This window comes from Streptomyces geranii (assembly GCF_002954775.1).
Classification (GTDB): domain Bacteria; phylum Actinomycetota; class Actinomycetes; order Streptomycetales; family Streptomycetaceae; genus Streptomyces; species Streptomyces geranii.
Window position 1 is genome coordinate 314,883 of sequence record NZ_KZ672952.1, and the last position, 57,671, is coordinate 372,553.

Annotated in this window: 47 protein-coding genes (1 of these 47 only partly in view); 24 read left to right on the forward strand and 23 right to left on the reverse strand. The window is 69.5% G+C overall.

The features are described 5' to 3' along the window. The first annotated feature begins 379 nt into the window (after window positions 1–379). Window positions 380–2,752, forward strand: coding sequence for a helix-turn-helix transcriptional regulator (locus CW359_RS01230; protein WP_105967780.1), 2,373 nt, complete (start codon window positions 380–382; stop codon window positions 2,750–2,752). 68 nt (window positions 2,753–2,820) lie between these two features. Here the strand turns inward: CW359_RS01230 and CW359_RS01235 are convergent, their stop codons facing one another. From CW359_RS01235 to CW359_RS01265, 7 genes are all read right to left on the reverse strand, one after another. Continuing rightward, a complete protein-coding gene (locus tag CW359_RS01235) occupies window positions 2,821–3,552 on the reverse strand; it encodes a hypothetical protein (RefSeq protein WP_157968459.1) in 732 nt (243 codons plus the stop codon). A gap of 85 nt (window positions 3,553–3,637) precedes the next feature. Next, entirely contained in the window at window positions 3,638–4,783 is a 1,146-nt protein-coding gene (locus tag CW359_RS01240; RefSeq protein ID WP_157968460.1) for a fructose-specific PTS transporter subunit EIIC, read from the reverse strand. 377 nt (window positions 4,784–5,160) lie between these two features. Then, a complete protein-coding gene (locus tag CW359_RS01245) occupies window positions 5,161–6,429 on the reverse strand; it encodes a chymotrypsin family serine protease (RefSeq protein ID WP_157968461.1) in 1,269 nt (422 codons plus the stop codon). A gap of 423 nt (window positions 6,430–6,852) precedes the next feature. Then, window positions 6,853–10,035, reverse strand: a complete 3,183-nt coding sequence (locus tag CW359_RS01250; RefSeq protein ID WP_105967784.1) for a DUF1349 domain-containing protein — start codon at window positions 10,033–10,035, stop codon at window positions 6,853–6,855. A gap of 406 nt (window positions 10,036–10,441) precedes the next feature. Beyond that, window positions 10,442–12,790, reverse strand: a complete 2,349-nt coding sequence (locus tag CW359_RS01255) for an alpha-L-fucosidase (protein ID WP_105968187.1) — start codon at window positions 12,788–12,790, stop codon at window positions 10,442–10,444. A 52-nt stretch (window positions 12,791–12,842) separates the two neighbouring features. After that, window positions 12,843–13,811, reverse strand: a complete 969-nt coding sequence (locus CW359_RS01260) for an NPP1 family protein (RefSeq protein ID WP_232838154.1) — start codon at window positions 13,809–13,811, stop codon at window positions 12,843–12,845. A 432-nt stretch (window positions 13,812–14,243) separates the two neighbouring features. After that, window positions 14,244–15,365 (reverse strand): ABC transporter substrate-binding protein, encoded by a 1,122-nt coding sequence (locus tag CW359_RS01265; protein WP_105967786.1) that lies wholly within the window; start codon window positions 15,363–15,365, stop codon window positions 14,244–14,246. Between the two features lie 151 nt (window positions 15,366–15,516). Between CW359_RS01265 and CW359_RS01270 the strand changes: the two genes are divergently transcribed. After that, a complete protein-coding gene (locus tag CW359_RS01270; protein WP_105967787.1) occupies window positions 15,517–16,005 on the forward strand; it encodes a MarR family winged helix-turn-helix transcriptional regulator in 489 nt (162 codons plus the stop codon). A 258-nt stretch (window positions 16,006–16,263) separates the two neighbouring features. Here the strand turns inward: CW359_RS01270 and CW359_RS01275 are convergent, their stop codons facing one another. Together CW359_RS01275 and CW359_RS01280 are read right to left on the reverse strand one after the other, a co-directional pair. Beyond that, complete coding sequence (locus CW359_RS01275) at window positions 16,264–19,422, reverse strand: DUF1349 domain-containing protein (protein WP_105967788.1); 3,159 nt, start codon at window positions 19,420–19,422, stop codon at window positions 16,264–16,266. A 225-nt stretch (window positions 19,423–19,647) separates the two neighbouring features. Next, complete coding sequence (locus tag CW359_RS01280; protein ID WP_105967789.1) at window positions 19,648–20,415, reverse strand: FadR/GntR family transcriptional regulator; 768 nt, start codon at window positions 20,413–20,415, stop codon at window positions 19,648–19,650. A 148-nt stretch (window positions 20,416–20,563) separates the two neighbouring features. Here CW359_RS01280 and CW359_RS01285 point away from each other — a divergent pair, with 148 nt between their 5' ends. The 12 genes from CW359_RS01285 (at window position 20,564) to CW359_RS01340 (ending at window position 31,871) form a co-directional block, all read left to right on the forward strand. After that, on the forward strand, window positions 20,564–21,679 hold the full coding sequence (locus CW359_RS01285; RefSeq protein WP_105967790.1) for an enolase C-terminal domain-like protein: 1,116 nt from the start codon (window positions 20,564–20,566) through the stop codon (window positions 21,677–21,679). Window positions 21,680–21,789: 110 nt separating this feature from the next. Further along, window positions 21,790–23,154 (forward strand): ABC transporter substrate-binding protein, encoded by a 1,365-nt coding sequence (locus tag CW359_RS01290; RefSeq protein ID WP_105967791.1) that lies wholly within the window; start codon window positions 21,790–21,792, stop codon window positions 23,152–23,154. A 12-nt stretch (window positions 23,155–23,166) separates the two neighbouring features. Further along, window positions 23,167–24,087, forward strand: a complete 921-nt coding sequence (locus CW359_RS01295; protein ID WP_105967792.1) for a carbohydrate ABC transporter permease — start codon at window positions 23,167–23,169, stop codon at window positions 24,085–24,087. Between the two features lie 92 nt (window positions 24,088–24,179). After that, window positions 24,180–25,064 (forward strand): carbohydrate ABC transporter permease, encoded by an 885-nt coding sequence (locus CW359_RS01300; RefSeq protein WP_105967793.1) that lies wholly within the window; start codon window positions 24,180–24,182, stop codon window positions 25,062–25,064. 25 nt (window positions 25,065–25,089) lie between these two features. Beyond that, window positions 25,090–25,434, forward strand: coding sequence for an L-rhamnose mutarotase (locus CW359_RS01305; protein ID WP_105968188.1), 345 nt, complete (start codon window positions 25,090–25,092; stop codon window positions 25,432–25,434). After that, a complete protein-coding gene (locus CW359_RS01310) occupies window positions 25,431–26,282 on the forward strand; it encodes a fumarylacetoacetate hydrolase family protein (RefSeq protein WP_105967794.1) in 852 nt (283 codons plus the stop codon). Before CW359_RS01305 ends, CW359_RS01310 begins: the two co-directional genes overlap by 4 nt. A 62-nt stretch (window positions 26,283–26,344) precedes the next feature. Then, window positions 26,345–27,103 (forward strand): SDR family NAD(P)-dependent oxidoreductase, encoded by a 759-nt coding sequence (locus CW359_RS01315; protein WP_105968189.1) that lies wholly within the window; start codon window positions 26,345–26,347, stop codon window positions 27,101–27,103. After that, a complete protein-coding gene (locus tag CW359_RS01320) occupies window positions 27,100–28,107 on the forward strand; it encodes an aldo/keto reductase (RefSeq protein ID WP_105967795.1) in 1,008 nt (335 codons plus the stop codon). The genes CW359_RS01315 and CW359_RS01320 overlap by 4 nt, the downstream gene beginning before the upstream one ends. A 5-nt stretch (window positions 28,108–28,112) precedes the next feature. Next, entirely contained in the window at window positions 28,113–29,024 is a 912-nt protein-coding gene (locus CW359_RS01325; protein ID WP_105968190.1) for an amidohydrolase family protein, read from the forward strand. After that, complete coding sequence (locus tag CW359_RS01330) at window positions 29,015–29,755, forward strand: (Fe-S)-binding protein (protein WP_105967796.1); 741 nt, start codon at window positions 29,015–29,017, stop codon at window positions 29,753–29,755. The genes CW359_RS01325 and CW359_RS01330 overlap by 10 nt, the downstream gene beginning before the upstream one ends. Further along, window positions 29,752–31,236, forward strand: a complete 1,485-nt coding sequence (locus CW359_RS01335; protein ID WP_105967797.1) for a LutB/LldF family L-lactate oxidation iron-sulfur protein — start codon at window positions 29,752–29,754, stop codon at window positions 31,234–31,236. Before CW359_RS01330 ends, CW359_RS01335 begins: the two co-directional genes overlap by 4 nt. After that, window positions 31,233–31,871 carry a LutC/YkgG family protein gene (locus tag CW359_RS01340; protein WP_105967798.1) on the forward strand — a complete coding sequence of 213 codons (639 nt, stop codon included), beginning with the start codon at window positions 31,233–31,235 and terminating at the stop codon, window positions 31,869–31,871. Before CW359_RS01335 ends, CW359_RS01340 begins: the two co-directional genes overlap by 4 nt. Window positions 31,872–31,956: 85 nt before the next feature. Here the strand turns inward: CW359_RS01340 and CW359_RS01345 are convergent, their stop codons facing one another. From CW359_RS01345 to CW359_RS01355, 3 genes are all read right to left on the reverse strand, one after another. Continuing rightward, window positions 31,957–32,487 (reverse strand): cupin domain-containing protein, encoded by a 531-nt coding sequence (locus CW359_RS01345; protein ID WP_105967799.1) that lies wholly within the window; start codon window positions 32,485–32,487, stop codon window positions 31,957–31,959. Window positions 32,488–32,559: 72 nt separating this feature from the next. Beyond that, window positions 32,560–33,612: a phosphotransferase family protein gene (locus tag CW359_RS01350; protein ID WP_105967800.1), complete on the reverse strand. Its 1,053-nt coding sequence runs from the start codon at window positions 33,610–33,612 to the stop codon at window positions 32,560–32,562. After that, window positions 33,609–34,613, reverse strand: a complete 1,005-nt coding sequence (locus CW359_RS01355) for a C-terminal binding protein (RefSeq protein ID WP_105967801.1) — start codon at window positions 34,611–34,613, stop codon at window positions 33,609–33,611. The genes CW359_RS01350 and CW359_RS01355 overlap by 4 nt, the downstream gene beginning before the upstream one ends. A 644-nt stretch (window positions 34,614–35,257) precedes the next feature. Here CW359_RS01355 and CW359_RS01360 point away from each other — a divergent pair. Further along, window positions 35,258–36,442 (forward strand): MFS transporter, encoded by a 1,185-nt coding sequence (locus tag CW359_RS01360; RefSeq protein WP_232838155.1) that lies wholly within the window; start codon window positions 35,258–35,260, stop codon window positions 36,440–36,442. A gap of 88 nt (window positions 36,443–36,530) precedes the next feature. Here the strand turns inward: CW359_RS01360 and CW359_RS01365 are convergent, their stop codons facing one another. Beyond that, window positions 36,531–37,355, reverse strand: a complete 825-nt coding sequence (locus tag CW359_RS01365; protein WP_232838156.1) for a fumarylacetoacetate hydrolase family protein — start codon at window positions 37,353–37,355, stop codon at window positions 36,531–36,533. 139 nt (window positions 37,356–37,494) lie between these two features. On the opposite strand from CW359_RS01365, the gene CW359_RS01370 reads away from it, so the two are divergent. Next, window positions 37,495–38,526 (forward strand): LacI family DNA-binding transcriptional regulator, encoded by a 1,032-nt coding sequence (locus tag CW359_RS01370; protein WP_105967804.1) that lies wholly within the window; start codon window positions 37,495–37,497, stop codon window positions 38,524–38,526. A 102-nt stretch (window positions 38,527–38,628) separates the two neighbouring features. Here CW359_RS01370 and CW359_RS01375 read toward each other — a convergent pair whose 3' ends face one another. Further along, window positions 38,629–39,222 carry an NADPH-dependent FMN reductase gene (locus CW359_RS01375; protein WP_105967805.1) on the reverse strand — a complete coding sequence of 198 codons (594 nt, stop codon included), beginning with the start codon at window positions 39,220–39,222 and terminating at the stop codon, window positions 38,629–38,631. Between the two features lie 300 nt (window positions 39,223–39,522). On the opposite strand from CW359_RS01375, the gene eno reads away from it, so the two are divergent. The 6 genes from eno (at window position 39,523) to CW359_RS01405 (ending at window position 45,596) form a co-directional block, all read left to right on the forward strand. Continuing rightward, window positions 39,523–40,833, forward strand: coding sequence for a phosphopyruvate hydratase (gene eno / locus CW359_RS01380; protein WP_105967806.1), 1,311 nt, complete (start codon window positions 39,523–39,525; stop codon window positions 40,831–40,833). A gap of 89 nt (window positions 40,834–40,922) precedes the next feature. Then, a complete protein-coding gene (locus CW359_RS01385; protein WP_105967807.1) occupies window positions 40,923–41,933 on the forward strand; it encodes a VOC family protein in 1,011 nt (336 codons plus the stop codon). A gap of 26 nt (window positions 41,934–41,959) precedes the next feature. Beyond that, window positions 41,960–42,520 carry a carboxymuconolactone decarboxylase family protein gene (locus CW359_RS01390; RefSeq protein WP_105967808.1) on the forward strand — a complete coding sequence of 187 codons (561 nt, stop codon included), beginning with the start codon at window positions 41,960–41,962 and terminating at the stop codon, window positions 42,518–42,520. Window positions 42,521–42,589: 69 nt separating this feature from the next. Continuing rightward, a complete protein-coding gene (locus CW359_RS01395) occupies window positions 42,590–43,651 on the forward strand; it encodes an alcohol dehydrogenase catalytic domain-containing protein (RefSeq protein WP_232838157.1) in 1,062 nt (353 codons plus the stop codon). A 111-nt stretch (window positions 43,652–43,762) separates the two neighbouring features. Beyond that, window positions 43,763–44,671 carry a LysR substrate-binding domain-containing protein gene (locus CW359_RS01400; RefSeq protein WP_105967810.1) on the forward strand — a complete coding sequence of 303 codons (909 nt, stop codon included), beginning with the start codon at window positions 43,763–43,765 and terminating at the stop codon, window positions 44,669–44,671. Window positions 44,672–44,729: 58 nt separating this feature from the next. Continuing rightward, on the forward strand, window positions 44,730–45,596 hold the full coding sequence (locus CW359_RS01405; protein WP_105968191.1) for a 3-hydroxybutyryl-CoA dehydrogenase: 867 nt from the start codon (window positions 44,730–44,732) through the stop codon (window positions 45,594–45,596). A gap of 75 nt (window positions 45,597–45,671) precedes the next feature. Here the strand turns inward: CW359_RS01405 and CW359_RS01410 are convergent, their stop codons facing one another. From CW359_RS01410 to CW359_RS01450, 9 genes are all read right to left on the reverse strand, one after another. Next, entirely contained in the window at window positions 45,672–46,850 is a 1,179-nt protein-coding gene (locus CW359_RS01410; protein WP_198655030.1) for an acyl-CoA dehydrogenase family protein, read from the reverse strand. Continuing rightward, complete coding sequence (locus CW359_RS01415; RefSeq protein WP_105967811.1) at window positions 46,847–48,076, reverse strand: CaiB/BaiF CoA transferase family protein; 1,230 nt, start codon at window positions 48,074–48,076, stop codon at window positions 46,847–46,849. The genes CW359_RS01410 and CW359_RS01415 overlap by 4 nt, the downstream gene beginning before the upstream one ends. Continuing rightward, window positions 48,070–48,480 (reverse strand): Zn-ribbon domain-containing OB-fold protein, encoded by a 411-nt coding sequence (locus tag CW359_RS01420; protein ID WP_105967812.1) that lies wholly within the window; start codon window positions 48,478–48,480, stop codon window positions 48,070–48,072. The genes CW359_RS01415 and CW359_RS01420 overlap by 7 nt, the downstream gene beginning before the upstream one ends. A gap of 163 nt (window positions 48,481–48,643) precedes the next feature. Further along, window positions 48,644–50,239 carry an ATP-binding cassette domain-containing protein gene (locus CW359_RS01425; RefSeq protein WP_105967813.1) on the reverse strand — a complete coding sequence of 532 codons (1,596 nt, stop codon included), beginning with the start codon at window positions 50,237–50,239 and terminating at the stop codon, window positions 48,644–48,646. Beyond that, window positions 50,236–51,963, reverse strand: a complete 1,728-nt coding sequence (locus tag CW359_RS01430; protein ID WP_105967814.1) for an ABC transporter ATP-binding protein/permease — start codon at window positions 51,961–51,963, stop codon at window positions 50,236–50,238. The genes CW359_RS01425 and CW359_RS01430 overlap by 4 nt, the downstream gene beginning before the upstream one ends. Window position 51,964: 1 nt before the next feature. Continuing rightward, window positions 51,965–52,195, reverse strand: a complete 231-nt coding sequence (locus CW359_RS01435) for a hypothetical protein (RefSeq protein WP_105967815.1) — start codon at window positions 52,193–52,195, stop codon at window positions 51,965–51,967. Further along, window positions 52,192–53,193, reverse strand: coding sequence for a cytochrome d ubiquinol oxidase subunit II (locus CW359_RS01440; RefSeq protein ID WP_105967816.1), 1,002 nt, complete (start codon window positions 53,191–53,193; stop codon window positions 52,192–52,194). The genes CW359_RS01435 and CW359_RS01440 overlap by 4 nt, the downstream gene beginning before the upstream one ends. Further along, complete coding sequence (locus CW359_RS01445) at window positions 53,190–54,599, reverse strand: cytochrome ubiquinol oxidase subunit I (RefSeq protein ID WP_105967817.1); 1,410 nt, start codon at window positions 54,597–54,599, stop codon at window positions 53,190–53,192. The genes CW359_RS01440 and CW359_RS01445 overlap by 4 nt, the downstream gene beginning before the upstream one ends. 45 nt (window positions 54,600–54,644) lie before the next feature. After that, window positions 54,645–56,126, reverse strand: coding sequence for an MFS transporter (locus CW359_RS01450; RefSeq protein ID WP_232838158.1), 1,482 nt, complete (start codon window positions 56,124–56,126; stop codon window positions 54,645–54,647). 114 nt (window positions 56,127–56,240) lie between these two features. On the opposite strand from CW359_RS01450, the gene CW359_RS01455 reads away from it, so the two are divergent. Together CW359_RS01455 and CW359_RS01460 are read left to right on the forward strand one after the other, a co-directional pair. Further along, window positions 56,241–56,750: a MarR family winged helix-turn-helix transcriptional regulator gene (locus CW359_RS01455; protein WP_105967819.1), complete on the forward strand. Its 510-nt coding sequence runs from the start codon at window positions 56,241–56,243 to the stop codon at window positions 56,748–56,750. 163 nt (window positions 56,751–56,913) lie between these two features. Next, on the forward strand, window positions 56,914–57,671 hold the 5' portion of the coding sequence (locus CW359_RS01460) for a (2,3-dihydroxybenzoyl)adenylate synthase (protein WP_105967820.1). Its footprint extends 868 nt past the window's final position; the window shows 758 of its 1,626 coding nt (coding positions 1–758); the start codon lies at window positions 56,914–56,916; the stop codon falls past the right edge of the window.

Below are 57,671 nucleotides of genomic sequence, written 5' to 3' on the forward strand. Positions count from 1 at the left end.
CTTGGTGTTTCTTCGCGGGTCTTTGGAGTTCGTTGATACCCCGCCGACGGCCATATACGCGCGCCGGGCGGGTAAGAACCCGCCCAGGATATGGAAAAGCCGGAGTAAAAGATCATGACCAATGGGGTAAACGTTTTTTACTACTGATAGATAGAGCTATCAGGCATTTTCTACAGCCAGACAGCTCGGTGACGTCGCCAGTGGTACGCGGCGCCCAGGGGGCACGGAGGGTTGATTCCTTGATCGCAGCAAGAACGGGGACCCTGCCCCTCCCCCGGCCCCGACCGCTCCCGGCGAAGCGGGCCGGGCCTCCGATCCCCCGAGCAGGAATCAGGACGTTTCAAGGACTTTCGCGAGCCGTTGAAGTACGAGAAGGAACATGACGATCCCGGTATCGGATATGGGGAATCTTCCGGCGGCCCTGACCACGTTCGTGGGCCGGCGCCAGGACATCGCCGACCTCCGCCGTCATCTGAGCGCGAGCAGGCTGATCACACTCACCGGAGCCGGCGGGGTGGGCAAGACGCGGCTCGCGCTGGAGGTGGCCGCCGCGTCGGCGACGGATTTCGCCGACGGCGTGTGGCTGGTGGACCTGGCCCCGGTGCGGGACCCCTCGTTGACGGTGAACGCCCTGGCAGCCGCACTGGGAGTTCCGGACCTGGGCACGAAGCCCGTCGTCGAGCAGCTGGCGGTCTTCCTGGCCCGCCGGTCCCCGCTCGTCGTCCTGGACAACTGCGAGCACCTCGTCGACGCCTGCGCCGAACTCGTGCACACCCTGCTCTCGGCCTGCCCCCGGTTGCGTGTCGTGGCGACGAGCCGCCGGACGCTGGGCATCTACGGCGAGCATGTCTTCGCGGTACCGCCGCTGCCACTGGACGACTCCGTGGAACTCCTGCGGGACAGAACCACTGCGGTGCGACCGGATTTCACGGTTGCCGACGCCAACCGCGCCCAGGTCCTCCGGCTCTGTGCCGCCCTGGACGGGCTTCCGCTGGCCATCGAACTCGCCGCTGCCAGACTGCGGACCCTGACCGTCGGCGAGGCGGTGAACCGGCTGGAGAACCGATTCGCTCTCCTCGCGACCGGCAGCCGCGCGGCCCGGCCCCAGCAGCGCACCCTGCGCGCCCTGGTCGACTGGAGCCACGAGTTGTGCACTCCGGCCGAGCGGTTGCTGTGGAACCGGTTGTCGGTCTTCGCCGGCGACTTCGGGCTCGACGCTGCCGAGGCCGTCTGCTCGGGAGACGGCATCCACCAGGACGAGGTGCTCGATCTCCTCGACCAGTTGGTCGCGCAGTCCGTCGTGCTGCCCACCGAGCGCGAAGGCCTGCCGCGCTACCGGCTGCTGGTGACCATCCGCCAGTACGGGCGGGAGCGGCTCGTCGAGGCCGGCGAGGAACAGCGGACGCTCCACCGGCACCAGGCCTTCTACCTGGCTCTCGCCGAACGCATCGCCGACGGCTGGTACGGCCCCGGCCAGCGGGAGAGCCTGGCCCGGCTGCGGGCCGAGCACGCCGATCTGCGCACGGTGCTCGACCTGGACTGCGACCCCCAGGCCACCCTGGCACTGGCCTCCGCGCTGCGCTTCCACTGGTGCGAGGGAGGGTTCCTCGGTGAGGGACGCCGCTGGCTGGAGCAGGCGCTGGCCGCCGCGCCCGAGCCGACTCCGGCCCGGGCCAGGGGGCTGTGGGTGGCCGCCTGGGTGGCGGTGCTCCAGTGCGATCACGCCGCAGCCCACAAGTGGCTGGACGAGGCCGCGAAGCTCGGTGAGCGGGTGGGTGACCAGGTGGTGCGTGCCCATGTCGTGAGTCTGCGGGGCACGTTGGCGCTGTTCGGCGGGCGTCTGACGGAGGCGGTGTCGCTGCTGGAGGAGGCGGTGAGCGCGCACATGGAGACGGGTGAGGAGACCGGTGTGGTCTACGCGCTGATCCTGATGGCCACCGCCCAGTCGCACCTCGGGGACCCACGGACCACCGAAACGTGCAGACGGGCGCTGGCTCTTGCCGAGAGGCACGACGACCGGCTGGTCCGCACACACGCGCAGTGGACCGTCGGCTATGACGCCTGGGTCCGCGGTGACCTGCGGGTTGCCTCGGCGATGATCCGGGCCGCGCTGGAGAACGAGCAGGGTTTCAACGACCGTCTCAGGGTCGCGCTGATGCTGGAGGAGTTCGCCTGGGTGACCGCCGCCGACGGTGGTCACCAGCAGGCGGCGCTGCTGCTGGGTACCGCTCGTACCCTTTGGCGGGACACCGACACCGACATCTCCACCTTCGGCCCCCACATGGTCGACCAGCACGCCAGGTGCGAGGAGGGCATCGTTCGGGTGCTCGGCAAGGCGGCGTACGGGGCCGCCCTCGACGAGGGCGGCCGTCATGGTTGCCCCGAGGAGGCCATCACCTACGCCCTGCGCACCGTGCCACCGTCGGCGCCCGCCTCGTACGAGGCTGCCGTCACCGAGGCCGCCATCGCCGGGGGCGGCCGTCATGACTGCCCTGCGGAAGCCATCGCCTGCAGCCTGTCGGCTGTGCCACCTGCGGTCGCTCCCCCGGTCGCGGGCCCACTGACCCCCCGGGAACGGGAAGTGGCCGCGCTGGTGGCCGACGGGATGAGCAACCGGCAGATCGCCGGCGCCCTCAAACGCTCTCCGCGCACGGTCGAGGGCCACATCGAGAACATCATGGCCAAGCTCGGCTTCACGTCCCGCGCCCGGATCGCGTCCTGGTGGACGGCCCATCAGGTGCCCACCTCGTAGGACGTTCCCGCCGACAAAGCCGGGTGCCCGGCTGGGGTGTTCCCCAGCCGGGCGGCGTCGTGAACGTGTCAGTGCGCCTTGGCCGGTGTGAGGACGACCTTGGTCACCTTCCGGGTGGCGGCTGCGGTCGCCTTCTTGGCGGACTTGGCGGACTTGGCGCTCGCGTGCTTCTTCGACGCCGGCTTCTTCGCGGCGTGCTTCTTGCTGTGCTTGCTGTGCTTCTTGCTGTGCTTCTTCGCGTGGTGCTTCTTCGCGTGGTGCTTCTTCGCCGAGTCGTGCGCTGTGCCGCCGGGGGCCGAATTCGCCTCGGGTTCCCCCTCGATGATCCTGATCTTGCTGTCGTAGGTGGAGACCAACGGATCCGTGACATCCGACGGGGCCGTGGTGACCACATCCACCACGTCGACGTCCGGGTTGTAGGTGGAAACCGCGGTGTAACCGGCAGTCGCTATCTGATCGACGGTGTCGACCTGGATCGCGTCGACCTCTTCGTTCGTGTCGAACTGGCTGAACTCCCCGTAGAGAACGATGTCCGGGTCGGAAAGCTCGAAGTCGTCAGGGTACTGAAGATCGTCAGCCGCGTGTCCACCCGTGAAAACCAGGGTGATCTCACCGGAGTCGTCCACGAACGTCGTGAGTGCGTTGTTGTACTCCCCGAGTTCCGCGATCTGTGCCCAGTCCTCGTCGCTGACGCCGATGTCCGACGGGGACGTCATCGCGCTCGCCGGAGAGGCCCCCAGAACGAGCGAAGCGGACAGGATGGCGCTCAGCAACAGCGCTCGGCGGGTTCTTCCTTGCATCGTTCCACCTTCTGTTTTCTCTGTGGACCATGGACGGAACCGCTCCGCCATGTGTCGAGTGAATCCCGCTGTGCAGTCAGGCGTTTCAGCCCGCTACCAGCTGCTTCTTGCGGGTCGGGGTGGCGGTGGCGGCCTTGCTTTCCTCCGCCGGCGCGATAGGGCCGCGCATGCTCTTGAGCACGATCAGGATCGTGGTCGTCACGAGGACACCGGCCGCGACGGCAGCCACGAACAGCAACGGCTTGCCGAGGTGTCCGGCCGAGAAGAGGCCGCCGTCGGTGGCTTTCATGGTGCTGCCGAAGGTCATGGTCAGCGCGCCGGTCACCGCACCGCCGGCCATGCCCGCCGGGAGCACACGCAGGGGGTCGGCCACCGCGAAGGGAATCGCGCCCTCGGGCACGAAGGCCGCGCCGAACAGCCAGGCGACCTTGCCATAGGTCCGCTCGTCCTCGGTGAACAGCGAGCGGCGCACCACCGTGGCCAGCGACAGGGACAGCGGGGGAACCATCGCAGCCGCCACCACCGCCGCCATGATCGTGAAGTTGAGGGAGTTCGGCGCGACCGTGACACCCGTCACCGCGAAGGTGATCGCGGTCTTGCTGATCGCCCCACTGAGGTCGAAGCAGACCATCAGGCCCAGGACCATGCCGCACAGCGCGGCACTGCCCCAAGTCAGCGGCGGCAGCTGGTTGTCCAGCCACGCCAAAAGGTCATTGACCTGTGGCGCGAGCAGCGTGAAGACCACGGCTACGGTGGCGACGCCGGCCAGGAGCGGGATGACGAGCATGGAAGTGATGCCGCGTAGCTTCAAGGGGAGGCTGATCCGCTCCATGGCCACGGCAAGCGCACCGGCTACCAGGCCCGCGAACAGCCCGGCCAGGAAACCACCGTTGAATGACATGCCGACCACGCCGCCGATGGCGCCGGCGACCATGGCCTGACGGCCGGCCATGCCGTAGGCAAGGTATCCGGCGACGACCGGCGGCAGCAGGGCCATGGCGCTGACACCGGCCTTCAGCAGCAACGCGGCCCAGGTGTCGGCGTGGGCCCAGGAGCCGTCGTTCAGCAGCCCGGCCGCCCTCGTGGAGATCTCGGGGCCGCCGATGACGTACGAAAGGACGATCAGCAGCCCCCCGACCCCGGTGAGAGAGCCGATGTAGGGCATGCCCCGTACCAACCACCCGGCGAGCCGAAGGCCGATGTGACCGCTCGGGGCGGAGCCCTGGTCCATGGGGGCGGGTGAATGCGGGAGGTGATTGTTCCTGGGTAGGTACACGGGAGGGCTCCAGGTGCGTGAATTGCCCGTGGGGCAGATGTCCGGGCTTGAGGGAACGCGGGACAGGGGCGAGGGAGGGGTAGGGGTCGTACGGACCTCGGGGAGACCAGCGCCCTGCGGCAGAACGGGACGGGTGAGTCGGCACCCACGCGGGGAGTTCCGCGGCGTGGGGTCTCGGGCCGGGTGTCGTCCCTCGGCAGAGGGACGACACCTCATGCCCGACAGGTCGGCGCAGCACACACGGACGGGATCAACCGGTCGACTTCACTCCGCTGACCGGGCGCGTCCACTGCGTGTCCATGTCGCTCCTGGCCCACTTGTCGAAGGCCACATCACGACGGCTCGACAATCATTTCGGAGTTGAACGAGGAAAGGATGTCACTGGCGTGGATGTTCGCCATGCGATCCGCGAAATTCCAGAAAACCTTTCCGTGGTGAATTCCCACCATGTTCACACCGCCGTTGTGGGTCGGGTCCACATAGACAGGAGCACCGGAGTCGCCCGGAGCGGTGAACTTGCCGGGGCAGCAGCTGTTTCCGCCCCGGTCCGTGAGGAAGACTGCTGTGCTCCTGATCGACTTCTTCACACCGAAGAAGTCGTACGAGATGGACATGCTGTTCAAGCTGACCGGGTGACCGCAGTGGTTGTACGTGGTCCGCCCGCTGACGCACGTCTTCCGGCCGAGGTAGGTCCACCCTGTCCAGGTGTCGACATACAGGGCGGAACTACTGTCCTGGGTACCGCCGGAGAAGAGCCGAGCACCATAGTCCTTACCTGAGAGGGCTTCGGCGTCGAGACTGTTGTCCAGCTTGGTGACCGCGCCGAAGAACTTTCCCTGCTGCGTATAGAAGTTGGTGTTCAGCGGGGCGCAGTGCGATGTCGTGACCATGTAGTGCTTGCCGGACGCCTTGTTCTTGATGGCCCAGCCGGCCGTGCAGGTACCGGTCCCGCTCTGGATCGACCCTCCGCCCCAGAAGGGGGAGACGTCGGTGAAGCGGGTGGCTTCCGGCGTGACACGTCCGGGCTGCGCCTCGACGGCGTCCCCGTACTTGCGCTCCAGCGCGTACCCGACGGACTTGGGGGCCTCGAGACTGGTGACCAGCTTGTCCTTCTGACCGTCGTATGCGGCCACGATGGCGTACCGGGAAGGGTTGCTGGTCCACTTGCCCTTCATGACCTCCTTCTGGAGGTTGTCCACCGTGCTCTTGGTGAATTCGCTGATCTTGACCGCGACCTTCATCCCGGCCGGGATTTCCGACTGGACCTGGGCCTTCTTGGCGGCGGACGTTCCGGCGGGAAGCATCAGCACCGTGTCGGTGAGGCCGTAGACACCGAGCGCCTTGTTCGACCGCGCAACCCTGTCGAGTTGCTGCCACTGCGCCTGGCTCGGTTCCTTGGGCGACGCCTGGGTGGCCGCAGAGGCCGACGCGGCACCCGACATCACCGTCATGCCCATTGCGGTCGCACTCGCGAGGAGCACCGCAATGGTGCGCCTCACCCTTTTCCTCGAACTCATGTGCATCCTTGATTCTTTTGGAGAACGAATCAGGAATCTGATCCGTCGCAGCTTCCCCTCGCAGGGGGAATCCTTGAGCCGCACGGGAAATCGATTCCCGCGGCAGATTAGGGAGATATCGCCCCGTCGGGCCGCCAGAGGTCGCACCCGCGCTTTACGGACCCGGTCAACGCGACTTCCATGGCCCACCGCCCCACCTGTCGTATGACGTCTGCTGTATGAGAAAAGAATGAATGCGGGGTACGCACCGGGGCTATGCGTACTTTTACGGGGGTACGCGAGACGGGTACGCGAGGTCTCGGCAGCCACCCCGGGGTCCTACGCGGGTGAGATCCCGAACCGAGGCCCGGACTCCGTCGGTGATGCGGCGAGGGCAGGCCAGGACGAGTTGCGCGCGAACATGGCGAAGCCCCGCGTGATGGTCGTGTCGCACCATCACGCGGGGCCCGTCGCCGGACTACCGGCGGTTCGTCCGCTCCGCTCGCGTCAGTTTTCGCTCCGCTTGCCTCAGTTGACGGAGAACTCGCTGAACTTCGCGGTGCCGGGTGCTCCGGTGTGCGCCGTGAAGAACATGCCCGCGTCCAGGGTGGTGTTCGCCCCGGTCAATGTCGCGGTGCCGACGGTGGTCCAGGTGGTGCCGTCGGCGGAGTAGGAGCCGGTGACCGACGTACCGTTCCTGACCAGGCGGAGCCAGACCGGGGCGATGGCGTCGCTTCCGGTCTTGGTGGCCCCCCTGTCGAGGTAGCCGTCGCCGTCGGAGTCCCACTGCAGGTTGACGCCGTTGCCGGGGGTGGCGGCGAGGACGACGTATCCGGTCGACTTGGTGGTGCCGGTGATGTCGTTGCGCAGCATCAGGCCGGCCTTGCCCCAGGCGTTGGTGTTGTCCTGACTGTCGAGGTGGACGGTGACGGTCGACGAGGTTCCGGCGGCTCCGGGCTGGTAGGCCGTGGAGTAGTCGTCGTCGTGCTGTGCCGCGCCCGAGGCCCAGGTGTCGATGCCCGCGTTGGTCAGGAACGTCACCCCCTGCTTCTGGCTCACCACCGCCGGGACGGAGCTGTAGGCCCTGAAGGGAGAGGTGACGATCCGCAGGTTGCTGAACGTCGCGCTGCCCGGGGTGCGGGCGCCCGCGGTGTGGATGACGCCGGCGTCCTGGGTGGCCGCCATGGACCGCAGGGTCACCGCCGAACCGATCTGGGTGAAGGTGGATCCGTCGGTGGAGTAGGAGGCGGACACCGTGGTGGCGGTGCGGGTGAGCCGTACCCAGACCGGCGCCTTGACGGTGGCAGCCGTGGAGGTCAGCTTGTCGAGGTAGCCGTCGGCGTTGGAGTCCCACTGGAAGCTGACGCCCTTGCCCGGGGTCGCCACCGCTACCGCGTATCCCGGGGAGGAGCCTTCGCCGGTGAGGTCGTTGCGCAGGACGACACCCGCCTTGGCCCCGCCGCTGGTGTTGTCCAGGTGGTCGACCCGGGCGGTCACCGAGGTGCCGTTGACGGCGGCGCCCGCCTGGAAGACGGTGCCGTAGGCGTCGTCGCGCTGCTTGCCTGCCCGCCAGATGCCGGCGCCCGCGTCGGTGACGGTGAAGATGCCGCCGCTCTGGCCGGTGGTGGCGGGCGTGGAGGAGTAGCCCGTGTAGGGGGCGGCGACCGGGTCGGTGGTCAGGGGCCGGTAGCGGGACTCGATGCCGGCGTTGTCCATGACGGCCCTCGCGCCGGACGGCCACTTGCCGTCGGTGACGATCACCGTGCCGCTCACGACGTCACCGCGTCCGCCGTCGAAGATGTTGGTGTCGCTGTTGCTCGCCCAGTTGTCCTTGAGGGTGAGCGCGCCCGTGTTGTTGGTGGAGTTGCCGTTCTGGGTGGCCCAGCGACCGGTGTTGCGGAAGACGTTGTTGGTGTCCGTGAAGTCCCGGGAACCCTCATCGTGGTAGAAGCCGAAGTAGTTGTTGTTGGTGTGGCAGTAGTTGCGTTCGAAGGTGCTGCCGGGCGACGCGGACAGGGTGTACAAGCAACCGCCGTCGTTCATCTGCTGCATGATGTCGTGGATGTAGTTGTCGGTGATGTGGTTGTTCGCGGCGGTGGTCGCGGTCGTGTAGACGGGCTGGTAGTCGTACAGGCCCCGGTCGACGTAGTCCTGGCTGCCACCGATGTCGTTGGTGCCCCAGCCGTAGCCGATGGTCAGGCCGGAGTAGGGCAGGTTGTACACCTCGTTGTGGGACACCGAGGCGCCCTTGACATAGGTGACCAGGATCGCGGACATGTCCCGGTAGTCGAGCGCCACGTCGTGGATCGCGTTGTTGCTGAGGGTGATGTTCTGGTTGGTCATCCGGCTGTCGCTGGGGTGGTGCGCGTCGGCCCGGATGCCGCCGACGACTATGCCGCCGCCCGCGTCCTGGGTGAAGACGTTGCCGGTCGCGGTGACGGTGTCGGCGCCGAGACCCACACCGGTGGCGTGCGCGTTGGCGTCGTTGCCGATGCCGAGGCCACTCTGGCCGAGCTGGGTGAAGCGGTTCCCGGTGAACGTGATGTGGTCGGCCGCCGAGACCTGGACCGCGGAGGGCATCTGCTCCCAGTGCGGACGCGTCGCCTCGAAGAGCGCGCAGCCACTCTGGCACGAGCTGAGGGCGTCCGAAGGACGGTCCCAGGTACCGGTGGCGTACGCGCCGGTCTGCTGGCTGGCGTAACCGGTGCTGTTGGGGCCCAGCCAGCTGGTGCCCGAGAACTGCAGCCCCGAGAAGGCGATGTGGGTGGCGGGGGAGGAATACTTGCCGCCGATGTGGATGAGCGACTGCGTCTTCGGGACCTCGACGTCCGCCGTGCTCATGTTCTGCCCTGCGAGCGGCTTGTAGTACAGGGTGCCGGAGTCGAGGTACCACTCGCCGCCCGCGTCGAGCAGTTCGTAGGCGTTCTCGATGTAGAGGGGACCGGCCCGGAAGGGGCTGGTCAGGGTGTCGTAGCCGAACGTGTTGTTGTCCCACGACGGCTGGGCCATGGTGATGGTGCCGCTGCTGATGCCGGTCACCGGGGCGTAGCGGTCGGTAAAGGACCCGATGCCGTGGATCTCGGTCCGGGCGGGCTGCGCGAGGCTGTTGAGATAGCTCAGCGAGCTGCTGGTGAAGGTGTAGCCGGTGGTGGTCGCGGTCAGGAGGGAACGGCTGATCGCGGTGCGGGCTCTCGTCGCCAACTGGCCGTCCACGTACAGCTGCCGGGTGTCGAACCCGGCTCCGACCTTCGCCTGCCAGATGTTCTTGGCCGGGTCGTGCAGGGTCCAGCCCGTGGCCTTCCGGGCTCCGGTGATGACGGGGTGGGCCCCGACGGCTGCCTTCCACGTGACGGTGTGACCGCGTGTGCCCGAGTCGGCGGCGGTGAAGTCGAGCGGCGCGGCGAGCCGGTACGTGCCGTCGGCCAGCTCGACGGTGATGTCTTGCTTCATACGGTCGTTGAGGGCTCGGACCTTCGCCTTGGCCTTCGTCAGGGAGCACGGCTGACGGGCCGAACAGGCGTCACCTTTGCCGTTGGGTGCGGCATGGAGCGTGGTGCCGACGGGAACGGCTGCGCCGAGCGTGGTGCCGGCGGCGACCGTCGGGACCGCTTGCCCGAGGAGGGCAGCGGCAGAGGCGCCGAGCACGGTGACGACGGCCAGAGAGGATCTGGCCCGGTCACGCACGGCTTGACGGAGAAGGGTGGAGCGCATCTGACACCTTCCGGTTGTACGGGTTGCACTCAGCCCGCGCGGGCGCCCCTGTCGGAGGAGGAGACAGCCCTGTGGCGCGAGAGGGAGGTGATACGGCGACGTAACATTAGTCGTCATACGTATGCCGTCAAGGAGTTGGACGGAAATTGGTCGTGGTCCGGGAACGGACTCCGCAGGAAGTCCGCATGTGCGCGGCACCTGGTGTGTGTACGACACCGGGTGCCGCCAGACCTGGTGGATCGTTGGTTGTACAGCATCCCGACCCCATGAGAACTGGGCGTAACAGCCGAGCAGTTCAGCCCCGCTCACGAAGAAGAGCGCCTACTCGGCCGACGCCGAGGTCGCCGTTGCACGAACAGCGTCGTGCCGTCGCGACCAGGGTCGATTTCCGGGTGTCCCTCGGGTCTCAGGCGCACCAGTGCACTTTGAACACCCATGCGTGCTGCCCCGCCTTGCGTGCGGCCTCGGGGACGTCGATCACCAGCGCCCCGTTGCTGATCGTCCAGGTCAGGGGCCGGCCGTGGCCGAGCATCGTGACCTTGTCGCCGTTGCGGATCGGGATGGGTGCTTCGACGGTGAGTCTGGCGCCCGGTCTGGCCAGGGAGTGGATGTAGAAGGCTTCGTCAGGGCGGATGGTGAAGCGCAGGTCCTCGCCCAGTTCGGCCATTCGGGACCAGTACGTGGTGTCGTAGATCGCCTCTCCGTTGGTGCGCAGCCAGTGGCCTGTCTCGCGCAGCCGGGTCTGCATGATCTCGGGGATGGTGCCGTCGGCACGCGGGCCGATGTCGAGGAGGAAGTTGCCGTTCTTGGAGACGATGTCGACGAGGCTGTGCACGACCTTCTCGGTCGTCATGTAGGCGTCGTCCGGGGTCGCCCGGTTGTAGCCGTAGCTGAACGGGTCCAGGCCGCGGCTGGACTCCCACTTGGCGACGACCGTGTTGTCGTACGTCGCGTACTCGGGGGTGGTGAAGTCGTGGACGCCGATGCCCGAGCGGTCGTTGACGGTGACCTCGATGGGCCGGGCGCGGTTCTTCGCGTGGTTGAAGTACTCGGCCAGGACGTGGAGGCTGTCGTTGGCGCCGCCGATGTCGCACCAGATGAGCTCCGGGTCGTAGCCCTGGATCAGCTCCAGCATCTGCGGGGCCTGGTAGTCCTTCACGAAGTCCCTGCCCGCGCTGTAACCCGTGTAGGGCTCCGGCTCCAGGGTGTACGGATTGCGCGGGGCGTGACCCATCCAGGGGTTGTCCGGGTTGAACCACTCGGGCATGGAGAAGTAGAGCCCGCGGTGGAGTTCGGGGGTGTAGCGGCGCGACGCCTCGAAGAGTTCCTTGACGAGGTCCCGCTTCGGGCCCATCTTCACGGAGTTGCGGTCGGAGACCTTCGTGTCCCACAGCGCGAAGCCCTCGTGGTGCTTCGAGGTCAGCACGTGGTACTGCGCGCCCGCGTCCCGGAACAGCTCGACCCAGGCGCGAGGATCGAACTTCTCCGCCGTGAACATCGGGATGAAGTCGTCGTAGGCGAAGTTCTCGCCGTACTTCTCCCGGTGGTACCCGTGTACGGCGTTCGCGGGGTCCTGCATGTGGTTCCAGTACCACTCGGCGTACTGCTTGCCGACCGGCGACCAGGCCGGCACCGAGTAGACGCCCCAGTGAATGAAGATGCCGAACTTGGCGCCCTGGAACCAGTAGGGCGCCTGGTGGCCGGAGAGTGAGGACGCGGCGGGTTGGTAGTCGGCGACTCCGAGTGTCAACCGGCTTGTCTGCGCGGTGACTTGGGTTCCGCGTCCGGTGACGGTCACGGCGCCGTCGCGGACCGTGCCGGGGGCGGTGCCCGCCCGGTTGCGTACGCCGACCCGGACGCGTGCCTGCTCACCCGGGTCCAGGCGGCGTATCCGGGCGGCCTCGACGGTGCGGGCTCCCGGAACCTCGACGCCCACCGACACTCCGTCGGCGGCCAGGACGGCGACGGTCCCCGCGTTGACGACGGTGGCTTCGACACTCTGCGCGCCCGACGACTCCAGCAGCGAGTTGGTGGACCGGGCCCCGCGCAGAGCCAGCGCGCGTCCCTGAGCGGCAGGTTGCAGGGACAGCGCGAACACGTGGAGCGATGTCTTGTCCGCTTGCGCCGGGTTGGTCACGGGGAGCGTGATGGCCACGGCGTCGCGCTGCGGGTCGAGCCACAGATCGGACGTGCCGATCCCCACCCGGTGTTCGTCTCTGGTGCCGTCCGGCCGGTAACGGTACGGCGCCGACAGGGATCCGCCCGCGGAGTACCAGTCGGATCCGTTGAGGGGGGCGGTCGTCGTCGAGCCGTCCGCGTAGTGGACCGTGGCTCTGCCGGAGGCGTTGCCGTAGCTGCCCGCGGTCAGGAAGACAGCGGAGAGGTACCGGCCCTTGGGCAGTTCGACGCGCTGGCCGAGTGCGACGACATTGTTCTTCGCGCCGGCGTCCGAGGCCGGGAAGTCGAAGGGCACGCCGTCGACCTCGACACGGCCCGTGGGGAGTTCCTCGCCGGGGAACGTGTAGCCCGAGCCGTCGAAGTCGCCGCCGCGTGCGGAAGCGGTGTCGACTCCGTCGTTGTCGTAGAGAGCGTCGAGCGGCACAGGGACGGGGTCGGGGACGGGCGCCCACGGCCCGGCGTGCGCGGTGAGCGCTCCGGCGGCGTGCGCGGCCGTAGCTGAGGCGAGGGGAAGGGCTGCTGCAGCGGCGACTCCGGCCGCGGTGCCCAGAACCTGACGTCTCGGGTAGGTGTCCACGAGCAACCTCAATTCATCGGATGTCTGATGATCGAGGGGGTGTTCGGTACTGTCAAGCGAGGTGTAAAGAAAGATGAGTTGAAAGAAAGGTGGGATGATCTCCGGAGCTTTGGCGTGATCGACGTGCGCGGGTCGAGAGCTTTCCGCTGAGTGAGGCTACGCAACACCGGCGCCGGCCTTGCCCCTGTCCTTGAGGCTCCGGGGGCAGTCGGCGTGGAAGCGGACACCCGGCGCGGTCGCAGGACGGGCGAGGACGGACGTCTGGCAGTGGACGTCCTGGACATGGAACGGCCGTCGACGGAACGGGAGTTCCGTCGACGGCCTCCGGTCGGGTACGGGCCGGCGGTGAGCCCCGGGGGTTGAAGGGGACGCCGTAAGGCAGAGCCCGCTCCAACTCGACGGGGTACCTGCTGTCCTTCAGCGGGATGTTCGCGTCTCCCCAGCTGGAGTTGTTCAGCCGGTCCTGGAGGTTGACGCCGTTGTTGCCGGCCGGGAAGCTGTTCCAGCTGACCAGGCCCGGGTGGTCCCAGCCGCCGTCGCCCCAGGCCTCCGGCCGCTCCCCGGACTTGGCGAAGCGCATGCTGTGGGTGCTGCCACCCTCCTTGTGGTAGACGGCCTTGACCCGCTTGCCGTCCCGCTCGACCTCTCCGTACCCCTTGGTCGTGTACTGGCCGTGCGCGGAGACGGAGACGTGCCGGGGAAAGTCCTCGCCTTGCTTCACCCAGACAACGACGGACTCCCAGTCGTGGCGGTGCGACGTGGGGGTGCAGCCGGCGCAGCTCATGTCCTTCTCGAAGTACAGGGTGTAGAGGATCGCGCACCAGCCGTTGTTGCACTTGACGCGCGAGTAGGTGTTGGCCTTGCCGAGGTGGTTGGTGCGGCACTGGCCGGTGACCGGCCCGCTGTCGTCGAGGCCACCGTTGAGGGTGCCGTTGCGGTCGATGGCGGCGACGGGGAAGCAGCTGTTGGAGTCGTAGTCGAAGAGCGGCATGAACGTCTGCTGGAACGAGGTGGTGCTCACCGGCAGCGGGCTCAGCACCGCGGCGGACGAGCTTCCCGTCAATCCCACGGTCAGTGCGCCCACGCTGAGGGCGACGAGTGCGGCCTTGCCGAAGCGGGACTTTCGTCTGTGTTCTGAGCCGTTCCGTGCCTGATTCGGCTGAGACGTGCGGGGTTCCTGGGACATGGGGGTGCTCCAGAGTCGCTCGGTGTACCGGAGGTCCGGCTGACCTCGGTGACGCTAGCAACTTGAAAGTTGAAAGGTGTCTTCTTTCATGGCACCGGTCAATTCCTCGGCGTTGACCTTACGTTGACCAACTCGGATGTGGCTGCTCAGAATCGGCGGCGGCGCGCGGTCTGCCCAGGGCGTGACCACGCACCGCCGCACCGCCCCAGGTTCCGACCCTGTCGGCAGGTGCCGGGAGCTGCTCGCCGACTTCGCCCGGAAGAGGGCCTACTGTCCGGGGTGGAGGCCGAGCCAGCCGGGGGAAGGATCGCCCTTGACCTCGCCGACGTACAGCGTGAGTTGCTGGCGGAAGCGCTCGGCGAGGGCGCGGTCGGACATGAACTGCTCGAAGCCCTGGACGTTGGCGTTCGGGTATTCCCAGATGTGGCGGTACCCGGCGGGCGGCTTGACGTCGGTGCGGACCGACCACATGTAGAAGTCGCTCTGGGTCTGCTTCGACAGCCACCAGTTGAGGTACAGCTTGGCGGCGGCGGGATGGCGGGCGTCCTTGAAGATGGCGGCACGCTGGGCCCAGGCCATGAACGGGTCGTGCTTCGGGACGACGAACCGCGTCTTCACGCCGGCGGCCGGGGTGAGCATGCCGTCGGTGCCGAGCGCGACGGCCTTCGTGCCGGCCTCGACCTCGTCGGCGGGTTCCTGCGTACCCCGCACCCAGTGCACGTCCTGCGCGACGAACTTCTGCAGCCAGCCCCAGCCGTACGCGTCCACGATGAGCTTGTAGAGGTAGAGGACGGCGTCGTCGTCGTTCGGGTACGTCGAGACGATCCGGCCCTTCCACGTGGGGTCGAGCAGCGCCTTGGCCGTCGTTGGCGGCTTGCCGCCTGCCTTGTCGATGTTGTAGATGGTCGAGAAGGCGTCCACGAAGATGCCGGTCCAGGCACCGGTGGGGTCCTTGAAGGCGGGGTGGACCCGGGAGAAGCCCGCGGGCTTGTAGGGGAGCAGCACGCCTTGGCGCTTCCAGCGCGGGAAGTCCTGCAGCGTCTGCAGCTGGACGACGTCCGGGACGAGGGTGCCCGTCGCCAGCTGGTTGTCGATGCGGGCGTCGTGGAACTTGCTGTAGTCCACGACGATGTTCAGCGAGATGCCGGGGAACGCTTTCTCGAAGGCCGCCTTGTTGCCGTCCTGCTGGGTGGCGGTGTCACCGCCCGCGTAGACGGTGAGGGTGCCGCCTTCCGCCTTGGCCTCGCGGTAGAGCTGTCGGAGGCTCTTGGTCTCCTCCGGTGAGCCGGGGTGACGGTGCCCGTCCGCCGAGGCGGACGGCATGCCCAGAGTCGTTCCCGCCACGGCGAGGGAGCCGCCCAGCAGTACGTGACGTCGGTCGAGCGCCATGGTCGTGCCTCCATGTGAAGCGTCGGTGTCTGCGTACGAGAAAATTAGCTTCTGAATCAGATATATTCAAACTTCAAGTAGCCACTTTTAGGATACTTTGTGGCGTATTTGAGCCGCAGGCGCTAGCGGCAATTGCTATATCGTCAGCTTTATGGGGAGCAGTGAGAGGGTCTTGGTGGACGACGAGGCGGTCGTCCTGTACGGCGATGTCCTGCGGCTGACGGACGCCGTCGGCGGCCGGGCCGAGCGGACGATCCGGGAGGCGTCGGGGCTGGGAGGTTCGGAGTTCGAGGTGCTGCTGCGACTGGCCCGGCATCCGGACCAGCGCACGACCAGTGCGCGCCTGGCCGAAGACCTGTCCTTCACCTCGGGCGGACTGACGCGACTGATCGCCCGGATGGAAGAGGCGGGCCTGCTGATTCGCCATCCGCATCCCAGTGATCGCCGGGCTGTTCTGCTGGAGGCGACCGAGCACGGCAGGACCCTGCTGCACCGGGCACTCGTCGCGCATGTGCCACAAGTGACCGGCGACCTGCTCGGCCCGCTCACTCCGGTCGAGCGGCTGGTGCTGCGCGAGTTGGTGACCAAACTGCTCACCCATTCCTCTCGCGGTGCGGTCAAGGGCACGCGGGACACGTGAGGTTGCCTTCAGGAGTGACGACAGCGGCCTCGGCGCCTTCGGCAACGCGGGCTTCGAGACCGGTGCGCTGTCTCCCTGATCCCAGGCGAGCGGTACCTCGTCGTCCGTGGCCGCCACGGGCTCCCGTACCGGCGGCTACGGCCAGACCACCCGTCGGCGAGATCGCACGGCCCGGACATGACGGCGCTCCGCGTGCCGGTGCGGAGGTCGCACCGGCACGCGGAGCTGGTTTCGGGCATCGTGGCCCGGACCGCTTCGTCAGCTGACGGAGAACTGGCTGAAGTTGGCGGTGCCGATCGTTCCGGCGTGGGCCGTGGAGAACATGCCCGCGTCCAGGGTGGTGTTCGCCCCGGTCAGGGTCGCGGTGCCGACGGTGGTCCAGGTGGTGCCGTCGGCGGAGTAGGAGCCGGTGACCGACGTACCGCTCCTGACCAGGCGGAGCCAGACCGGGGCGATGGCGGCGGTTCCGGTCTTGAGGACGTTGGTGTCGAGGTAGCCGTCGCTGTTGGAGTCGTACGACAGGGCAATTCCGTTGGAGGGGGTGGCGGCGAGGACGAGGTACCCGAGGGACGAGCCGGGGGTGGACGCGCTGTTGCGCAGCATCAGGCCTGCCTTGGCCCAGCCGTTGGTCTTGTCCTGGCTGTCGACGTGGACGATGACGGTCGAGGAGGTTCCCGCGACCGCCGTCTGGTAGGCGGCGGCGTACTCGTCGTCGTACTGCGTGCCGGAGCGCCACACGTCGATGCCCGCGCTGGTCAAAGAGGTCACTCCGCCGTGCTGGTCGACCGCGGCCGGAGTCGAACTGTAGGCCTTGTAGGGCGAGGTGACGATCTGCAGGTTGCTGAAGGTCGCGCTGCCGGCGGTGGTGCTGTGGGCGGTGTGGATGACACCGGCGTCCTGGGTGGTCGCCATGGACGACAGGGTCACCGTCGAGCCGACCTGGGTGAAGGTGGATCCGTCTGTGGAGTAGTAGGCGGACACTGTGGTGGCGGTGCGGGTGAGCCGTACCCAGACCGGCGCCGTGACAGTCGTGGCCGTCGCGGTGAGCTTGTCCAGGTAGCCGTCGCCGGTGGAGTCCCACTGGAAGTTGACGCCGTTGCTCGGGGTCGCCGTCACGACCGCGTATCCGGCGGAGGAGCCGTTGCCCGTGAGGTCGTTGCGCAGGACGACGCCGGCCTTGGCCCAGCCGTTGGTGTTGTCCACGTTGTCGACCCGGGCGGTCACCGAGGTGCCGCTGACGGCCGAGTCGGCCTGGTAGACGGTGCCGTAGGCGTCGTCGGTCTGTCCGCCGGCGCCCCAGATGTCGGCGCCCGCGTCGGTGATGGTGAACCGGCCGCCGCTCTGGCCGGTGATCGCGGGAGTGGAGGAGTAGGAGCTGTAGGGCGAGCTGACCGGGTCGGTGGTCAGCGGACGGTACAGCGGCTGGATGCCGGCACTGTCCATGACCGCCTTGGCGCCCGACGGCCAACTGCCGTTGCTGACATAGACGGTGCCGCTCACCACGTCACCGCGGCCGTTGGTGTTGGTGATGTTCGCGACGTTGTTGTTCGTCCAGTTGTTGGTCAGGGTCAGCGCGCCGGTGTTGTTGGTGGAGCTGCTGTTCTCGTGGCCCCAACTGCCGGTGTTGCGGAAGACGTTGTTGGTGTCCGTGAAGTCGCGGGAGCCCTCGTCGTGGTAGAAGCCGAAGTAACCGGCGTTGCTGTGGCAGTAGTTGCGTTCGAAGGTGCTGCCCGGTGACGCCGACAGGGTGTACATGCAGCCGCCGTCGGTCATCTGCTGCATGATGTCGTGGATGTAGTTGTCGGTGACGTGGTTGTTCGCGGCGGTGGTCGCGGTCGTGTAGACGGGCTGGTAGTCGTACAGGCCCCGGTCGACGTAGTCCTGGCTGCCACCGATGTCGTTGGTGCCCCAGCCGTAGCCGATGGTCAGCCCGGAGTAGGGGAGGTTGTACACCTCGTTGTGCGAGACGGTCGCGCCGTCCACGTAGGTGACGAGGATGGCCGACATGTCGCGGTACTCCAGCGCCACGTCATGGATGAGGTTGTTGCTCAACGTGATGTTCTGGTTGGTCATCCGGCTGTCGCTGGGGTGGTGCGCGTCCGCCTGGAGGCCGCCGACGACTATGCCGCCGCCCGCGTCCTGGGTGAAGACGTTGCCGGTCGCGGTGACGGTGTCGGCGCCGAGGCCGACTCCGGTGGTGTGGGCGTTGGCGTCGTTGCCGATACCGAGGCCGCTCTGGCCGAGCCCGATGAACCGGTTACCGGTGAAGGTGATGTGGTCGGCGGCCGACACCTGGACGGCGGAGGGCATCTGCTCCCAGTGCGGGCGCGTCGCCTCGAAGAGCGCGCAGCCGCTCTGGCACGAGGTCAGCGCGTCCGACGGGCGGTCCCAGGCACCGGTGAGGTACGCGCCGGTCTGCTGGCTGGCGTAGCCGTGGGTGGTCGGGTCCAGCCAGCTCGTACCCGAGAACTGCAGCCCGGAAAAGGCGATGTGGGTCGCGGGCGAGGCGTAGGTCCCGCCCACGTTGATGAGCGACTCCAGCTTCGGCACCTCGACGTCGGCCGTGCTCATGTCCTGCCCGGAGAGCGGCTTGTAGTACAGGGTGCCGGTGGTGGTGTCGAGGTACCACTCACCTGCCGTGTCGAGGAATTCGTAGGCGTTCTCGATGTAGAGCGGGCCGGCCCGGAAGGGGCTCGTCAGGGTGTCGTAGCCGAACGTGTTGTTGTTCCACGAGGGCTGGTCCATCGTGATGGTGCCGCTGCTGATGCCGGTCACCGGGGCGTAGCGGTCGGTGAAGGACCCGATGCCGTGGATCTCGGTCCGGGCGGGCTGCGCGAGGCTGTTGAGGTAGCTCAGCGAGCTGTTGGTGAACGTGTAGCCGGTGGTGGTCGCGGTCAGGTAGGAGCGGGTGAGCGCGGTGCGGGCCCTGGTGGCGAGGACGCCGTCGACGGACAGGTGGCGTGTGTCGAAGCCGGTGCCGACGCTGCTCTTCCAGATGTTCTTGGTCGAGTCCTGCACGGTCCAGCCGGTGGCCTTCTCCGCGCCGGTGACGACGGGACGGGCGCCCAGCGCGGCCTTCCAGTTCACCGTGTAGCCGCCGGTGCCGGAGTCCGCCGAGGTGAAGTTGAGCGGTGCGGAGAGCCGGTAGGTGCCGTCGGCGAGTTCGACGGTGATGTCGGCCGTCATGGCGCTGTTGAGCGCCCGCACATTGGTCTTGGCCTGGGTGATCGAGCACGGCGCGCTCGCGGAGCAGGCGGTGCCGGAGCCGCTCGGCGAGGCGTAGAGCGTCGTACCGGCCGCGAAGGCGGGGCCTGCCTGGACGAGGACCGTGGCGGTCGAGGCGGTGAGTACGGCGGCTGTGGCCAGCCATGATCTGAGGCGGTGGGGAACCGAGGGACGGAAGCGGGTTGTTCGCACGTGACACCTTCCGGGTGGTTCAGGGAGCCTGCGGTGCCCGTCGAGGGCAGGGGAGAGCCCAGCGGCACAGGAGGGGAAGGGAAATTTCGCTGTAACATTAGACGTCATATGAATTTCGTCAATAGATCGCGCACGCCGACTCGGCCGGAGGCGACCGGAGTCGGCCCGGGCACACGAAAAGGCCCCCGGCCTGTCGGCTCGGGGGCGAGGTCGGTTCGGGTGCTCTCAGGAGACGGGCGAGCCCACGTTCGGCAGACGACGTCGGCTCCACGCGGTCTGGATGTGAGCCGCCATGGCCTGCGCGGCCCCGTCGGCATCCCGGGCCAGCAGCCGCTCGGCGACCACGCGGTGCTCCTCGTTGGCCCGCTCGCACGCAGCCGCGTCCGGTGTGCCGTTGTACAGGAACGTCGTACGCGCCTGGGCGTGCAGGATCCGGATGATCGAGCGGCCGAGCCGGTTGTGGGACGCCTGGAGGATCCGGTCGTGGAAGGCCACGTCGGTCTCGATGAAGCGCGCCGGGACGGCGGTCTCCTCGTCGAGCCGGGCGAGCAGCCGCTCGATGGCCCGCAGGTCGTCGTCGGTGGCCAGTTCCGCCGCCTGGGCCGCCATCTGGGCCTCCAGCGTCGACCGGATGTCGACCAACTGGTCGAGGACGACGAGTTCGTCGTCGTGCTGGACGGTCGCGGCGAGCACGACGGGGTCGAGGAGGTTCCACTCCTCGGGCGGGGTGACGGTGGTGCCGTAACCCTGCCGGGCGAGGACCAGCCCCTTCGCCTCCAGCGACTTGACCGCCTCGCGGATGGTGATGCGGCTGACGCCGAACGTCTCGCACAGCTCCGGCTCCACCGGCAGGATCGACCCCGCAGGAATGGCGCCCGACACGATCGAGTCGGTGAGGCTCTCCATGACAGCCTGCGCCAGCCGGACCGGACGCTTGGGCCAGGGCTTGAGAACGGGAGACTCTCCTGCTGCGCCGGCACTGTCCTTGGCCATGCGGGTCCCCCTCGCTGATGTGGATGACGGCGATTCTACTGCTTGGAACTTCTTGACAGCATTCGTATGACGACTTATGTTACACGAAAATTTCGCAGCAACGCTTCCCGCCACTTCCCGCCACTTCCCGTTTCAAGGAGTGCAAGCCGTGCGCATTACCGAAGTCGAGTGCCATCCGGTCCGGGTGCCGGGAGTCAGTCCGCCCTTCGTCTGGCGGGACGGACTCCTCGGCAGCCCGGCCGCGGGCGAGGCCGCGGTGCTGCGCATCTGTACGGACGAGGGCGTCGAGGGGGTCGCGATGGCTCCCCGGCGGGGCAGCGGGGTCGTCCTGGCGGACCTGCTGGACCGTGTGCTCCGCAAGGAGCTGGTGGGGCACGATCCCCTGCAGCGGGAGTGGCTCTGGCACCGCATGTGGGAGCTGGACCGCACGGAGGAGCTACCGCTCTATCTGCTGGGTCTGGTCGACACCGCGCTGTGGGACCTGGCCGGACGGCTCGCCGACCGGCCCACCTGGCAGATGCTCGGCGGATACCGCACCTCGATACCCGCGTACGCGTCCACGGTCACCTACTCCTCGATCGACGAGTACCTGGACATCGCGGACCAGGCCCTGGAGCTCGGCTACCCCGCCATCAAGCTCCACGCCTGGGGTGACGCCCGCCGCGACGCCCGCCTGTCGGTGGCCCTGCGCGAGCACGTGGGGGACGACGTCCCGCTGATGTTCGACGGGTCGGCGGGCTTCGACCTCCCCGACGCGGTCTACCTCGGGTACGCCCTCTCGGACGCCGGCTACCTCTGGTACGAGGAGCCGATGCGGGAGTTCAGCGTCACCGCCTACAAGCGTCTCGCCGACGCGGTGGCCGTACCCCTCCTGGTGGCCGAGACCTCCGACGGGGCGCACATGAACTCCGCCGACTTCATCCAGGCCGGCGCCGCCACCTTCGGCGTCCGCGCCTCCACCCAGCTGCGCGGCGGCTTCACCGGCGCGATGCGCACCGCCCACCTCGCCGACGCCTACCGGCTGCGCGCCGAGGTGCACGGGCCGGAGATCCCCAACCGGCACCTGTGCATGGCCATCTCGAACACGACCTACTACGAGTCGCTGGTCATGGGCAATCCCATCAGCCGTGAAAGTGGCATCGACGCCCAAGGCCTCGTCCATGCACCCACCGGTCCGGGCGTCGCCCTGCCGGCGGGCCTGGACTACCCCTCCGTCCTTGAGAGGTTCGTGGACAAGGAGACCGTCACCCCACCCCGGGCCTGATGACCGGAGCCCCAGGCCCGACCACCTGTCCCGAACACCAGAAGAACAGAACACCCCGAACGCGGCGCCTCTCACCACTGTGCGCCATTTCCCGAGATCCGAGGTCAGTCATGAACAACGACGTTCCGGTTTCCTCCCGCCGCCAGCTCAGACACACGGCGGTCGCCGCCCTGGGCGCGGTCTCCCTGCTCGCCCTCGCGGCCTGCGGCAGCGCGGACCCCACCCCTGCGGCGACCTCCTCCCCCGCGGCCTTCAAGCCCGTGGCCCAGGAGGAGGGCAGTGAGATCACGGTCTGGGCGGACGCCGGCCGTGTGCCCGGCGTGCAGGCGTACCAGAAGGCGCACCCCGACGTGAAGCTGAAGATCGTCACGTACAGCGGCAACGCCAACGGGGCCAACGACCTGCAGACCAAGGTGCAGCTGTTCGACCGGACCGGCAGCGGCTGGCCCGACGTGGCCTTCAGCGCCAACGTCAACGACGGCACCTGGGCCGCCCAGGGCAAGACCCCCTATGCCGCGCCCGTCGACAAGGGCCTGGTCCCGGCGGCGACCCTGAACGGCTTCGCGTACGGCGCGCTGAACCCGTGCAAGTTCAACGGCGGCACCTACTGCCTGCGCAACGACCTCGCCCAGAACGTGCTCTGGTACAACAAGAAACTCATGGACAAGTTCGGCTATACCGCCCCGACCACCTGGGAGGAGTACCAGGCGCTCGGCGAGAAGGTCGCCAAGGAGCACCCCGGTTACCTGGTCGGCACCGCCGGGGACGCCTGGAGCCCGGAGGTGTACTTCTGGGCCAGCCAGTGCCCCGCCAGCACCACGACCGGGGCCAAGAAGGTCACGGTGGACCTCCAGGACGCCAAGTGCACCCGGATGGCCAAGCTGCTCGACACCCTGATCGCCAAGGGCTCGGTCTCCAAGGACACCGTCTTCAGCGCCGGCTTCATCAAGAACCAGGCCGCCAAGGTCCTCATGCTCCCCGGCCCGTCCTGGTACGGCCAGGTGCTCTTCAACTCCACGTTCAAGATCCCCAAGGGGCAGATCGCCGCCGCCGCACCGCTGAAGTTCGAGGGCGACGACAAGAACTACACCGGCAACGTCGGCGGCGGACTGTGGTTCGTCTCCTCCCACAGCAAGAACCTCAAGGCGGCCTCCGACCTGGTCACCTGGATGACGACCTCCGACGACTACCAGGCCACCGCGGGCACCTACCCCGCGTACAAGCCCGCGGCCGACAAGTGGCTCGCCGGCCAGCTCAAGACCGGCTACTTCGCCAACGACATCGACCCCGCCTTCAAGGAAGCCGCGGAACTGATCTGGCCCGGCTGGTCCGCCACCCAGTACAGCCAGGAAGCGATCTACTCCTCCACCGTCATCCCGGCCCTGAACTCCGGCAAGACCCTCACCGACACCCTGGGCACCTGGCAGACGGCCATCACCGACAAGGCCAAGCCCCTCGGATACACCGTCAACTAGCGAAGCGGATCGATGACCACCCACCTCGCAACGGAGCGGAGCGGGCGCCGCGGCGCCCGCTCGGCCCGCAACCCGGTCGGACGTGCCGGCTACGTCTTCGTCTCCGGCTACGTCCTCCTCCTGCTCGCCTTCGGCGTCCTGCCCACTTGTTACGCGGTGTGGCTGGCGCTGTCCAACTCCCGCAACCAGCTCGTCGGAATCGGCAACTTCACCCGGACGTTCAGCGACTACCGCTTCGGTCCGGCCTTCGTCCACATCGGCCTGTACCTGGTGATCTGGCTGGCCAGCCTGATGATCCTGGTGGTGCTGCTCTCCCTGATGCTGCACGGCCGGATGCGCAGGGCCTCCACGACCCTGCGGTTCCTGTTCTATCTGCCGGGTGCCCTCGCCGGAGTGGCGAGCGTGCTGCTCTTCCTGATCCTCCTCGACCCGGCCGCCAGCCCCGTCGGCTGGCTGCTCAAGGCCTTCGGCTGGGAGACCCTCGCCCAGGTCAACGCCCCCGGCCACCTGCCGGTGCTCTTCACCGTCATCGCCTTCTGGACCGGGGCCGGCGGCTGGATCGTCGTCATGTACGGCGCGCTCAACAGCATCCCGGACGAGATCCTGGAAGCCGCCCGCATCGACGGCGCGAGCACGCTCCAGATCGCCCTGCGCATCCAGATCCCGATGATCACCAAGTGGATCGCGTACATGCTGATCCTGGCCTTCGCGGCCGGCACCCAGCTGTTCGTCGAGCCGCAACTGGTCTCGCTCGCCAGCTGGGGCATGATCCCCGACAGCTGGTCACCGAACCAGCTCTCCTACCAGTACGCCTTCCAGGCGGGCGACTTCAACGGCGCGGCGGCGCTCTCCGTCGACCTCCTCGTCCTGGGCCTCGCCTGCGCGGCGCTCGTCGTCTTCCGTACCGGCCTGTTCGACAGGGACGAGGGATGACCATGGCTCCCACGACCACGGCCCCCGGGACGACAGCCCGCCGAACCCCGCCGCGCCACAGCGCCGGCGACCGCACCAGCCCGAGGAAGCCCATGCGCCGGACGCGCCGCCCACGCTCACTGGCCGCCCGACTGGCCTGGCTCATCGTCATGGGCCTGGCCGTGCTGTTCTTCTGTGTGCCGGTGGTGTGGCTCCTGCTGGCCACGACCAAGACCGACGGCCAGATCGTGCGGGACAACCCCTTCTCCTTCGGCTCCCTCACCGCGATCGCCGACGCCTGGAAGCACCTCTACGCCTTCCAGGAAGGTGCCATCCTCACCTGGCTGCGGAACTCGGCGCTCTACACGTTCGGCGCGCTGGCCATCACCCTCGTGACGTCGATCCCCGCCGGGTATGCGCTGGCGCTCACCCGGTTCATCGGGCGGCGGACGCTCCTGACGGTCACCATGCTCGTGATGCTCATGCCGACGGCCGCGATGGTGCTGCCCCTGTACCTGGGGATGAGCGCCGTGCACCTGGACGGCACGATCTGGTCGGTGATCCTGCCCTTCTCCTTCTTCCCGTTCGGGGTCTACCTCACCTACATCTACTTCTCCTCCAACGTCCCAGCCGACCTGCTGTCCGCCGCGCGGATCGACGGCTGCTCGGAGTGGCAGGTCTTCCGGCTCGTCGCGATGCCGCTGGCCAAGCCCGTGATCGCCCTGGTCGGGTTCTTCAACTTCGTCGGCAACTGGAACAACTTCTTCCTGCCGTTCGTGATGCTGCCCGACAGCTCCCAGTACCCGGCGCAGGTCGGGCTGAACAACCTGCTCGCCGCCTCACCCCTGTTCAACACCTCCAGCGGCACGGGCAACGAGATCATGCGGCCCGAACTGGCCCTGGCCACCCTGGTGACCATCGTGCCGGTCCTGATCGTCTTCCTCTTCTCCCAACGCGCTCTCGTGGCAGGCATGCTCGCCGGCGCGACCAAGGAGTGAGGCCCGGATGACCCAGGTGACCCAGATAAGACGCGTCGCCCAGACGATCCGTCTGCGGCCCGAGCACCGTGACCTGTATCTGCGCCTGCACAGCGCGGTGTGGCCGGGTGTCGAGGCCGCGCTGCGGGCCGCGAACATCCGCAACTACAGCATCTTCCTTCGCGAGGACACGCTGTTCGGCTACTTCGAGTACCACGGCGACGACTTCGAGGCCGACATGGCCACGATCGGCGCCGACCCGGCCACCCAGGCCTGGTGGAAGCTCACCGACCCCTGCCAGGAGGCCTGGGCCGACAGCGGCACCGGGGGCAACTGGTCGGACCTGACCGAGATCTGGCATCTGCAACCGTCGCAAGGAACCAACCAGTGAAACTTCTACGAGTCGGCGCGCCCGGCGAGGAACGACCCGCCGTCCGCACGGACGAGGGCCTGCTGCTCGATCTGTCCTCTGTGACCTCCGACATCGACGGCGCCTTCCTCGCCGGGGACGGGGTCGAGCGGGCGCGTGCGGCGGTCGCGGCCAGGGAGCTGCCCGAGCTGGACCCGGACGGTCTGCGGATCGGTGCCCCTCTCGCCCGCCCCGGCAAGATCGTCTGCATCGGCCTGAACTACCGCGACCACGCCGCCGAGACGGGCGCGGCGATCCCCCCGCGCCCGGTGGTGTTCATGAAGGACCCGGGCACGGTCGTCGGGCCGTACGACGAGGTGCTGATCCCCCGCGGATCGGTGAAGACCGACTGGGAGGTCGAGCTGGCGGTCGTCATCGGGCGGCGGGCCCGCTACCTCGAAGGACCGGAGGCCGCGCGGGCCGTGATCGCGGGGTACGCGATCAGCCATGACGTCTCGGAGCGCGAGTTCCAGCTGGAGTACTCCTCGCAGTGGGACCTCGGCAAGTCCTGCGAGACCTTCAACCCGCTCGGCCCCTGGCTGGTCACCGCCGACGAGGCCGGCGACCCGCAGGACCTCGGGCTGCACCTGAGCGTCAACGGCGTGAAGCGGCAGGACGGCCACACCGGCAACATGATCTTCCCGGTCGACCACATCGTGTCGTACCTGAGCCAGTACATGGTCCTGGAGCCCGGCGACGTGATCAACACCGGTACTCCGGCAGGCGTGGCCCTCGGCCTCCCGGGCACCCCCTATCTCCGTCCCGGCGACACCGTCGAGCTGTCCGTCGACGGGCTCGGCGCCCAGCGCCAGACCTTCGGCCGAGCGTGAAAGGCGCCCCCTTGAGCAAGTCGAGCTTGACCAAGTCGAACGAGTCGAGTGAGTTGAGCAGCTTGAGCGGTCTGTCAGGGCTCAAGGCCGTCGTCACCGGCGGCGCGTCCGGCATCGGGCTGGCCACGTCCCGGCTGCTGGCCGAGCACGGCGTCACCGTGGCCGTCCTCGACCTCGAACCCTCCGGCGCCCCCGAACCGCTGATCGGCATCAGGGCCGACCTCGGCGACGACGCATCCGTACGTGTCGCGGTCGAGGCCGCTGCCCGGCAGCTCGGTGGCCTGGACATCCTGGTCAACAACGCGGGCATCGGGGCCGTCGGCAGTGTCGAGGACAACCCGGACGAGGAGTGGCACCGCGTCCTCGACGTCAACGTCCTCGGGACGGTACGCACCACCCGGGCCGCCCTGCCGTATCTACGGCGCTCGTCGCACGCGGCGATCGTCAACACCTGCTCCATCGCGGCCACCGCGGGCCTCCCCCAGCGCGCCCTGTACTCCGCCAGCAAGGGCGCGGTGCTGTCGCTGACCCTGGCGATGGCCGCCGACCACGTCCGCGAGGGCATCCGGGTCAACTGCGTCAACCCCGGTACCGCCGACACCCCCTGGGTGACCCGGCTCCTGGCCGCCGCCGACGACCCGGAGGCGGAACGCGCCGCCCTCGACGCCCGCCAGCCCCTGGGCCGCCTGGTCAGCGCGGACGAGGTGGCGGCGGCCGTGGTCTACCTGGCGAGCCCCGCCGCGGCCTCCGTCACCGGCATCGCCCTCGCCGTCGACGGCGGTATGCAGGGACTCCGGCTGCGCCCGGCGGCCGGCGCATGAGAACGAGCACTCTGGGCGGCACCGGCGTCAGGGTCACCGAGCTGTCGTTCGGGGCAGCCGCCATCGGCAACCTCTTCCGCCCGGTCACCGACGAGGCCGCGTACGACACGGTGGAGGCGGCCTGGGAGGCGGGCGTACGCACCTTCGACACCGCCCCGCACTACGGACTCGGCTTGTCCGAGCGCCGTCTGGGGGCCGCGCTGCGCGGACGCGACCGGGACACGTACACCGTCTCCACCAAGGTCGGGCGGCTGCTCGAACCCGAAGCGGAAGGTGGCCTGGGCGACGATCTCGTCCAGGGCTTCGCCGTGCCCGCGACCCACCACCGGGTCTGGGACTTCAGCGCCGACGGAGTCCTGCGCTCCCTGGAGGCCAGCCTGGACCGCCTCGGCCTGGACCGGGTGGACATCGCCCTGCTGCACGACCCGGACCACCACGCCGAGCAGGCCCTCACCGAGGCCTACCCGGCCCTGGAACGGCTGCGCGCCGAGGGAGTCGTCAAGGCGATCGGCATCGGCGTGAACCAGTGCGCGCTCCCCGCCCGCTTCCTGCGCGAGACCGACATCGATGTGGTGCTCCTCGCCGGCCGCTACACCCTGCTGGAGCAGGAGGGGCTCGCGGAGGTACTGCCCGAAGCCGCCGCCCGAGGCAGGAGCATCATCGTCGGCGGGGTGTTCAACTCGGGCCTGCTCACCGACCCGAGGCCCGGGGCCACGTACGACTACGCGCCCGCCCCAGCACACGTACTCGACCGGGCGCTGCGCATGAAGGCGGTCACCGAACGCCACGGCGTGCCGCTGCGCGCAGCCGCTCTGCGCTTCCCGCTCGGCCATCCGGCGGTCGCGAGCGTGCTGTCCGGCGCGCGTTCCGCCGAGGAGGTCCGCGACACGGTGGACCAGCTGCGGCGAACGGTACCGGCCGAACTCTGGGACGAACTGCGGGCCGAGGGGCTGCTACCCCCGCACGTTCCCGTCCCGGCCGCCAGACCGGAGTGGTCGAGGTGACCGCCATGGGCACGGAGGCGAACACCGCTGACGGCGTCATCGACGCACACCACCACGTGTGGGACCTGTCCGTCCGCGACCAGGACTGGATCACCGGACCGGAACTCGCCCCGCTGCGCCGGGACTTCGGGCTCGCCGACCTGGAGCCCGAGGCCCGGGCCGCCGGTGTCACCGCGACGGTCCTGGTCCAGACGATCGACGTTCCGCAGGAGACGCCCGAGTTCCTGGCACTGGCCCGGGACAGCGACCTGGTGGCCGGCGTCGTGGGCTGGACCGACCTGACCTCCCCTGATGTCGCCAACGCGCTCGCGGCCCTGCGGGAGGGTCCGGGCGGCGAGTACCTGGTGGGCATCCGCCACCAGGTGCAGGGCGAGTCCGACCCTCGCTGGCTGATGCGATCGGACGTGCTGCGCGGGCTCGCCGCCGTGGCCGAGGCGGGGCTCGTGTACGACCTGGTCGTCAGACCCCACCAGCTCGCGGCGGCCCACGAAGCCGCCCAACTGCTGCCCGGCCTCACCTTCGTACTCGATCACGCGGGCAAACCCCCTATCGCCACAGGCGAGTTGCGGCCGTGGGCGGACGCGGTGCGTCTGCTGGCCGCGCTGCCCAACACCGTCTGCAAGCTCTCCGGCATGGTCACCGAGTCCGACTGGGACCGGTGGAGCGTCGAGGACCTACGGCCGTACGCGGACACCGTGTTGGACGCCTTCGGCCCGCGACGGCTGATGTTCGGCTCCGACTGGCCCGTCTGCCGGCTCGCCGCCACCTACGCCGAAGTCGTCGCCACAGCAAGGGAGTTGACGGCAGACCTGCACCCCGCCGAACGCCACGAGGTCTTCACCCAAACCGCCCTGCGGACCTACGGCCTGACCCTCACCGGCTCCTCCGAGGCCGCCCAGGAAGCACCATGCGCATAGCCCTCTTCATCACCTGCTTCAACGACATGATGTTCCCCTCCACCGGCCGCGCGGTGACCGAACTGCTCGAACGGCTCGGCCACACCGTGGAGTTCCCGCAGGGCCAGACCTGCTGCGGCCAGATGCACTTCAACACCGGCTACCGTCCCGAGACCCTGCCCATGGTGCGCCGCTTCGCGGAGGTCTTCGCGGGTTACGACGCCGTGGTCACCCCCTCCGGCTCCTGCGCGGGCATGGTGCGCGACCAACACCGGGTGGTGGCGGCCCAGTTGGGGGACGCGGCGCTCGTCGAGGCGGTCGAGCGCGTCGTTCCGACGGTGTACGAGCTGTCGGAACTCCTCGTCGACGTTCTCGGCGTCACCGACGTCGGCGCCCACTTCCCGCACCGGGTCACCTACCACCCGACCTGCCACTCGCTGCGCATGCTGCGGGTCGGCGACCGGCCGCTCAGGCTGCTGCGCGCGGTGAAGGGCATCGACCTGGTCGAGCTGCCCGCCGCCGAGTCCTGCTGCGGCTTCGGCGGCACCTTCGCGCTGAAGAACGCGGACGTGTCCAACGCGATGCTGGCCGACAAGATGCGCCATGTCCTGGACACCGGCGCCGAGTTCCTGTGCGCGGGCGACAACTCCTGCCTGACGCACATCGGCGGCGGGCTGTCCCGGCTGCGTACCGGCGTCGGCACCATGCACCTGGCCGAGATCCTGGCCTCCACCGAAGGGAACGTACGGTGAGCGGCGCCGACAACGTCGTATGGCTGGGCACCCCGCCCTTCCCCGAGGCGGCGCGCACCGCGCTCGCCGACACCCGGCTGCGGGCGAACCTGCGCCGAGCCACCGGCACCATCCGGGACCGGCGGCTGGCGGTAACCGCCGAGCTGGATGACTGGGAGGAGTTGCGGGAGAAGGCGGCGGCCCTCAAGCGCCGTACCCTGCGCCATCTCGACCAGCATCTCCTGCAGCTGGAGGAGTCGGTGACCGCCGCCGGTGGCACAGTCCACTGGGCGGCGGACGCGGCCGAGGCGAACGCCGTCGTGACGCGGCTGGTCCGGGCGACCGGCGAGAGCGAGGTCGTCAAGGTCAAGTCGATGGCGACCCAGGAGATCGGCCTCAACGAGGCGCTCGCCGAGGCGGGTATCCGCGCCTACGAGACCGATCTCGCCGAACTGATCGTGCAGTTGGGTGGCGACCGGCCCTCGCACATCCTCGTACCGGCCATCCACCGGGGCCGCTCCGAGATCCGCGAGATCTTCCGCCGGGAGATGGGGAAGTGGGGCCGACCGGCGCCCGAGGGACTCAGCGACGACCCGCGCGACCTGGCCGAAGCAGCCCGGCTCCATCTGCGGGAGAAGTTCCTGCGGGCCAAGGTGGCCGTCTCCGGGGCCAACTTCGCCGCCGCCGACACCGGAACGGTGGTGGTCGTCGAGTCGGAGGGCAACGGGCGGATGTGCCTGACCCTGCCCCAGACCCTGATCACCGTCATGGGCATCGAGAAGGTCCTGCCCTCCTTCGCCGACCTGGACGTCTTCCTCCAGCTGCTGCCCCGCTCGTCGACCGGCGAGCGCATGAACCCGTACACCTCCCTCTGGACCGGCGTCACCGAGGGCGACGGACCCCAGGACTTCCACCTGGTCCTCCTCGACAACGGCCGTACCGCCACCCTCGCCGACGAGGTCGGCCGCCAGGCCCTCGCCTGCATCCGCTGCTCGGCCTGTCTGAACGTCTGCCCGGTGTACGAGCGCACCGGCGGCCACGCCTACGGCTCCGTGTACCCCGGCCCGATCGGCGCCGTACTCACCCCGCAGCTCGTCGGCATCGAGAACGCGGCCTCGCTGCCGTTCGCCTCCACCCTGTGCGGGGCCTGCTACGACGCCTGCCCGGTCAAGATCGACATCCCTGAAGTGCTGGTCCATCTGCGGGCGAAGGCGGTGGAGGCCAAGCGCCGGGACCGGCTGCTGCCCACCCCCGAGGCGCTCGTCATGAAGGCCGCAGGTGCTGTGCTGTCCTCCCCCAGGCGGCTGGCGGCGCTCCAGCGACTCGCCGCCCTGGGCGCCCGGCTGGTGGCCCGCGACGGCCGGATCGGAGTCCTGCCCGGCCCCTTCGCCCGCTGGTCAGGCACCCGTGACACCCCCGCACCGGCTCGCGAGTCCCTGCGCGCCTGGTGGCGGCGGACGAGAGAAGAAGGCCGTACGACGAGGAAGGGGAAGGGCCGATGAGTGGCCGCGACACCGTGCTGGGCGCGATCCGGAGCGCCCTGGCCGACGTACCGGATGCCGAGACCCCCGACGACCACTCCCCCGTCCCGTACGATCCGCGCTCCCCGCACTCCGGACCGGACGTCGTCGAGCTGTTCGTCGAACGCGCCGCCGACTACCGCGCCACCGTCGTCCGCGTGCCGCCGTCCGAGGCCGTGGCCGCCGTGGGCCGCGCCCTGGCGCGCACCGGAGCGAAGTCCCTTGTGGTGCCCCCGGGTTTCCCCGAAGACCTGGTACCCGAAGGCCCCTGGTCCCGGCTGGCGGACACCCCGCCGCTGACGGTCCGGCAGCTCGACGCGGCGGACGCCGTGCTCACCACCGTCGCCGCGGCGATCGCCCTCACCGGCACGGTCGTCCTCGACAGCGGCCCCGGACAAGGGCGCCGCGTACTCACCCTGCTGCCGGACCAGCACGTCTGCGTGGTGAGAGCCGACCAGATCACCGCCGACGTACCCGAGGCGTTGAGCCTGCTCCACCCGCGCCGGCCACTGACCCTGGTCTCCGGTCCCTCGGCCACCAGCGACATCGAACTCGACCGCGTGGAGGGCGTGCACGGACCCCGGACGCTCGACATCGTCGTGATCGCGCACGAGTAGGTCTTCGCTGCGGGACTGCTCATGAACAGCGTGGCCTGACATCGATCACGACGGGCACAGCGGTGGTGGGGTGGCGGCGGCGCCGTCAGCCGTCGCGTTCGGCTCCGACGAGGACGAAGGCCATCGTGGCCGGTCGGCCGCTGCGGTTGCGCCAGCCGTGGCGGGTGCCGTTCTGGATCACGATGTCCCCTGCCGAGAGGCGGGTGCAGTGACCGTCGTCGAGTTCGAGAACGATCTCGCCCTGCAGCACGATGCCGTAGTCCACGGTCGGCGTCGCATGCATGCCGTCGGACTCGATCAGCTCCGCGAGGCCGGGCGAGTCGACGCGCTGCTCCTGGTCGAAGGCGACGGGGTCGAACGCCGGGTCGGCCATCGCGGTGTCCGGCGGGAAGGTCAGGACGATGAACCGCGTGCCGCCGGGTCCCGGGAGGAGGCTGGTGACCTTCGGCGTGGGGTCCTCCCCTGTCGGGCTGACCCGCTCCCCCGGTTCGGTGGCCCAGGGCAGGCGGGACACCCACCCCGGCAGACTGCTGAACTCCCGGCTGCGCGGGACGGGGCCGTCGCTGACGACGACCGACCTCCCGTTCTCGTCGTGGCCGGTGACGACTCTGCGCATGCGGTTCTCCTCGGTCGGGTCGGTCGGTTCACGGGATTCGTCAGGAGCACCGGGCCCGTCGAATCGCCTGGGTCAGTCGGCCGGGCCGCCACCGGGCTCGGCCCGCGCTCCCATCGCGTTCGCCCAGGCGTCCAGGACGTCCGCCACCGTGGGCGCGGGTGCCCGGAGCAGTGCCGATGCCGCCGTGCGTACGAACAGCCGGTCGCGTTCGTCCGTGAGGTACTCCACCGGGGACTTGCCGTCCACCCGCGCGAGCAGCAGTGCCGGGAGCAACGACGCGGCCCGCGACTCCAGGGCCGGCCGGGGCTCCCAGTCGACGCACCGGACGTACTCCTCGGTCAACACCCGGGCGGACCGCAGGAGTTCGGTGCGGCGGCCGGGCACCACCAGGCTCTTGAGCAGCAGGTGGTTGACGCAGAAGGCGAGGTCGAAGGCCGGGTCGCCGTACCAGGCGCACTCGGCGTCCAGCAGCACCGGCCCGGACGGTCCGACGAGGATGTTCTTGGGGCTGACGTCACCGTGCACCAGGGCGAGGCGCGTGGCGGCCGTGCGGTCGGCGAGGCCCTGGAGGACGTCGCCCAGACCGGGGTGCGCGGCAGCGGTGGCCAGCAGGTACGGCTCGATGCGCAGCGCGTGGAAGTTGTCGTCGGTGGCGAACTCCGCGGCGAGACCGGTGTCACCCGCGCTCGCCGCGTGCAGGGTGCCGAGCAGTTCCCCGACGGCCGCCGCGGTCGCCGGCCGCACGTCTCCGGCCAGCAACCGCGCCTTCCACACCGGGTAGTGCTCGGGCGGCAGGAACGCCATCGCGAAGACGCCCGCCTCGGGGTCGTGGGCGAGGAGTTCGGGCACGCTGTCCGGGCGGTGCCGGGACGCGAACCGCATCCAGGCCCATTCGTAGGCGTTGCGCGACACCGGTGCCTGCCAGTCGGCGGCGACCTTCAGCTTGGCGAGGGCGCGTTTGACGCACAGGGAGCGTCCCGGCAGGTCCACTCGCCACAGGTCGGACGAGACACCGCCGGTCAGCGGTGTCCAGCGGGCGGCTTCGCCGGGTGCGGCGAGCTGGTGGGCGGTGAGGAAGTCGGTCAGCGCGGGTTCCGGGACCGCCTGCGCCGGTGGCCGGGTCATCGCCCGTCCCCCGGCCCGGCGGGCAGCCCACGGGGTGTGTTGCAGGCGTGGGCCGGTGCCTCGCCCGCCAGGATCCGTACGACCTCCTCGGCGGCGCGGCGGCGCAGTTCCGTGACCGAGGCGTCGGAGGAGAAGGCGATGTGCGGGGTGAGGAGCGCGCCCGGCTGGTCCGACAGCCCGGCGGGGACGTGCGGTTCGGTCTCCAGTACGTCGAGGGCGGCGCCGTCCAGATGCCCGTTGCCGAGCGCCTTGATCACCGCGTCGGTGTCCACGAGGCCGCCCCGGCTGACGTTGACCAGCAGGCCGCCGGGCGGCATCAGGGCCAACTGCTCGGCGCCGATGAGGTGTTGCGTGCCGGGCGTGAGCGGTACATGGAGGATCACGACGTCGCTGCGGCGCAGCAGCTCCTCCAGTCCCACCGGCTCAACTCCGGGGGCGTCCTTCGGCGGATACGGGTCGTGCACCAGGATCCGGCAGCCGAACGCGCCGAGCTTGCGCACAGTGGCCCGTCCGATGCGGCCGTACCCGACGACGCCGCAGGTCAGCGTCGACAGCCGGCGCAGCCGGGCGCCGGCGGGGTTCCAGTGACCCGCGCGGACCTCCCGGTCGGCGACGGCCAGGCCCCGGGTCCAGGCCAGCACCATGCCGACGGCGTGGTCGGAGACCTCCTCGACGCAGTAGTCCGGCACGTTGGTGACCCACACCCCGCGCCCGGTGGCGGCGTCCACGGCGATGTTGTCGAGGCCGACCCCGAGCCTGGCCACGATCCGCAGCCGCGGCGAGGCGCCGATCGCGGTGGCGGAGACGGGCGCCCAGCAGGTCAGGATCCCGTCGGGCCGGTGCTCGGCCACCAGTTCCTCGATCGCCTCGGCGGAGGCGGGTTCGGCGGGGCCGGTCACCAGGGTGTGGCCCGCTTCCTCGACTACCGCCCGCTCGACGGAGTCGTCGGGCCAGGCGTGGTCGGTGAGCAGCACGGTGCCGGGGCGGCTCGGTGGTTTCATGGCAGGTCGTCCTCGCAGAATCGTGCGGCCGGGTGTCACGCCGGGTCGGGTCACTTTGTCATAGCCACGTGATGCTAACGATAGCACTGGACGCCTTCGACACGTCAAGAGTGCGGCGCGCACCCGCTCACCGGAACGGTGCGGAAGCCCGCCCGGCACGGGACAGCAGCGGGAGAACACCGGGAAGCACCGGAAAAACGAGGAATGCGGAAGAAATACGCGGTTCACATCTTGACGCGCCGGAGATTTCCCCCTCATGGTTTCAGCCAGCGCCGACCGTGCGACCGACAAGTGTCCGCACGGGGCCGGCTGTCGAAGACGCCATAGCCACGGACGTCCCCGACGGGCGATATACGGCTGAATTCCGCGTGCGGTGTCCGACCGCGCGGCAGCGGATCGCCCCCCATTCCACCGGCCGACGACGGCTTCACCACCGCCGTCGCCGTCAACGAGTCCGTGTTCAGCTCACCGCTTCCCGTCATCGCCCGTGCGGCCCCGCACCGGCGATGGATCCGCCGCGGCCTGCCGTGCCGTTGGCCCATTCCTCACCAGGAGCCGCTATGACTCACGCAGCGCAAGTCGACACCAGTACGGCGCCCGCGAACGAATCGCGGGAAAGCAGCCGTCCCCCCATTTCCCGTCCCATGATCGGGGTGGGGTTCCTGCTGATCGTCCTCTCCTACATGGTCAACGCGATGGACCGCCAGGTCTTTCCGCCGCTGCTGCCCAACATCCGCGCGGACTACGGGTTCTCCCTGGAGCAGGGCGGGCTGCTGGCGACGAACTTCACCCTCGGCATGGCCCTGGCCGGCCTCCCGGCGGGCTACCTCCTGGACCGCTTCCGCCGCAAGACCGTGCTGCTCGCCAGCATCGTGATCTACTCCCTGGGCACGATGGCCACGCCGCTGGCCACCGGTTTCGCCGACATGACGCTGTACCGGGTCGTCTCGGGCTTCGGTGAGGGCATGCAGTCCGCCGCCATCTTCGCGGCGCTCGGCGCCTTCTTCGCCCACCGGCGGGGCCTCGCCTTCGGCATCATCGGTGTGGGCTACTCCGTCGGCGTGTTCATCGCCCCGCTCATCGGCGTCCGCCTGATGAGCGCGCACGGCACCTGGCACTCGCCGTTCTACCTGTTCGGCGCGGCCGGGCTGCTGATCGCCACCGCCTGCCTGTTCCTGGTGAAAACCGGTCTGACCGAGCACTCCGTCGAGAAGGTCGCCTCGACCAGGACCTACGAGTACATGCCGGCCTCCGCCTACAACCGCAACACCATCGCGCTGGCCGTCCACTCGGTCGTCAGCGGGGTGGCCATCTACGGCTTCCTCGGCCTCTACCCGACGTACCTGATCACCTCCCTGCACTACACCGCCGAGCAGGCCGCACTGGCGATGAGCCTCCTCGGTTTCGGCGGCATGTCCGCGATTCTGGGCGGCTGGCTCGGCGACCGCGTGAACCAGCGCAACCTGCTGATCGGCAGCCTGCTGGCCGTCTCCGCCGTCGGCGCGTGCATCTACGAGACACAGGCCGGCGTGGGCCTCCAGTGCGTGTTCGCGTTCCTCATGGGCGCCTTCGGTCTGGGCTTCGTCTATCCCAACACCAACAGCGCGATGCAGCGGTCCGTCCGTCCCGAGCAGATCGGGCGGGCCTCCGGCCTCTTCGTCACCAGCTACTACGGAACGGCGGCGTTCTCGGGCCTGCTCTTCGCCGCCCTGGTGGACTCCTTCGGCTGGAGCAGCGCGGGACTGCTCCAGGTCATGGCCCTGCCGCTGCTGGGCGTCGCGGCCCTCCTCTTCGTCCGCCCCGCGCAGTTCAACAACGCGGTCCGCTAGCCGGACGGCACCGACACACCACAGGGGCTTGCCCACCGCCGAGCGGTGGGCAAGCCCCTGTGGTGTGTCATCCGGCGGACGTCCGGAGTCAGCGGCTCTCCGCCACGACCGGGTTACGCAGGACTCCGATGCCCTCGATCTCCACCTCGACCTCGTCCCCCGGACGGATCGGCCCGACGCCGGCGGGCGTGCCGGTCATGATCGCGTCGCCGGGCAGCAGCCTCAGATAGCGGCTGAGGTAGGCGACGATGCCGGGAACGGCCAGCAGCAGGTCGGCGGTACTCGCCGACTGCACGACGGTGCCGTTCACCCGGGTCGTCAGCGCCAGCCCCGAGGGGTCGAGTCCGGTCGCGACGACGGGACCGAGGGGAGCGAAGGTGTCCTGCCCCTTTCCGATGAGAAGCGTTCCGAACGCACTCTCCTTGCGCTGGACGATACGGTCACTGACGTCATTGCCGCACGTATAGCCGAGGATGTACTCATGGGCCTCGGAGGGCTTCACATGCCGGGCCTCCTTTCCGATGACGACAACCAACTCGCCCTCGAAATGGATCAGTTCACCGTCCGCCGGATAGACGATGGCGTCACCCGGTCCGATCACCGCGGTGCTCGGCTTCATGAAACAGACGGGAACCTCCGGAACCGCACGGTCGGTCTCGTCGATGTGTGAGGCGTAGTTGTAGGCGAAACCGAAGACCCGGGGCCGCTCCAGCGGCGCGAGAACGACCACGTCACCGATTTCGTCGACACGCCCCGTGGGGGAAAGTCCGGTGAAGGGGTCACCCTCGAATCTCGCGATCCTGCTGTCACCGGATTCGAGTTCTCCGTAATGACACACACCGCCGACGGCATACCTGACGATCCGCACGGACACCTCCGCAACTAGGCAGCCACGAGCGGCTGCACGGCCCATCCAGCAGTGCTAACGTTAGCACGAACGCGATGATCAGCCCGTCGCCCTCACTCCACCGACCACTGAGCGCGACGAGAGCGCTATCGTTGGCACACGGAAAGTGACGGCAACGGGATCAGTCAGTTCGAGGGGGCCTTACGTGATCACGACCAGGGACATCGCCGAACGCCTCGGAATCTCCGTCTCGACGGTCGGCCGGGCACTCTCCGACGACTCCCGCATCAGCGAGGAGACCAAGTTCCGGGTCCGCCAGGCCGCTTCCGAGATGGGGTACGTCGGCAACCGCGCGGCCCGGATGATGCGCGGCGCGTCCAGCAACGTGGTCGCGCTGGTCATCCCGGACATCCGCAACAGCTTCTACTCGACGATCGCGCACGAGCTGTCCAAGAACATGGAGGCCGAGGGCTTCCAGCTGATGCTCTCGGAGACCGACGACGACCGCCTGGTCGAGCTGAGCCACCTGCGCGAACTGTCCGCCAACCGCGTCGCCGGCGTCATCATCGTGCCGACCGCCCGCCCGCACAGCGAGTCGGTCAAGCTGCTCAAGGCCGTACCGCACCTCCAGCTGCTGCGCCGCCACCCGTCGCTCGGCGCCCAGTGGTTCGGCGTGGACGACCACGAGGCGCTGCGCCGGGCGACGGCCCATCTGGTGGCGCTCGGCCACACCCGGATCGCGTACTTGGGCGGACCCGAGGAACTGCCCACGGGCGCGGAGCGTCTGCGCGGTTTCCGCAGCGCCCTGAGCGAGGGCGGCCTGCCGGACGACGCCGGGCGTACGGAGCTGGGGCCGCCGGCGTCCGCGGACCACGGGCGCGAGGCGGTACGGCGGCTGCTGACGGGGCCGGACGCGCCCACCGGTCTCGTCCTGGGGTCGATCCAGCTCACCCGGGGGGTCCTGGAGGAGTTGTCCGCGCAGGGCGTGAAGGTGCCCGGGGAACTGTCCGTGGTCGGTTTCGGGGACGAGCCGGGGTTCTCCTGGTGGGGTCCCGGGCTCACCACCACCGGACTGCCGATCCAGGAGATGGCCACCGGCTGCGCGCTGTGGCTGCTGCGCCGCCTCAAGACCAAGCCGGTCAACGACGGCCCGTACACCTCGGTCTCCCCCGGCTCACTGATCCTGCGCGGCAGCACGGCATCCCCCGACGGAGAGGCCCCGTCCGGGTCCGCCTGAGCGACGAGCCGCCTCACCCACGAACACCGCGGGCACCCCACGAACAGCGAGGGCGCCCGGAGCACATCGCTCCGGGCGCCCTCGTCCGCGTACACCGCCGGGTCAGTACGTCCCGCCGCGCAGCGTTCGCATGACGCGGGCGGTGCGGGCGAGTTCGTCGAGGACCTGCTCGGCGGCGTCCTCGTGCACCTTGCCCGGCCTGAAGTCGCCGTCCTCGACGAGTTGGCCGACGAACGGGATGCTCACGGTCGGAGCGATCGGCAGCATTCTCAGGTTCGCCACGACCTGCTTGCCCATCTGCACGGCCCGGGTACCCGCCGAGACGCCTCCATAGCTGACGAACCCGGCCGGCTTGTGGTGCCACTCCACGGCGAGGTAGTCCCACGCGTTCTTCAACGGGGCAGGGAAGCCGCCGTTGTACTCGGGGGTGACGAAGACGAACGCGTCCGACGCCTCGACGATCCGGCTCCATTCGCGGGTGTGGCTCTTCGTGTACCGCCGCAGGGCGGGCGGATGCGGCTCGTCGAAGAACGGGAGAGCGAGTTCATGCAGGTCGACGATGTGCGACTCGAACTGCTCGCACTCCGCGGCCCGGCCGGTGAACCAGTCGGCGACGGATCTGCCCACCCGTCCGGGGCGGGTACTGGCCACCACGGTGGTGAGGGTCATGGGTGGCGCGGAGGGCTGGGCTGTCATGGCGGGTCGCTTTCCTGTCGGCCGGCCGGAATCCGGCCCGGCGAACCCACGCCTCCTGCGCTGTCCGTACGTCAGGAGGGCGTGGATCCGCCGGAGTCTGTGCCGGAGCGTTCCGGATTGTGCGAACGATAGCATTCACGCCCAGGCAGGCAAAGAGGGCGTCGGCAAACCGCAAGACCACCGACTCGATGCGCTACCCACCTCTTGACAGACTCACCACCACTTTGCACGATTGCGCTATCGATAGCACTACCGGGCCGCAGCAGGGCGCCCGTCCGAACTCCGAAAGGTCGCACCGCAATGACAGACTCGCGGATCGCCAAGCTCTACGGCCGCAGGGTGTGGGACTCACGCGGTCGGCCGACCGTCGAGGTCGAGGTGCGCCTCGCGGACGGCGCGGTCGGGCGGGCCATCGCCCCGGCGGGGGCCTCGACGGGGCAGGGCGAGGCGCTCGACCTGCGCGACGGCGGCAGCCGTTTCGGCGGACTCGACGTCCGGCGCGCGGTGGGCTCGGTGAACCACGAGATCGCGCCCGCCCTCCTCGACCGGGACGCGGCCGACCAGGAGGCCGTCGACCGGCTACTGGTCGACCTCGACGGCACCCCCGACCGCAGCCGTCTCGGCGGCAACGCGCTCGTGGCGACCTCCATGGCGGTCCTGCACGCCGCCGCCGCGTCGGCCGGCGTACCCCTGTGGCAGCACCTGGCGGGCGGGCGCCCGGTCCGTATCCCCCTTCCCGAGATCCAGATCTTCGGCGGCGGCGCCCACGCGGACCGCCGGGTCGACGTCCAGGACTTCATGGTGATGTGCCCCGCGGCGGGGAGCTTCGCCGAGGCCCTGGACTGGACGGCGGAGATCTACCGGGCCGCCGGCGCGCTGATGCGGCGGGCGGGCAAGGCGCAGGGGGTCGCCGACGAAGGCGGCTTCTGGCCGGCGTTCGACTCCAACGAGGAGGCCCTGGAGACGCTGACCCGGGCGATCGAGAGCGCGGGCTTCGCCCCCTCGACGCAGGTCGGTATCTCGCTGGACGTCGCGGCCTCTCAGTTCGGCAGCGGCGGGCGGTACACCCTGGCCCTGGACGACCGCACCCTGGACACCTCCGCGCTGATCGACATGCTGGGCGGCTGGATCGAGCAGTATCCGATCCTGTCCGTCGAGGACCCGGTGGGCGAGGACGACCACGAGGGCATGCTGGAGTTCACCCGGCGTCACGGCCACCGCTGCCAGGTCATCGGCGACGACTACCTGGTCACGAACGCCAAGCGGGTCGAGGCCGCGGCGACCACCGGCGCGGCGAACGCCGTGCTCGTCAAGCCGAACCAGGCCGGCACGGTCACCGAGGCGTTCCAGGCCCTGCGGGCCGGGAAGGAAGCCGGCTTCGGCACGATCGTCTCGGCGCGTTCCGGGGAGACCGAGGACGTCACCATCGCCCACCTCAGCGTCGGCTGGGACGCGGGCCAGCTGAAGGTCGGCTCGTTCACCCGCTCCGAGCGCATGGCCAAGTGGAACGAGGTTCTGCGTATCGAGGAATCCCTCGGTGAATCCGCGGAATTCAGTGGCTGGTCCGCCCTCGCATTCGCCGGTTCCGGGAAATCCGCCGCCAAGCCGTAGAACGGCCGTACGGCCTTACAGTCATCGAAGTCGCAGTCATCGAATTGCGAAAATCGAATTCCAGAGCCGATCCGAGCACGGAGACCAGCATGCTGCCACCCGTCAATCTGCGCCCGAGTTTCAATATCACCCGCTCCAGTCACGTCCGACTCACGGTCGCGGATCTGGCCGAGAGCCGGAACTTCTATGTGAACGTGCTGGGTCTGGTCGTCAGTGACGAGGACGAGCGCACCTGCCATCTCCGCGGCCTCGCCGAAGCCTGCCACCACAGTCTCGTCCTGGAGCTGGACGAGGAGGGCGCGGGCCGGTGCCGGAGGATCGGCTTCCGGGTGTTCTTCGACGAGGACCTCGACCTCGCGTACGACTGGTTCCGCGAGCGGGGACTGCCCGCCGAGTGGGTCGACGTCCCGTACCAGGGCCGTACGCTGCACGTCAGCGACCCCATCGGCACACCGCTCGAACTGTGCGCGCACATGGAGACCCGGCCGAGGCTGCACATCGACTTCGAGCGGTACAAGGGTGCCCACGCGCAGCGGCTGGACCACTTCCAGACCTTCGCGCCCGACACGTACGAGTTGTGCGCGTTCTACGGCGAACTGGGCTTCCGCAACTCGGAGTACCTGGAGCACGGCGACAAGCTGCTGGGCGCGTTCATGTACCGCAAGGGCACCTGCCTGGACCTCGCGATCGTCGAGAACTCCGGGCCCGCCCTGCACCACTTCGCCTACACCGTCTCCGAGAGCCACGACATCTTCGCCGCCTGCGACTGGGCGGGCATCCAGGGCTACGGCGACGGTGTGGAGCGGGGGCCGGGGCGGCACGGTCCGGGCGGGATGCTCTTCGTCTACCTCCGAGATCCCGACGGGCACCGGGTGGAGGTCTTCAACAGCCACTACCAGACGATCGACACCGAGATCGAGCCGGTGCGCTGGGACGCGGCCTCGCTGAGCACCAACGCCCGCTGGGGTCTCCCGGCCCTGGAGAAGTGGTACTTCGAGGCGTCGCCCTTCGTGGGGGTCAAGCAGATTCCGCCGGTCGAGCCGCCGAACCCCATGTCGCTGGAGCGGTTCCTGCTCGAACAGCCCCGCTCCACCCGCTGATCCTTTCGTCCCCCGAGGAGTCACCCATGGCACGAGTCCCCTATCTGCGCCGCGAGGACGCGGACGAGTCGCGAAAGGCCCTGTACGACCGGCTGGAGGCCGAGCGCAAGGTGCCGACGGCGAACATCTTTCTCGCCCTGACCCACGCGCCGACCCAGCTGGACGCCTTCCTGACCTACGCCAACTCCCTGCGGGCCGCCGACCTCAGCCCGAAGCTGCGGGAGCTGGCGATCCTGACCGTGGGGTACGCGACCCGGTCAGCGTACGAGGTGGCGCACCACCAGTCGCACGGGCTGCAGGCCGGGCTCACCGGGGAACAGCTCGCGGCGGTGGCCGACTTCGAGTCGTCCGAGTCGTCCGAGCTGTTCGACGCCACGGAGATGGCGGTGATGCGGCTCGCGAAGGAGTCCACGCTCCGGGTCGACGTCTCGGAGAAGACATGGCGTGCCGCCGCCGACCGTCTGACGGACAGACAGATGGTCGAACTGTCGTTGTCCATCGCCTGGTACAACTCCGGCGTCCGCATCATGGGGCTGCTGGGCATCGACCTTGAGGACAACTACCCAAACCCTTTCCCCAATTCGTAAGTTCGTGTTCCAAGGAGTATTTCAATGGCGAAAATGCTCGCTGCACGGCTGCACGCAATCGGTGAGCCTATGTCCGTGGACACGATCGACGTGCCCACCCCGAGACCGACCGATGTGCTGGTGCGGGTCAAGGCGTGCGGGATCGTGCCGAACATGGCCAACGTGATCAACAACTGGCCGACCTGGTTCCCGCACCAGCCGTTGCCGAGGTTCCCCGCGATCTTCGGGCTGGACGCCGCCGGTGTGGTCGAGCAGGTCGGCGAGGCCGTGCTGCACACCAGGCCCGGTGACCGGGTGTACGTCAACCCCCTTCGTTCCTGCGGGAGTTGTCAGGTGTGCCGGGGCGGTGAACTGAGCCGGTGCCGCTACTTCACCCTGAACGGCTACTTCAGCACCTCCCGTGACGGCCAGCGGATCTTCGACCTGTATCCCTACGGCGGCTTCGCGGAGTACATGACCGCCCCGCAGTACTCGATCGTCGACATCCCGGACAACATGACGTTCGAGCAGGCCGGCAAGCTGGGCTACATCGGCACCTCCTACGGCGCCCTCAGGAACGCCTCGGCGGGTCCCGGCCAGGTCGCGCTCATCGACGGCATCACGGGAACCCTCGGTGTCGCGTCGACCGTGCTCGCACTGACCTCCGGTGCCTCCCGGATCCTCGGGACCGGCCGCAACGAGGAACTCCTCAAGCGCGTCAAGGAACTCGACCCGGACCGGATCGAGGTCTTCCGGCTGGGCGACGGCTCCACCGGTGAGTGGGCGAAGTCCCGCACCGGCGGCGAGGGCGCGGACTACGTGATCAGCGCCCTGGGCGCCAAGGCCCCGGTGGAGACGATGCTCGACTCCATGCAGGGCGTCCGGCGGGGCGGCAGGGTCGTCAACGTCGGCGGTGTGGCCGACCGGCTGCCCGTGGACGTGAAGTGGCTCATGGACGAGCAGGTCCAGCTGATCGGCTCCAACTGGTTCAGCACCGCGCAGGGTCAGGAACTCGCCGACATGGTGGCCACGGGCGCCCTGGACCTGTCCTATCTGCAGGCCAAGCCGTTCCCGCTGTCCAGGGTCAACGAGGCGATCTCCGGACTCACGGACCGCGACGGCGGATTCAGCAACTACGTCGTCATCCCCTGACGCCCCGTACTCACCCCGCGGCGGACCTGTCCTGCCCTGACACCACCGCGGGGTGTCCATCCCACCCCGGCCGTGTGTGCGGCCGGTGTACCCGGCAGGACGGAGGAGCCGGTGGAACTGCGCTGGCTGGAAACGTATGTCACCGTCGCGGAGGAACTGCACTTCGCCCGCGCGGCGGACCGGCTGCACCTGGCTCCCTCGGCGCTCAGCGCCCAGGTCAGAGCGCTGGAGTCGCACCTGGGCGTCCGGCTGATCGACCGCGGCCGACGCACCCGCCCGGCGCTCACCGGCGCCGGGCGGCTGTTCCTCGAAGAGGCTCGGCTGACCCTCGCGCAGGTCGCGAGGGCGGAGGCGGTGGGCCGACGGGCCGGCCGCGGGGAGCTGGGGCACGCCGAGATCGCCTACGTGGCCTCCGCCGCGTTCTCCGGTGTGCTGACCGACGTCCTCACCCGGTGCGCGGCCCTCGACACCCATCTCACCGTGCAGGTACGGGAGTTGGAGACTCCGGCCCAGCTGGAGGCGCTGTCCTGCGGGGACGTCGACGTCGGCTTCCTGCGCTGGCGGCCGGAGTACCCGGCCGGGATCACGGCCACCTGTCTGCTCACCGAGGAGGTCGTCCTGGCGCTGCCGGACGGCGCCCCGCTGGCGGCGTACGAGGCGGTGCCGGCGGCGGAGCTGCGTCACGAGCGGTTCGTGGCGCCGCACTTCGACGAGGAGTACGGCTGCCGCGACCAGATCCTGGAGGTGGCCGGGCGGGGCGGCTTCGCCCCGCAGTGCGCGCCTCCGGTACGGGACTTCATCGCCGCGCTCACCCTGGTGGGCGGCGGTCTCGCGGTGGCCCTGGTGCCGGACTCGCTGCGCCGCGTACGGATACCGGGTGTCGCCTACCGCCCGCTGGCCGACGTAGCGCTGACCACCCGGCTGGTGGGCGCGTACCGCAGGGGCGAGACCTCGCCCGCGGTGCGCGGTGTGATCCGCCGGCTGCGGGAGGCCGCCGCGGCCACGACCGCCGTCGGCTGATGCCACGGCGCCTCGGCGGGGACGAGCGGGGACGAACAGACGCATGCTGGAGGAACACATGACATCGATCAAGCACGTGGGAGTCGTCGGCGCCGGGCAGATGGGCCGGGGCATCACGGAGGTCTGCGCCCGGGCCGGGCTGCACGTCACGTTGTGCGACGTGACCGAGGACCGGGCTCGGGCGGGACTGGCGGGCGTGGCGGACTCCCTGCTCAGGGCGGAGAAGCGCGGCGCCCTCTCCTCGGAGGAACGCGCGCTCGCCCTGGCCGGGGTGACGGTCGGCGCCGATCTCACCCGGCTGTCCGGTGCGGACCTGGTCATCGAGGCCGCCGTCGAGGACGGGCCGGCCAAGACGGCGCTGTTCCGGCGGCTCGACGAGGTGGTCGCCGACCCGGCCGCCGTACTGGCCAGCAACACCTCGTCGATCCCCATCGCCCGGCTCGCCGCCGCGACAGGGCGGCCGGAGGCGGTGATCGGGCTGCACTTCTTCAACCCGGTGCCCGTCATGCCGCTGGTCGAGGTGATCCCGTCGCTGCGGACCTCGAAGGACACGGAAGAGCGTGTCCGGGCGTTCGCGACGGAGACCCTGGGCAAGCACACGGTCGTGGCCGCGGACCGCGCCGGTTTCGTCGTCAACTCCCTGCTGGTTCCCTACCTGTTGGCGGCGGTACGGATGGTCGCCTCCGGCACGGCGACGGCGGAGGACATCGACACGGGGATGACGGCGGGCTGCGCCCACCCGATGGGCCCGCTGCGCCTCGCCGACCTGATCGGCCTGGACACCGTGGCGGCGATAGGCGAGGCACTGTACGAGGAACACCGGGAACCGTTGTACGCCCCGCCCCCGCTGCTGCGCCGCATGGTCGAGTCGGGCCTGCTGGGCCGCAAGTCGGGCCAGGGCTTCTTCAGTTACCGGGCGGCCTGACGGCCGCCTGTCGCACGGCCAGGGCGCCCGGGGGAAGTCCCCGGGCGCCCTCGTACGACCCGCGGGCAGCGGTGGTCAGCGGAACGCCGGGTATCCGGTGATCGCCTGGCCCACGACCAGTGTGTGCATCTCGTTCGTGCCCTCGTAGGTCATGACGGACTCAAGGTTGTTGGCGTGCCGCAGCGGTGAGTACTCCAACGAGATGCCGTTGGCGCCCAGGACCGTACGGCACTCCCGTGCGATGGCGATCGCCTCCCGGACGTTGTTGAGCTTGCCGACGCTGATCTGCTCGGGACGGATGCGGTGCCGGTCCTTGAGCCGGCCCAGGTGGACGGCGAGCAGGGCGGAGTTGCCCAGGGACACGGTCATGTCGGTGAGCTTCTTCTGAGTGAGCTGGAAGGCACTGATCGGCTTGTCGAACTGGACGCGGGAGTCGGCGTACTGGATGGCCGCCTGGAGCGAGTCGCGGGCGGCGCCGACCGCGCCGAACAGGATGCCGAAGCGGGCCTCGTTCAGGCAGGACAGGGGGCCGCGCAGGCCCTCGGCGAGCGGCAGCCGCGCCGAGTCGGGCAGCCGTACGCCGTCGAAGGACAGCTCCGAGGTGACGGACGCGCGCAGCGACATCTTCTGCTTGATGTCCTGCGTGGTGAATCCGGGCGTGCCGCGCGGGACGAGGAAGCCGCGGACGCCGTCCTCGGTCTGTGCCCAGACGGTGGCCACGTCGGCGATGCCGCCGTTGGTGATCCACATCTTGGAGCCGTCGAGGATCCAGTCGTCGCCGTCGCGGACGGCCCGGGTGCGCATCCCGGAGGGGTTGCTGCCGAAGTCGGGCTCGGTCAGGCCGAAGCAGCCGATGGCCTCACCGGCGGCGAGCCGGGGCAGCCACTCCTGCTTCTGCTCCTCGGAGCCCCACTTCCAGATGGAGAACATCGACAGCGAGCCCTGTACGGAGACGAAGCTGCGGAAGCCGGAGTCCGCCGCTTCCAGTTCCAGGCAGGCGAGGCCGTAGCTGACCGCGTTCGTCCCGGCGCAGCCGTAGCCTTCGAGGTGCATGCCGAGCACGCCCAACTTGCCGAGTTCCGGAGCGAGTTCGCGGGCGAAGTGCGCGTTCTCGAACCACTCTCCGATGTGCGGACGCACCCGGTCGGCGAGGAACTTGGCGACGGTGGCCTGGATCTCGCGTTCCTCGTCGGTGAGGGTGGAGGAGAAGTCGAGCAGGTCGAGGGGGTCCTTCATCGGCTTGGCGCCGCTCATCGTGAGCTCCTTGGGTGTGGTGGCCGATCGGTTCGGTCGGTTCTGTTGTGGTGATGGTCGGAGAGACGGTGGACGATCTCCGCCGTGTGCCGGCCAAGGCCGGGCGGCGGCAGGCGGTACCGCGCCGGTGTGCCGCTCAGAGTGATGGGGTTCGCGATCTGGCGGGCGGGCGGGCCGTCCCCTCCGTCGGCGTCGGGGATGTCGACGATGCCGGGGAGGCCGAGCTTGTGGGCGAACGCGAACGCCTCGTCGAGGGTGTTGACCGGTCCGGCGGGCACGCCCGCGGCCAGCAGGACGGCCGACCAGTGGTCGGCGCCGGCCGCGCCCAGCCGTTCGCCCAGGATGTCCCGGAGGGCGGCGCGGTGGGCGACCCGGTCGGCGTTGGTGCGGAAGCGTTCGTCGTCGGCGAGACCGGGGGCCCCGACCGCCTCGGCGAGCGCCGCGAACTGCCGGTCGTTGCCCACCGCGAGCGCGATCGGGCGATCGGCGGCCGGGAAGGTCTCGTACGGGGCGATGCTCGGGTGCGCGTTGCCCAGGCGGCCGGGGACCACACCGGCGACCGCGAACGCCGACGCCTGGTTGACCATGGCCGAGAGCAGCGATCCGAGGAGGTTCACCTCCACGTGCTGTCCCTCCCCGGTGGCGTCCCGGTGCCGCAGGGCCGCGAGGATGCCGAGCGAGGCGTGCAGGCCGGTGATCACGTCGACCAGGGCCACGCCCGCCTTCGTCGGCTCCCCGGCCGCGTCGCCGGTCACGCTCATGAGCCCGCCGACGGCCTGGACGAGCAGGTCGTATCCGGGGACGTCCGCGCCCGCTCCGCTGCCGAAGCCGCTGATCGAGCAGTAGACCAACCCCGGGTGCCGGGCGCGGAGTTCGCGCTCGCCGAGCCCCAGCCGTTCCATCGTGCCGGGCCGGAAGTTCTCCACGAGCACGTCGGACTCGGCGATCAGCGCGCGGGCATGTCCCAGACCGGTGTAGGTCGTGAGGTCCAGGGCGACGGACCTCTTGTTGCGGTTGACACTCAGGAAGTAGGTCGACGTGCCGTCGTGGTCCGCCGGAGGATGCCAGGCCCGGGTGTCGTCCCCGATGCCCGGCCGCTCCACCTTCACCACGTCCGCGCCGAGGTCGGCGAGGAGCATGGTGGCGTAGGGCCCGGCGAGAACCCGGGAGAAGTCGGCGACACGCAGCCCGTCCAGCGCGCCGCGCTCCGCGCTTCCCGTCACCACCGGCGCCCCAGGGGCGATGCCGGGCGGGCGACTTCGACGAGGGGCAGTCCCTGGCCGAGGGGGGCGACGGTCCGTACGACACTCACCCGTGCCCCCACCGCGACCACGACCGGCGCCGTCCCGGTGACCTGGCAGAGCAGGTGGAAGCCCTCGTCCATCGCTACGAACCAGGTGTTGTGCGGGGCGTGGCCGTTCCGGCGTACGACGACCCCGGTCCCCTCGCTGCGTTGCCGTACGAAGGCCGTGGAGCCGCAGGAACGGCAGTACGAGCGGCGGTAGGCCGGAGTGCCGCACCACCGGCAGCGCTGGAAGAGGAGTTCACGGCCCTCTCCCGACTCGGTGTGTTCACCGGCGTATTCACTGATGTGTTCACTGGTGTCTTCAAGGGTGTCCGTCCGAAGCATCACGGCCTCCTGCGCGCGGTCCGGTGACCGGAGACGAGCGGTCGGGATCCGATGTGGTTCCACCACCCTGGCCCTGCCGCGGAGTGTGGGTCAACGACGTACCGACGCATCTTTGTGCGCGGAATACGCTCCGTTCGCCCAGGTCAGAGGGGGTTTCCCGGAGTTACTCTCCCTGGGAGGCGTGGTCGAGCGGCAGCTGGGTCACCTGCCCGGCCGCCTCAAGACACTCCGGTACGGCGTGCAGGGCGAGGACGACGGTGGTGTCGGGCAGGTTCGTGAGGATGCCGAGTACATGTCGGGCGGTCCGGTCGTCCAGGCCCGTGGTCGGTTCGTCGACGATCAGCACGTGCGGACGGCGGGCCAGGGCCCGGCCCAGGTACACCCGGCGGAGTTCCCCGCCCGAGAGCTGTCTCCCGCCGGGGCCGACGGGGGTCGTGGCGGTCAGTCCGCTGTCGTCCAACCGCAGTTCGGCGAGGCGTTCGTCGATCTCGTCGTCGGTCAGGGCGGCATCGGCGAGGCGCCAGTTCGAGCCCAGGGTGCCGGTGAAGAGGTGGTCGTCGGCGGCGACGGCCACGACGGCGGGCCTGCCGTCGCCGCCTTCGGCCGCTTGTCGGAGGGACGAGGCGAGGGTTCGGAGCAGGGTGCTCTTGCCGCTGCCGGAACGGCCGGTGACGACGAGCAGCGCGCCCTGGGCGACGGTGGCACCGAGGACACGTCCCGGCCGGAGGGCCATCGGCGGAAGGGGGTAGTCGGCGAAGCCGATGCCCTGCTCGGTGGACCAGGACCGTATCTCCGTGGTGGTGGGGTCGCCCTCGGTGGGCGGCATGTCGGCGGTGAGCCGGTGCTGGGCGGCCTTCGCGGTGGTCCGGGCCTCGGCGGCGGTCGCCAGTCGCTCGGCCTGGGCCAGCGCGCCGAGGGACATCAGGGCGACGAACACGAACGTGGGGGCTTCCCGTGCGCCGCCGGTCCCGAGGGCGGCCGTGGCGGTCACCGTGGCCGTGCCGATCAGGCTGGTGGCCAGCATGGTCCGGTGCCCGCGCCGACCGGCCGCCGCCCGTGCGGTGTCGAGCCGGGTGAGCCTCGCCGTCGTACGCGCCGCCAGCTGCCCGGCGGCGCCGAGCGATGCCAGCTCCGGCCAGGCGTCGACGGCGGTGACGAGTTCGGCGCGCAGCTCCTTACGGGTCCGCTGCTCGGCCTCACGGACCGTACCGGGCGTGCGGTGGGCGACCATCGCCATGATGACGACGCCGGCCGCGAGTACGGCCGCAGGCACGATGGACGCGGAAGCCGCCACGGCGCCGACGGCGGCGACGGTCAGCGCGGCGGTGACGGCGACGGGGGCCGTGCACTCGATCAGCGCCATCCCGGCGCTGTCGGCGTCGGCCATGCCGCGGTCGAGCAGTTCACCCGACCACAGACCGTCCTCCTGTGCCCGTTCGCTGCCCGCGGCACGTTCGAAGAGGCCGGCCCGGGCGGCGGCGACCCGGCGCAGGGCGGCGGCGTGCAGCACCAGGCGCTCGCTGTAGTTGCCGGCGACGCGGGCCATGGCGAAGGCGCGCACACCGCCGCTGGGGGCGACGTAGGAGAAGGAGCTGAAGGTGGCTGCCCCGGCGACGGCACAGCTGCTGATGAACCAGCCCGACAGGCCGAGCAGTCCGGCGGAGGACAGTTCGGCGACGACCGCGAGCACCAGCCCGCCCGTCGCGAGGGAACGCGCCCTTCCACCACGGTCGTTCGGGGTACGGCTGCCGCCGCTCATCGCGTGCTCACCGTGCTCGCGTTCCGCAGGACGCCGTCGTCGATCGTGAGCACGGCGTCGGCCGCGGCGGCCAGTGCGAAGGAGTGGGTGGCGATGACGACGGTGCAGCCGTCGGTGGCCCGCCGCAGGGCCTCGACGACCTCGCGTTCGCTGTCCGCGTCGAGGTGGGCGGTCGGCTCGTCGAGCAGCCAGAGCCGGGCTCCGCGCAGAAAGGCGCGGGCGATGGCGATCCGGCGCGCTTCGCCGGTCGACACGCCCCGACCGCCCTCGCCGAGCCGGGTGTCCAGTCCCTCGGGGAGGCGCGCGACCACGGCGCTCAGCCCGGCGGCGTCGACGGCCCGCCGGATCTGCCGCTCGGTGGCGGCCGGGCGGCCGAGGCGGATGTTGTCGCGGACGGTCGCGTCGAGCAGCACCGTCCGCTGCCCGACCCAGACGCATCCGCCGAGGGCAGGCGCCCGCCGTACGGACGGGGTCTGCCATCGGACCGAACCGGCGGACGGCCGGCGCAGACCGGCCATCAACGAGAGCAGCGTGCTCTTGCCCGAGCCGGAGGCGCCGGTGATCGCGGTCCAGGTGCCCGGTGCGAAGTGGGCGTCGGCGCTGATGGTGTCGTGGTCGGCGCCGCCGTACCGGAACCGGACCGCGGTCAGCGACACACCGACCGGGTCGGCCGACTGCGGACGGGCCGCCGGGACCGTCTCGGCGGGGGTGTCGTCGACGATGCCGCGAATGACGCCGGCCGCGACCGTCGCGCGCTCCCGCTGGTGGAAGGCGGCGGCTCTGGCGCGCATCGGGGCGAAGTACATCGGGCACACGAGCAGCACCAGCAGACCAGTGCACAGGTCGAGGCCCGGCGCGTGCGGCACCTGTACATAGCCGAGCAGCGACAGGCCTACATAGGTGGCGTTCACCGCGATGGAGAACGTGATGACGACGTCCATGATCATCCCGGACAGGAAGGCCCGGCGCAGCACGCTCGTCGTCGCCTTGTTCAACTGCTCGGCGGCCGTGCTCAGGGTTCGGCCTCGGCGGCCGACCGCGCCCAGCTCGCGCAGGGTCCGCAGGCCGCGGAAGCTGTCGAGGACGACGGCGTTCAGGTGCCGGGTCGCGGCCGACTGCCGGTCCGCGCCGTGCTGGGCGAACAGTCCCGCCAGACGCATGTTGAGCGGCAGCAGAGCTGTCGTCAGGACGAGCACGATCGCCGCCGGCCAGTGCACCGCGGCCGTGGCCGCCAGTACGGCGACCATGGACAGGGGTGCCGACCTGCGCAGCGGCTCCGTCCGCGCGTGGAAGTCGGCGACGTCGTCGGCCAGGTCGACCATCGCCCACGCGGCCTCGGCCGGGCCGGTCTCGCTGATCCGCCCGGCGGTCGGCAGCAGAGCGCCCGTCAACCGCTGCCGCAGGCCGGTCGCGACGGCACGTGCGCCCCGCTCGGTGAGCGTGCCGGCCGTCCAGCCTGCGCCCACCGCCAGCGCGCTCGTGCCGGCGAATGCCGCCAGGCCCCAGGTCTCGTGCGCCCCGGCCCGGTCCAGCACCGCCTGGGCCGTCCAGGCCAGGGCGCCCCAGCGGGCGATCGTGAAGAGCGTCTCCAGGGTCCGGAGGGTGCCCGCCGACCGGAACCATCGCCGCCCGGGCGCGGCGCACGCGGCGAGCCACACCTCGTCACCCTTCTCGCCCTTCTCGCTCCTCTCTTCCTTCTCTTCCTTCTCTTCCGTTTCATTCATCTCATTCGTCGTCATGAGGGCGCCGTTCGTCGACGATCCACGCGATGCCACCGGTCAGCGCGATGGCGATCATGCCCAGGGTGGTCAGCAGCTGCGAGTGGATCCGCGCGTAGCCACCGAACATCCCCTGGCAGACGAAGTAGGCGAGCAGACCCAACACGGTCCAGACGACCGCGGTGAGCAGGCGCAGCACGGCACGGACCGGCGTGGGGAGCGGGCTTCGTACGGTCATGAGTGCACTCCCTCGGTGTCGAGCTTTCCGGCGAAGGCCCGGTGGGCGAACACGTTGTAGGCCAGCACCAGCGGCATGTTCAGGCCGATGCCCACGAGGATGAAGACCATCGTCGAGTGCGGGCCGACCGCGCTGTCGACGGTGAGCCCCGGCGGCAGGAGCACCGGGTAGCGGGCCACGCCCAGGGCGAGGAACACGGACACCGTGGCGATCACGAGCCCGCCGAGCGGCAGGGCGTCCGCCGCCACGGACTGCCGCCGCCACGGGAACGTGACGAGCGAGGTGACCGCTCCCCCGGCGGCGAACACCAGCAGCACGGCGAACGCGAAGGCACGCCCCGGACTGCCGAGGTTCAGCGGCGCCGCGGTGGTTTCGACGGTGACCAGGACAAGGACCGACAACGCTCCGGCGACGGCCGTGGCGAGCGCTCCCCGTCGCGCCGCCGACTCCCGCAGGAGCCCCGACGACTTGTGCTTGGTGTAGGCGTAGCCGAGAGCGGTGTACGCGGTCGTGACGGTGAGCCCCGACAGCACACAGAACCAGCTGAAGGCCCCGAAGGCCGACCCGGTGTAGACGCCGCCGCGCAGATGTACCGCCGAGGTCAGCGTTCCCAGGGCAAAGCCCTGTGCGAACGACGCCAGCAGTGACGCCACGCCGAAGGCGGTCGTCCACCGGGGAGCCGGTGGTGCCTGGGACGCCATCTCGACGCTCACGCCGCGCACGACGAGGGAGAACAGCAGCACGATGATCGGCAGGTAGGCGTGCGGCAGGATCGTGCCGAAGGCCAGGGGGAAGCCCGCCCAGAGCGCGACGCCGAGCAGGATGAGCCAGGTCTCGTTGCCGTCCCAGCCCACCGCGACGGACTCCAGCAGGTGCCGCCGGTGCGCGGGATCGCGTTCGAAGAGGGTGGCAACGCCGACGCCGAGGTCGTAGCCGTCCAGCACGACGTACATCAGGAGGCAGACGAGTACGGTCGCCGACCAGAGGGTGGTGGTCATCGGGCCGCCACCTCCCGGGAGCCGAGCGGCACGGTGTTCGCCGCGTGCCGGACACGCCCGCTGTCCGGCAGGTTCCGCGGTGGAGGTTCCTGGCCGGGGTCGTCGCGTTCCGGGCCGGTGCGCATGGTCCGGACGATGTAGACGACGTAGGCGACCAGCATGAACAGATAGAGCACGGAGAAGCCGATCACCGAGAACAGGACTTCGCCGGGCGCCAGATGCGACACCGCGGCCGAGGTGCGGAGCTGCCCGAACACGATCCACGGCTGCCGTCCCGCCTCGGCGGTGACCCAGCCGCCGAGGATGGCGAGGATCCCCACCGGGGTCGTCCAGAGGACGAACCGGTGGAAGCGGCGCGCGGTCCACAGACGGTTGCGCATACGCAGGACCGTGGCGGCGAACACCGTACCGAACATCAGCACGGCCGCCAGGAACATGACCCGGAAGCCCCAGAAGGTCGCGGCCATGTCCGGCCGGTCGGCCGCCGGGGTGAGCTTCAGGCCGGGCATGGCGGTCTTGCAGCCGAGGTCCTTGGCGATGTAGCTGCCGAGACAGGGAATGTCGAGCTCGGCGATGTTCCGCGCGGCCTGCTGGTCCGGGACGGAGAACAGGACGAAGCCGGTGTTCCCGTTGTCCCAGTTCCCCTCGATCGCCTCCAACTTCGATAGCTGGTACGGCAGTTCGTGCCCGGCGACGCCGTCACCGAGGTAGAGCTGTACGGGCATCAGCAGCGCGGCGATCCCGAGCGCGATCGACATCGAGCGGCGGGCGAAGCCCTTGGCTCGCCCCTTGACCAGGTACCAGGCCGAGATCCCGGCGACGAAGAAGCTCGCCGAGATCAGTACGGCGGCCAGCATGTGCGGCCAGCGCCAGATGAACGACGGGTTGAAGATGACGCGCATCCAGTCCGTGGGCTCGAACTGCCCGTGGACGACCTTGAATCCGGCGGGTGTCTGCATCCACGAGTTCGCCGCGATGATCCAGGTGGACGACAGGACGGTGCCGACCGACACCATCACGGTGGACACGAACATCGTGACCTTGCGGACGCGGCCGTCGCCGTAGAGCAGGACGCCGATGAAGCCGGCCTCGACGAAGAAGGCGGTCACGACCTCCATGCCGATGATCGGCCCGATGATCGGACCCGTCCTCGCCCCGTACACACCCCAGTTGAGACCCATCTGGAAGGTGATGACGGCGCCGGCGACCACGCCGATCGCGAAGCCGACGGCGAAGATACGCCGCCAGAACCGGAACATCTGGAGGTAGACCGCCCTGCCGGTACGCCAGTACAGGCCGTAGACGACCGCCAGGAAGATCGACAGTCCGACGGTGATCGCCGGGAAGGTCATGTGGAACATCACGGTGATGGCGAACTGCCATCGCGACAAGTCGAGAAGACTCATCACTGCTCCCTTACGAGGGGTCCGAGAGGGCCGAGAGGGCCGGGTTCAGGCGTCGACGACCGGAGTGGCGGCCGACCTGGACTTGTCGAAGCGCGGCAGGGCGGCGGCGCCGACCGCGAGGAGGGCGACGATGCCCATCTGCACGTACTCGACTCCGGCGAAGGCGTGGGCGACGTTGTGCGGGGCCAGGGCCAGATAGAGGGTGCCGAGGGTCGCGACGCCGAGGGCGAGTCCGCTCTGCTGCAGGGTGATCAGCACACCGCTGCCGATGCCGGCCATGTGGGTGGGGACGTCGGCGAGCACGCTGCGGAACAGACCGGCGAACAGCATCGACTGACCGGCGCCGACCAGGGCGAGCGGCACGGCCATGGACCACAGGCTGACGTGCGGCCAGTTGCCGAGCAGGATCGCCACCAGCGAGACCAGGCCGGCGAGTTGGACGACGGCGCCGGCGGACAGCGCGGCCCGGCCGAACCGGGTGATCAGGCGGGGCGCGATGAGGGAACCGGCGAAGAAGAGCAGGGCCATCGGCAGGATCGCCAGGCCGCTGTGCAGGGCGTCGGCGTGCAGGCCGTTCTGGACGGTGAGGGCGAAGACGAACATGAACGCGCCGAAGCCGATGCTGAAGGCGAACACCATGGTCAGTCCACGGGACATCGACGGCAGACGCAGCAGGGACGGCGGCAGCAGCGGGACCTCGCCACGTCGCTCGGTCCGCTTCTCGACGACGTAGGTGGCGACGCCGAGGACGACCGCGACGGCGAGCATCAGCCAGGTCCACATGGGCCAGCCCAGGGAGTGCCCCTCGGTCAGCGGCACCAGCAGGGCGGTGAGCGTGGCTGCGAACAGCAGGGTGCCGGGCAGGTCGATGCCGACGGGGTGGTGCGAGCGGGTGTCCGGCACGATCCGCGCCGCCACCAGCAGCACGACCAGGCCTATGGGTACGTTGACCAGGAAGATCGGCCGCCAGGAGGTGCCGGCGATGTCCGCGCTGACCAGCAAGCCGCCGACCAGTTGTCCGACCACGGCGGCGATGCCGGAGGTGGCCCCGTACAGGGCCACGGCACGGGCCTTGCGCTCTCCTTCCAGGACGTGGTGGAAGGTCGCCAGCACCTGCGGGATGAGCAGGGCGGCGGTCGCGCCCTGAATGATGCGGGCCGCGATCAGCGTGCCCACGCCGGGGGCGACACCGCAGGCCAGCGAGGCCAGTACGAAGCCCACGAGGGCCCCGAGGAAGAGGCGCCGACGGCCGAAGCGGTCGCCGAGGCGGCCCCCGAGGACCAGCAGGGTCGCGTACGCGACGCCGTACCCGGCGATCACCAGCTCCAGCGACGACGCGGAGGCGTGCAGCGAGGCGTCGATGCTGGGCAGGGCCACGTTGGTGATGAAGAAGTCCATGATCGGCAGGAAGGCGCCGGCCAGCAGGATGAACACCCCGACCGGGTGCAGGCCCCCGGCGCGGGCGGTGGCACGGGGCGAGCGCATCGCCGATTGGGCCTGCCGGGAGGAGGAAGTGGTTGTCGTCATGACAGCCCCCAGGGAGAGGAAGTCGCACAGGGAAGTTATGTGCTCATAACTATGAGCACATAACGAGTATGCCCCCATAACTACATGACGGCAAACCCGTACCCTGGAGCCGTGATGGAGGATCAGGCGCAACAGACGGGCCCGACGGCAGGGCCGGACCACGAGCAGCGGTGGGCCGAGCTGGCCGACCTCGTGCTGATCATCAGCCGGGAGATCCAGTTCCGCCGCTACACGGACGAGCGGGCTGTTCACCTGTCGCAGTCCGAGGGCATGGTGATGCGCTACCTGAAGAGCGACCCCGCCGCGACGCCCAGTCGCATCGCCGCCGCGACCGGGCTCCAGCGCACCAACCTCTCCACCGTCCTGCGCGGACTTGAGGAGAAGGGCTTCATCGAGCGGCACGCCCACTCGGACGACGGTCGCGGGGTGACGGTCCACTCGACCGAGCGCGGACGCGACAACACCGTCCTCGTACGCCAGGAATGGGCCACGACCGTCTCCGAAGCCGCCGGCCACGACACCGAACTCCTCGACGCCACCCTGAGCCTGCTCAGCGCCGTGGAGACCGGACTGGCGAGGACACGACCACGCAACCGCGCCACGCCCTCGGCACTGGAGACCTGACTTCAGGCATTCGCGCCACGACGCGGACGGGGAGCAGCACCACGGCCGCCAGCGGCATCGGCGTATCGAGGGGTGGGGCGGACCGCATCCAGCACCGCCGATGGTGAAGTTAGGATAGCCTACCCTCTCTGGGCTGGGATGCAGCTCCTCGAAGGGAAACCAAGTGAGCATCGAACCGTTGGCCCTTGACGGGGTCGTTCCGTTTCCGTCGGAGACGGCAGCCAAGTACGTCGCTGAGGGGTACTGGCGCGATCAGACGCTGCCGGAGCTGCTGTTCGCCACCGCGGAGCGCTCTCCTGACAAACTCGCCGTCATCGACCGCAAGGCCGAGTTGAGCTACGCACAGCTCACGGACGAGGTCCTGCGCCTCGCTGCCGGTCTGCGGGATCTGGGGCTGAGCCGTGGCGACCGGGTGGTGGTACACCTGCCCAACATCTATGAGTACATCGCCTTCGTCTTCGCCTTGTGGGAGCTCGGGGCGGTTCCCGTCGTCGCTCCCATCGCGCACCGTCGTGCCGAGATCGAGCACTTCGTCGAGATCACCGAGGCGCGTGCCTACATCACGGTCGACTCGGACAGCGGCACCGATCTCGCCGCGATGGCCGCCGACCTGAAGCAGCGTTGGCCCCATCTGGAGCACACCGTGGTGCTCGAACGCGATGGCGGCGGCGCCGAGTACAAGGCGTTGCAGTCGAAGGGATCGCTGGAGCACGCGCGACGGTGCAGCCCGCAGGACGTCGCCCTGTTGCAGATGTCGGGCGGCACGACGGGCGTCCCGAAGCTGATGCCGCACACCCACCAGACGTACGGCTACGCACTGCGCCGAAGCGTTGGGGAACGCGGCATCACCGAGCAGACCGTGCATCTGCTGGTCATACCGATCTGCCACAGCATGTCGACGCGTTCGCCCGGATTCCTCGG

Excerpts from the sequence above, each read along its gene's own strand:
- CW359_RS01230 (WP_105967780.1), top strand. The coding sequence starts at position 380 with ATGACGATCCCGGTATCGGATATGGGGAATCTTCCGGCGGCCCTGACC.
- CW359_RS01235 (WP_157968459.1), bottom strand. The coding sequence starts at position 3,552 with ATGCAAGGAAGAACCCGCCGAGCGCTGTTGCTGAGCGCCATCCTGTCC.
- CW359_RS01240 (WP_157968460.1), bottom strand. The coding sequence starts at position 4,783 with ATGGACCAGGGCTCCGCCCCGAGCGGTCACATCGGCCTTCGGCTCGCC.
- CW359_RS01250 (WP_105967784.1), bottom strand. The coding sequence starts at position 10,035 with ATGCGCTCCACCCTTCTCCGTCAAGCCGTGCGTGACCGGGCCAGATCC.
- CW359_RS01265 (WP_105967786.1), bottom strand. The coding sequence starts at position 15,365 with ATGGCGCTCGACCGACGTCACGTACTGCTGGGCGGCTCCCTCGCCGTG.
- CW359_RS01270 (WP_105967787.1), top strand. The coding sequence starts at position 15,517 with ATGGGGAGCAGTGAGAGGGTCTTGGTGGACGACGAGGCGGTCGTCCTG.
- CW359_RS01280 (WP_105967789.1), bottom strand. The coding sequence starts at position 20,415 with ATGGCCAAGGACAGTGCCGGCGCAGCAGGAGAGTCTCCCGTTCTCAAG.
- CW359_RS01290 (WP_105967791.1), top strand. The coding sequence starts at position 21,790 with ATGAACAACGACGTTCCGGTTTCCTCCCGCCGCCAGCTCAGACACACG.
- CW359_RS01295 (WP_105967792.1), top strand. The coding sequence starts at position 23,167 with ATGACCACCCACCTCGCAACGGAGCGGAGCGGGCGCCGCGGCGCCCGC.
- CW359_RS01300 (WP_105967793.1), top strand. The coding sequence starts at position 24,180 with ATGCGCCGGACGCGCCGCCCACGCTCACTGGCCGCCCGACTGGCCTGG.
- CW359_RS01320 (WP_105967795.1), top strand. The coding sequence starts at position 27,100 with ATGAGAACGAGCACTCTGGGCGGCACCGGCGTCAGGGTCACCGAGCTG.
- CW359_RS01325 (WP_105968190.1), top strand. The coding sequence starts at position 28,113 with ATGGGCACGGAGGCGAACACCGCTGACGGCGTCATCGACGCACACCAC.
- CW359_RS01330 (WP_105967796.1), top strand. The coding sequence starts at position 29,015 with ATGCGCATAGCCCTCTTCATCACCTGCTTCAACGACATGATGTTCCCC.
- CW359_RS01340 (WP_105967798.1), top strand. The coding sequence starts at position 31,233 with ATGAGTGGCCGCGACACCGTGCTGGGCGCGATCCGGAGCGCCCTGGCC.
- CW359_RS01345 (WP_105967799.1), bottom strand. The coding sequence starts at position 32,487 with ATGCGCAGAGTCGTCACCGGCCACGACGAGAACGGGAGGTCGGTCGTC.
- CW359_RS01350 (WP_105967800.1), bottom strand. The coding sequence starts at position 33,612 with ATGACCCGGCCACCGGCGCAGGCGGTCCCGGAACCCGCGCTGACCGAC.
- CW359_RS01355 (WP_105967801.1), bottom strand. The coding sequence starts at position 34,613 with ATGAAACCACCGAGCCGCCCCGGCACCGTGCTGCTCACCGACCACGCC.
- CW359_RS01360 (WP_232838155.1), top strand. The coding sequence starts at position 35,258 with ATGATCGGGGTGGGGTTCCTGCTGATCGTCCTCTCCTACATGGTCAAC.
- CW359_RS01365 (WP_232838156.1), bottom strand. The coding sequence starts at position 37,355 with ATGGGCCGTGCAGCCGCTCGTGGCTGCCTAGTTGCGGAGGTGTCCGTG.
- CW359_RS01375 (WP_105967805.1), bottom strand. The coding sequence starts at position 39,222 with ATGACAGCCCAGCCCTCCGCGCCACCCATGACCCTCACCACCGTGGTG.
- eno (WP_105967806.1), top strand. The coding sequence starts at position 39,523 with ATGACAGACTCGCGGATCGCCAAGCTCTACGGCCGCAGGGTGTGGGAC.
- CW359_RS01385 (WP_105967807.1), top strand. The coding sequence starts at position 40,923 with ATGCTGCCACCCGTCAATCTGCGCCCGAGTTTCAATATCACCCGCTCC.
- CW359_RS01390 (WP_105967808.1), top strand. The coding sequence starts at position 41,960 with ATGGCACGAGTCCCCTATCTGCGCCGCGAGGACGCGGACGAGTCGCGA.
- CW359_RS01395 (WP_232838157.1), top strand. The coding sequence starts at position 42,590 with ATGTCCGTGGACACGATCGACGTGCCCACCCCGAGACCGACCGATGTG.
- CW359_RS01405 (WP_105968191.1), top strand. The coding sequence starts at position 44,730 with ATGACATCGATCAAGCACGTGGGAGTCGTCGGCGCCGGGCAGATGGGC.
- CW359_RS01410 (WP_198655030.1), bottom strand. The coding sequence starts at position 46,850 with ATGAGCGGCGCCAAGCCGATGAAGGACCCCCTCGACCTGCTCGACTTC.
- CW359_RS01420 (WP_105967812.1), bottom strand. The coding sequence starts at position 48,480 with ATGCTTCGGACGGACACCCTTGAAGACACCAGTGAACACATCAGTGAA.
- CW359_RS01425 (WP_105967813.1), bottom strand. The coding sequence starts at position 50,239 with ATGAGCGGCGGCAGCCGTACCCCGAACGACCGTGGTGGAAGGGCGCGT.
- CW359_RS01430 (WP_105967814.1), bottom strand. The coding sequence starts at position 51,963 with ATGAATGAAACGGAAGAGAAGGAAGAGAAGGAAGAGAGGAGCGAGAAG.
- CW359_RS01435 (WP_105967815.1), bottom strand. The coding sequence starts at position 52,195 with ATGACCGTACGAAGCCCGCTCCCCACGCCGGTCCGTGCCGTGCTGCGC.
- CW359_RS01440 (WP_105967816.1), bottom strand. The coding sequence starts at position 53,193 with ATGACCACCACCCTCTGGTCGGCGACCGTACTCGTCTGCCTCCTGATG.
- CW359_RS01445 (WP_105967817.1), bottom strand. The coding sequence starts at position 54,599 with ATGAGTCTTCTCGACTTGTCGCGATGGCAGTTCGCCATCACCGTGATG.
- CW359_RS01450 (WP_232838158.1), bottom strand. The coding sequence starts at position 56,126 with ATGACGACAACCACTTCCTCCTCCCGGCAGGCCCAATCGGCGATGCGC.
- CW359_RS01455 (WP_105967819.1), top strand. The coding sequence starts at position 56,241 with ATGGAGGATCAGGCGCAACAGACGGGCCCGACGGCAGGGCCGGACCAC.